The organism is Brevibacillus sp. SYP-B805 (genome assembly GCF_011059135.1).
In the GTDB taxonomy this organism is placed as follows: Bacteria; Bacillota; Bacilli; order Brevibacillales; family Brevibacillaceae; genus Brevibacillus_F.
On the sequence record NZ_JAALGD010000001.1, the window covers coordinates 115,344 to 172,208 of the forward strand.

General features: G+C 56.9%; 56 protein-coding genes, 1 pseudogene and 1 riboswitch (2 of these 58 running past the window's edge). Of the genes and pseudogenes, 43 read left to right on the plus strand and 14 right to left on the minus strand.

What is annotated here, in order from left to right:
• The 10 genes from typA to G3578_RS00620 all read left to right on the plus strand — a co-directional run.
• On the plus strand, positions 1-389 hold the end of the coding sequence (typA, locus tag G3578_RS00575; protein ID WP_165207618.1) for a translational GTPase TypA. It extends 1,453 nt beyond the left edge of the window; the window shows 389 of its 1,842 coding nt (coding positions 1,454-1,842); its start codon lies beyond the left edge, outside the window; the stop codon is at positions 387-389.
• A 126-nt stretch (positions 390-515) separates the two neighbouring features.
• The gene (locus tag G3578_RS00580; protein ID WP_165207619.1) at positions 516-1,361 is read left to right on the plus strand and encodes a deoxyribonuclease IV; all 846 of its coding nucleotides are present in this window, start codon (positions 516-518) and stop codon (positions 1,359-1,361) included.
• A 20-nt stretch (positions 1,362-1,381) separates the two neighbouring features.
• The gene (locus G3578_RS00585; RefSeq protein ID WP_165207621.1) at positions 1,382-1,711 is read left to right on the plus strand and encodes a YlaH-like family protein; all 330 of its coding nucleotides are present in this window, start codon (positions 1,382-1,384) and stop codon (positions 1,709-1,711) included.
• Positions 1,708-1,980 (plus strand): hypothetical protein, encoded by a 273-nt coding sequence (locus tag G3578_RS00590; RefSeq protein ID WP_165207623.1) that lies wholly within the window; start codon positions 1,708-1,710, stop codon positions 1,978-1,980. Before G3578_RS00585 ends, G3578_RS00590 begins: the two co-directional genes overlap by 4 nt.
• Positions 1,981-2,010: 30 nt before the next feature.
• Complete coding sequence (locus G3578_RS00595) at positions 2,011-3,480, plus strand: methyl-accepting chemotaxis protein (protein ID WP_165207625.1); 1,470 nt, start codon at positions 2,011-2,013, stop codon at positions 3,478-3,480.
• Between the two features lie 98 nt (positions 3,481-3,578).
• Positions 3,579-4,499, plus strand: a complete 921-nt coding sequence (locus G3578_RS00600; RefSeq protein WP_165207627.1) for a branched-chain amino acid transaminase — start codon at positions 3,579-3,581, stop codon at positions 4,497-4,499.
• 206 nt (positions 4,500-4,705) lie between these two features.
• Positions 4,706-5,470, plus strand: coding sequence for a LamB/YcsF family protein (locus G3578_RS00605; protein ID WP_165207629.1), 765 nt, complete (start codon positions 4,706-4,708; stop codon positions 5,468-5,470).
• 104 nt (positions 5,471-5,574) lie between these two features.
• Entirely contained in the window at positions 5,575-6,321 is a 747-nt protein-coding gene (gene pxpB, locus G3578_RS00610) for a 5-oxoprolinase subunit PxpB (RefSeq protein ID WP_165207631.1), read from the plus strand.
• Complete coding sequence (locus G3578_RS00615) at positions 6,318-7,331, plus strand: 5-oxoprolinase subunit C family protein (protein WP_165207633.1); 1,014 nt, start codon at positions 6,318-6,320, stop codon at positions 7,329-7,331. The genes pxpB and G3578_RS00615 overlap by 4 nt, the downstream gene beginning before the upstream one ends.
• Before the next feature lie 96 nt (positions 7,332-7,427).
• Positions 7,428-8,810, plus strand: coding sequence for a hypothetical protein (locus G3578_RS00620; protein WP_165207635.1), 1,383 nt, complete (start codon positions 7,428-7,430; stop codon positions 8,808-8,810).
• Here G3578_RS00620 and G3578_RS00625 read toward each other — a convergent pair.
• The gene (locus tag G3578_RS00625; RefSeq protein ID WP_165207636.1) at positions 8,807-9,151 is read right to left on the minus strand and encodes a DUF5665 domain-containing protein; all 345 of its coding nucleotides are present in this window, start codon (positions 9,149-9,151) and stop codon (positions 8,807-8,809) included. The genes G3578_RS00620 and G3578_RS00625 overlap by 4 nt on opposite strands.
• 137 nt (positions 9,152-9,288) lie before the next feature.
• Between G3578_RS00625 and G3578_RS00630 the strand changes: the two genes are divergently transcribed.
• Entirely contained in the window at positions 9,289-9,750 is a 462-nt protein-coding gene (locus G3578_RS00630) for a pyridoxamine 5'-phosphate oxidase family protein (RefSeq protein WP_165207637.1), read from the plus strand.
• 151 nt (positions 9,751-9,901) lie between these two features.
• Here the strand turns inward: G3578_RS00630 and G3578_RS00635 are convergent, their stop codons facing one another.
• Genes G3578_RS00635 through G3578_RS00645 form a run of 3 tightly spaced genes read right to left on the minus strand, consistent with a single transcriptional unit; the run spans position 9,902 to position 13,862 of the window.
• The gene (locus G3578_RS00635) at positions 9,902-11,011 is read right to left on the minus strand and encodes a GerAB/ArcD/ProY family transporter (RefSeq protein WP_165207638.1); all 1,110 of its coding nucleotides are present in this window, start codon (positions 11,009-11,011) and stop codon (positions 9,902-9,904) included.
• Between the two features lie 14 nt (positions 11,012-11,025).
• Positions 11,026-12,234, minus strand: coding sequence for a Ger(x)C family spore germination protein (locus G3578_RS00640; RefSeq protein ID WP_165207639.1), 1,209 nt, complete (start codon positions 12,232-12,234; stop codon positions 11,026-11,028).
• Complete coding sequence (locus tag G3578_RS00645) at positions 12,231-13,862, minus strand: spore germination protein (protein WP_165207640.1); 1,632 nt, start codon at positions 13,860-13,862, stop codon at positions 12,231-12,233. The genes G3578_RS00640 and G3578_RS00645 overlap by 4 nt, the downstream gene beginning before the upstream one ends.
• Before the next feature lie 124 nt (positions 13,863-13,986).
• Here G3578_RS00645 and G3578_RS00650 point away from each other — a divergent pair, with 124 nt between their 5' ends.
• A complete protein-coding gene (locus G3578_RS00650) occupies positions 13,987-14,208 on the plus strand; it encodes a YczF family membrane protein (protein ID WP_165207641.1) in 222 nt (73 codons plus the stop codon).
• An 84-nt stretch (positions 14,209-14,292) separates the two neighbouring features.
• Here G3578_RS00650 and G3578_RS00655 read toward each other — a convergent pair whose 3' ends face one another.
• Positions 14,293-15,336, minus strand: a complete 1,044-nt coding sequence (locus G3578_RS00655) for an aldo/keto reductase (RefSeq protein WP_165207642.1) — start codon at positions 15,334-15,336, stop codon at positions 14,293-14,295.
• 207 nt (positions 15,337-15,543) lie between these two features.
• Positions 15,544-15,661, plus strand: a riboswitch (SAM riboswitch).
• A 138-nt stretch (positions 15,662-15,799) separates the two neighbouring features.
• Here G3578_RS00655 and G3578_RS00660 point away from each other — a divergent pair.
• Together G3578_RS00660 and G3578_RS00665 are read left to right on the plus strand one after the other, a co-directional pair.
• Positions 15,800-16,978: an aminotransferase class I/II-fold pyridoxal phosphate-dependent enzyme gene (locus G3578_RS00660; RefSeq protein ID WP_165207643.1), complete on the plus strand. Its 1,179-nt coding sequence runs from the start codon at positions 15,800-15,802 to the stop codon at positions 16,976-16,978.
• Positions 16,975-18,138, plus strand: coding sequence for an aminotransferase class I/II-fold pyridoxal phosphate-dependent enzyme (locus G3578_RS00665; RefSeq protein WP_165207645.1), 1,164 nt, complete (start codon positions 16,975-16,977; stop codon positions 18,136-18,138). Before G3578_RS00660 ends, G3578_RS00665 begins: the two co-directional genes overlap by 4 nt.
• Positions 18,139-18,292: 154 nt before the next feature.
• Here G3578_RS00665 and G3578_RS00670 read toward each other — a convergent pair whose 3' ends face one another.
• Positions 18,293-18,892, minus strand: coding sequence for a YhcN/YlaJ family sporulation lipoprotein (locus G3578_RS00670; RefSeq protein ID WP_165207647.1), 600 nt, complete (start codon positions 18,890-18,892; stop codon positions 18,293-18,295).
• 234 nt (positions 18,893-19,126) lie between these two features.
• Here G3578_RS00670 and G3578_RS00675 point away from each other — a divergent pair, with 234 nt between their 5' ends.
• Positions 19,127-20,461, plus strand: a complete 1,335-nt coding sequence (locus G3578_RS00675) for a PhoH family protein (RefSeq protein WP_165207649.1) — start codon at positions 19,127-19,129, stop codon at positions 20,459-20,461.
• Positions 20,462-20,759: 298 nt separating this feature from the next.
• The gene (locus G3578_RS00680) at positions 20,760-21,203 is read left to right on the plus strand and encodes a hypothetical protein (protein ID WP_165207651.1); all 444 of its coding nucleotides are present in this window, start codon (positions 20,760-20,762) and stop codon (positions 21,201-21,203) included.
• Positions 21,204-21,448: 245 nt separating this feature from the next.
• Here the strand turns inward: G3578_RS00680 and G3578_RS00685 are convergent, their stop codons facing one another.
• Both G3578_RS00685 and G3578_RS00690 read right to left on the minus strand, forming a co-directional pair.
• Positions 21,449-22,741: a leucine-rich repeat domain-containing protein gene (locus G3578_RS00685; protein ID WP_165207653.1), complete on the minus strand. Its 1,293-nt coding sequence runs from the start codon at positions 22,739-22,741 to the stop codon at positions 21,449-21,451.
• 47 nt (positions 22,742-22,788) lie between these two features.
• Positions 22,789-23,283, minus strand: coding sequence for a hypothetical protein (locus G3578_RS00690; RefSeq protein WP_241254388.1), 495 nt, complete (start codon positions 23,281-23,283; stop codon positions 22,789-22,791).
• 67 nt (positions 23,284-23,350) lie between these two features.
• On the opposite strand from G3578_RS00690, the gene G3578_RS00695 reads away from it, so the two are divergent.
• A complete protein-coding gene (locus G3578_RS00695) occupies positions 23,351-23,989 on the plus strand; it encodes an MBL fold metallo-hydrolase (protein WP_165207655.1) in 639 nt (212 codons plus the stop codon).
• Between the two features lie 197 nt (positions 23,990-24,186).
• Positions 24,187-25,506 carry a CapA family protein gene (locus G3578_RS00700; RefSeq protein ID WP_241254389.1) on the plus strand — a complete coding sequence of 440 codons (1,320 nt, stop codon included), beginning with the start codon at positions 24,187-24,189 and terminating at the stop codon, positions 25,504-25,506.
• 168 nt (positions 25,507-25,674) lie between these two features.
• Here G3578_RS00700 and G3578_RS00705 read toward each other — a convergent pair whose 3' ends face one another.
• Positions 25,675-26,847: a coiled-coil domain-containing protein gene (locus tag G3578_RS00705; RefSeq protein WP_241254390.1), complete on the minus strand. Its 1,173-nt coding sequence runs from the start codon at positions 26,845-26,847 to the stop codon at positions 25,675-25,677.
• Positions 26,848-26,944: 97 nt separating this feature from the next.
• Here G3578_RS00705 and G3578_RS00710 point away from each other — a divergent pair, with 97 nt between their 5' ends.
• Complete coding sequence (locus tag G3578_RS00710) at positions 26,945-28,093, plus strand: class I SAM-dependent methyltransferase (protein ID WP_165207657.1); 1,149 nt, start codon at positions 26,945-26,947, stop codon at positions 28,091-28,093.
• A gap of 157 nt (positions 28,094-28,250) precedes the next feature.
• Here G3578_RS00710 and G3578_RS00715 read toward each other — a convergent pair whose 3' ends face one another.
• Entirely contained in the window at positions 28,251-28,517 is a 267-nt protein-coding gene (locus tag G3578_RS00715; protein WP_165207659.1) for a DUF2626 domain-containing protein, read from the minus strand.
• Positions 28,518-28,632: 115 nt separating this feature from the next.
• Positions 28,633-29,346 carry a helix-turn-helix transcriptional regulator gene (locus G3578_RS00720; RefSeq protein ID WP_165207661.1) on the minus strand — a complete coding sequence of 238 codons (714 nt, stop codon included), beginning with the start codon at positions 29,344-29,346 and terminating at the stop codon, positions 28,633-28,635.
• A gap of 211 nt (positions 29,347-29,557) precedes the next feature.
• Here G3578_RS00720 and G3578_RS00725 point away from each other — a divergent pair, with 211 nt between their 5' ends.
• From G3578_RS00725 to G3578_RS00735, 3 genes are all read left to right on the plus strand, one after another.
• A complete protein-coding gene (locus G3578_RS00725; RefSeq protein ID WP_165207663.1) occupies positions 29,558-29,932 on the plus strand; it encodes a Spx/MgsR family RNA polymerase-binding regulatory protein in 375 nt (124 codons plus the stop codon).
• 241 nt (positions 29,933-30,173) lie between these two features.
• Positions 30,174-30,932 carry an enoyl-CoA hydratase-related protein gene (locus G3578_RS00730; RefSeq protein ID WP_165207665.1) on the plus strand — a complete coding sequence of 253 codons (759 nt, stop codon included), beginning with the start codon at positions 30,174-30,176 and terminating at the stop codon, positions 30,930-30,932.
• A 144-nt stretch (positions 30,933-31,076) separates the two neighbouring features.
• On the plus strand, positions 31,077-31,703 hold the full coding sequence (locus tag G3578_RS00735; protein WP_165207667.1) for an RsfA family transcriptional regulator: 627 nt from the start codon (positions 31,077-31,079) through the stop codon (positions 31,701-31,703).
• A gap of 45 nt (positions 31,704-31,748) precedes the next feature.
• Here G3578_RS00735 and G3578_RS00740 read toward each other — a convergent pair whose 3' ends face one another.
• Positions 31,749-32,216 carry an N-acetyltransferase gene (locus tag G3578_RS00740; protein ID WP_165207669.1) on the minus strand — a complete coding sequence of 156 codons (468 nt, stop codon included), beginning with the start codon at positions 32,214-32,216 and terminating at the stop codon, positions 31,749-31,751.
• Between the two features lie 261 nt (positions 32,217-32,477).
• On the opposite strand from G3578_RS00740, the gene G3578_RS00745 reads away from it, so the two are divergent.
• The 11 genes from G3578_RS00745 (at position 32,478) to G3578_RS00795 (ending at position 43,937) form a co-directional block, all read left to right on the plus strand.
• The gene (locus G3578_RS00745) at positions 32,478-33,812 is read left to right on the plus strand and encodes an acetyl-CoA carboxylase biotin carboxylase subunit (protein WP_165207671.1); all 1,335 of its coding nucleotides are present in this window, start codon (positions 32,478-32,480) and stop codon (positions 33,810-33,812) included.
• Between the two features lie 27 nt (positions 33,813-33,839).
• Complete coding sequence (locus tag G3578_RS00750; RefSeq protein ID WP_165207673.1) at positions 33,840-34,052, plus strand: acetyl-CoA carboxylase biotin carboxyl carrier protein subunit; 213 nt, start codon at positions 33,840-33,842, stop codon at positions 34,050-34,052.
• 52 nt (positions 34,053-34,104) lie between these two features.
• The gene (locus G3578_RS00755) at positions 34,105-35,001 is read left to right on the plus strand and encodes a hydroxymethylglutaryl-CoA lyase (protein WP_165207675.1); all 897 of its coding nucleotides are present in this window, start codon (positions 34,105-34,107) and stop codon (positions 34,999-35,001) included.
• 18 nt (positions 35,002-35,019) lie between these two features.
• On the plus strand, positions 35,020-35,793 hold the full coding sequence (locus G3578_RS00760; protein ID WP_165207677.1) for an enoyl-CoA hydratase: 774 nt from the start codon (positions 35,020-35,022) through the stop codon (positions 35,791-35,793).
• Positions 35,794-35,822: 29 nt separating this feature from the next.
• Positions 35,823-37,349 carry an acyl-CoA carboxylase subunit beta gene (locus tag G3578_RS00765; protein WP_481752711.1) on the plus strand — a complete coding sequence of 509 codons (1,527 nt, stop codon included), beginning with the start codon at positions 35,823-35,825 and terminating at the stop codon, positions 37,347-37,349.
• Between the two features lie 201 nt (positions 37,350-37,550).
• The gene (locus G3578_RS00770; protein WP_165207681.1) at positions 37,551-38,477 is read left to right on the plus strand and encodes a ketopantoate reductase family protein; all 927 of its coding nucleotides are present in this window, start codon (positions 37,551-37,553) and stop codon (positions 38,475-38,477) included.
• A gap of 58 nt (positions 38,478-38,535) precedes the next feature.
• On the plus strand, positions 38,536-38,934 hold the full coding sequence (locus G3578_RS00775) for a DUF3397 family protein (protein ID WP_165207683.1): 399 nt from the start codon (positions 38,536-38,538) through the stop codon (positions 38,932-38,934).
• A 98-nt stretch (positions 38,935-39,032) separates the two neighbouring features.
• On the plus strand, positions 39,033-39,590 hold the full coding sequence (locus G3578_RS00780) for a helix-turn-helix domain-containing protein (RefSeq protein ID WP_165207685.1): 558 nt from the start codon (positions 39,033-39,035) through the stop codon (positions 39,588-39,590).
• 112 nt (positions 39,591-39,702) lie between these two features.
• Positions 39,703-41,334, plus strand: a complete 1,632-nt coding sequence (gene bshC, locus G3578_RS00785) for a bacillithiol biosynthesis cysteine-adding enzyme BshC (protein WP_165207686.1) — start codon at positions 39,703-39,705, stop codon at positions 41,332-41,334.
• A 128-nt stretch (positions 41,335-41,462) separates the two neighbouring features.
• Positions 41,463-42,869, plus strand: a complete 1,407-nt coding sequence (locus tag G3578_RS00790) for an MBOAT family O-acyltransferase (protein WP_165207688.1) — start codon at positions 41,463-41,465, stop codon at positions 42,867-42,869.
• 12 nt (positions 42,870-42,881) lie between these two features.
• Positions 42,882-43,937 (plus strand): hypothetical protein, encoded by a 1,056-nt coding sequence (locus tag G3578_RS00795; protein WP_165207689.1) that lies wholly within the window; start codon positions 42,882-42,884, stop codon positions 43,935-43,937.
• Between the two features lie 92 nt (positions 43,938-44,029).
• Here the strand turns inward: G3578_RS00795 and G3578_RS21330 are convergent, their stop codons facing one another.
• Both G3578_RS21330 and G3578_RS21335 read right to left on the minus strand, forming a co-directional pair.
• Positions 44,030-44,371: a hypothetical protein gene (locus G3578_RS21330; protein WP_481752715.1), complete on the minus strand. Its 342-nt coding sequence runs from the start codon at positions 44,369-44,371 to the stop codon at positions 44,030-44,032.
• Positions 44,370-44,591 (minus strand): annotated as a pseudogene (locus tag G3578_RS21335) (amino acid permease); the annotation flags it as partial. The gene G3578_RS21330 and the pseudogene G3578_RS21335, both read right to left, overlap by 2 nt.
• A 135-nt stretch (positions 44,592-44,726) precedes the next feature.
• Between G3578_RS21335 and G3578_RS00805 the strand changes: the two are divergent.
• The 10 genes from G3578_RS00805 to murD all read left to right on the plus strand — a co-directional run.
• The gene (locus G3578_RS00805; protein ID WP_165207690.1) at positions 44,727-45,626 is read left to right on the plus strand and encodes a LysR family transcriptional regulator; all 900 of its coding nucleotides are present in this window, start codon (positions 44,727-44,729) and stop codon (positions 45,624-45,626) included.
• Positions 45,627-45,696: 70 nt separating this feature from the next.
• Complete coding sequence (locus G3578_RS00810) at positions 45,697-46,956, plus strand: adenosylhomocysteinase (RefSeq protein ID WP_165207691.1); 1,260 nt, start codon at positions 45,697-45,699, stop codon at positions 46,954-46,956.
• 151 nt (positions 46,957-47,107) lie between these two features.
• A complete protein-coding gene (gene mraZ / locus G3578_RS00815; protein ID WP_165207692.1) occupies positions 47,108-47,539 on the plus strand; it encodes a division/cell wall cluster transcriptional repressor MraZ in 432 nt (143 codons plus the stop codon).
• An 8-nt stretch (positions 47,540-47,547) separates the two neighbouring features.
• Positions 47,548-48,492 (plus strand): 16S rRNA (cytosine(1402)-N(4))-methyltransferase RsmH, encoded by a 945-nt coding sequence (gene rsmH, locus G3578_RS00820; RefSeq protein ID WP_165207693.1) that lies wholly within the window; start codon positions 47,548-47,550, stop codon positions 48,490-48,492.
• Positions 48,493-48,535: 43 nt separating this feature from the next.
• Positions 48,536-48,931: a cell division protein FtsL gene (ftsL, locus tag G3578_RS00825; protein ID WP_165207694.1), complete on the plus strand. Its 396-nt coding sequence runs from the start codon at positions 48,536-48,538 to the stop codon at positions 48,929-48,931.
• 106 nt (positions 48,932-49,037) lie between these two features.
• Positions 49,038-51,227 (plus strand): penicillin-binding protein, encoded by a 2,190-nt coding sequence (locus G3578_RS00830; protein WP_481752709.1) that lies wholly within the window; start codon positions 49,038-49,040, stop codon positions 51,225-51,227.
• A 70-nt stretch (positions 51,228-51,297) separates the two neighbouring features.
• Positions 51,298-53,208 carry a stage V sporulation protein D gene (locus G3578_RS00835; RefSeq protein WP_165207696.1) on the plus strand — a complete coding sequence of 637 codons (1,911 nt, stop codon included), beginning with the start codon at positions 51,298-51,300 and terminating at the stop codon, positions 53,206-53,208.
• A gap of 134 nt (positions 53,209-53,342) precedes the next feature.
• Positions 53,343-54,824, plus strand: a complete 1,482-nt coding sequence (locus tag G3578_RS00840; RefSeq protein WP_165208365.1) for a UDP-N-acetylmuramoyl-L-alanyl-D-glutamate--2,6-diaminopimelate ligase — start codon at positions 53,343-53,345, stop codon at positions 54,822-54,824.
• Positions 54,825-54,879: 55 nt separating this feature from the next.
• Entirely contained in the window at positions 54,880-55,845 is a 966-nt protein-coding gene (mraY, locus tag G3578_RS00845) for a phospho-N-acetylmuramoyl-pentapeptide-transferase (protein ID WP_165207697.1), read from the plus strand.
• Positions 55,846-55,852: 7 nt separating this feature from the next.
• Positions 55,853-56,865: the 5' portion of a UDP-N-acetylmuramoyl-L-alanine--D-glutamate ligase gene (murD, locus tag G3578_RS00850; RefSeq protein ID WP_165208367.1), read on the plus strand. Its footprint extends 352 nt past the window's final position; 1,013 of the gene's 1,365 nt are visible here — the first part of the coding sequence; its start codon is at positions 55,853-55,855; the stop codon falls past the right edge of the window.

Genomic DNA, 56,865 nt, shown 5'->3' on the forward strand with positions numbered 1-56,865 from the left:
GTGCCGGCGTGCTGATCTCCAGCGAGACGGGCACCGCCACCACTTACGGCCTGATGTCCGTGGAGGATCGCGGCATCATGTTTATTCATCCGGGAACGGACGTATATGAAGGGATGATCGTCGGGGAACACAACCGCGACAATGACCTGACCGTGAACGTCTGCAAGGAAAAGCACGCCACCAACGTGCGCTCGGCGACGAAAGAAGAGACGGTGAAGATGAAAACCCCGCGGATTCTCACGCTGGAAGAGGCGCTGGAGTATTTGAACGAGGACGAGCTGTGCGAGGTTACGCCGCAATCGGTGCGCCTCCGCAAAAAATACCTGACCAAATCGGAACGCGAACGCTACGAAAAACAAAAACGCTGGGAGGCGCAGCCCCAGGCATAGCCGCGCAGCGAGAGCGACAGCCGTCTGTTTCGGGACGGCTTTTTTGTGTCTGGCTGCATCCTTTTGACAGCGGAGAAAGCAATTGTTAAAGTAAACATGACAGTGATAAATTTGAGGTGAAACCTGTTGAAAATTGGATGTCATATCAGTGTCGCAAAAGGGTTGGAACAGGCGGTTCTGCGCGCGAAGGAACTGGGGGCGGAATCGCTGCAGGTCTTTACGAAAAACCCGCGCGGCTTGAAGCCGAAAAAAATTGACCACGCGGATGCAGCCAAGGGCGTGGCGCTCTTGAAGGAGCATGATCTGGAGCTGGTCTGTCACACGCCGTATATCACCAATCTCTCCACGCCCAAGGATGATTTGCAGGAAGTGACGATCCGTTCCATTCTGGAAGATCTCCATATCTCTGAAGCTTATGGCGCTGTCGGGGCGGTTGTCCACTGCGGCAAACATGTGGGCGAAGGGGAAGAGTACGGCATCAGGCGCATGGTTGAAACGCTTGATCTGATCCTGGAACAGTACGACGGTCCGGTGAAGCTGCTCTTGGAAAATACCGCCGGGCAGGGCTCCGAACTCGGCCTGACGATCGTTTCCCTGATGGAAATCAGAGGGGCTACCAAGCATGCGGAAAAGATCGGCTTCTGCTTCGACACCTGCCACTCCTTTGCCGCCGGCCAGTGGAACCTGGAATCGTTTGACCAGCTGGTGGAAGAGATGGAGCGCACCGGCTATCTGGAGCATCTGGTTGCCATCCATTTCAATGACAGCAAGGCCCCGTTTGCCAGCCAGAAGGATCGGCACGAAAAAATCGGAAAGGGGGAAATCGGCAGCGAAGCGTTGGCCAAGTTCCTTACCAGTGATAAATTTCAGCATCTTCCCGTCATTCTTGAAACGCCGGTGGATGATGAACAGGAATATGCGGAAGAGATGGTCTATCTGCACGAATTGAAACATGCAGGTTCGGCTGTCTGATCGGAAGGAGGGCGCATCATATGGAATGGTTTGAACTTGTCTCGCAATATCAACCGGCCGATCCTTCCGCGCTGACGTGGTATGACCAGCTGCGCATGTGGGCAGACCAATACCGGGCGTATGTAATCTTCGTGGAGCTGCTCGTCGTGTACTATCTCGGTTTTGCAACCCGCATCCGCATGCCGATCCTGAAGACCGTGTTCCTCTACATCCTGCTGTTCATCGGCGCATTGATTTTTGGGGTTCTGGATTGGAAGCTGCCGGTAAAAAGCTCGTTGTTCGTGGCTGTCATCATTCTCGTCCTGGTGCGTTTGCGCGCCAAGCCGGAAAACAGGGGGGACCGCGGATGAAGCTGGATGACGCGCTGTTCAACTGGCTGCAGATCAGAGTGGTGGCCGATGCCCGACCGCATGATCGCTCGGCTGCGGATACCGCCGATTTTTTTGAAGAGATTCTGATCCATGACCACCAGGTGTCGGCGCTGGCCTACGAGGCGGACGGCGACAGCTATCTGCTGCACTGCCGCGTCAATGGTGAGGCCCGGACACAGCGGTACGACCGGGAAAGGGTAGATGCCCTCCTGGTTGCCATCGAGAATGAGCCGAAATTTAATGAATAGCGATTGCAGACTGAAGGGGCGCGAATGAACATGATGAACCTGATTCGGAATACTTTGACGAACAAAGAAGGATTCATGATTTTTCTGCTGTGGAATCAACTGTGGATCGCGGCGCTGCTATCGATGTTTGAACATGTACCCTACCTGCCGATGGTCTCATTGGGGCTGCTCGTCACCCTGCTTGTTTCCCCTTACTACTTTATCAAAAAGAACAGCCGCTTGACCCGCTATCTGGTGGCTGTCGGATTTTTGTTCTATTCCATCTCGTTTGACCATTTTACCGACATTCCGGGGATGGCGTATCTGTCTTTCATCATCCTTGGGTTCCTGGCCGCCTATCTGGACTGGCAGCTGATCGTGGCCGCAGGAGCCGTGGAGCTGATCGCCACTCTCGTCGGCTATACGACAGGCTCTCTTCACCTGCTGGAAGGGGATCGGCCTGAGCTTGCCCTGCTGGTGAAGATCGTCTCCGTCCTGTTGATGATCGCGGGGCTTACCTATCTGTGCCAGTCCGGACAAGCCGCTCTGAGGCGGGTGGAAGCGGCCCGCAAGGAAGCGGAAGAGAAGGAACATCGCCTCCGAAACCTGCTGGGCGAAATCAAGTACGTCACGGAAAAACTGGACGCGACGTCCGCTCAGGTGCATGAACACGCGGAAGCGACCAAGCGCAATACGGATGAAATGATGGTCGCATTCCGGGAAGTGGCCACCGGGATGGAAGCCCAGGCCCATTCCACGGTCAAAATCGAGGAAGATGTCCAGTCGATCGACAGAGAGATTGAACACGTGAACACCCAGGCGAACGCCATGAAGGAAGAGGCGGAAAAGAACAACCGCCGCCTGGCCGCGGGCATCGAGATGATGAATGAGCTGTCCGTCCAGATGGAGCATATCGTGGAGACCGTGCGCGTCGCTTCGGAGACGATCTACCAGCTGAACCAACAGGCGGAAAAGGTGGAGCAGATCGTCGGCGCGATCAATCAGATTGCCAACCAGACCAACCTGCTTGCCTTGAACGCCGCGATCGAATCGGCCCGTGCCGGCGAACACGGACGCGGCTTTGCCGTGGTGGCGGATGAGGTGCGCAAACTGGCGGAACAAAGCGCCCAGGCTACCCAGGAGATCAGCGAAATCCTGCAGTCGCTGCACCACGAAAGCCAAACGGCCGTGGCCCATATGAAGAATGGGGAAGCCTCGGTGGCCAAGGGGCAGGAGCTGACGACCCAAACGTTGGCCTCCATTGGCAAGGTAAAAGCAGGCATGGCAGGTTTCATGGAAGCCGTCGGCATCGTGCTGTCCAGCATGGATCAGGTGAAGCGCCGTTCGGGTGAGGTAACCGGCGAAATGTCCAACATCACGCAAATCACGGAAGAGTCGGTCGCCAGCATGGAAGAGCTGTTTGCGACGGCTGAAACGCAGCATCAGAAGATCAATGAAATCTCCAGGGAGATCGCGCAGCTCAGCGACCTGTCCCACCAACTGCAAAAGTCCTTTCAGTAATCCCTTCCCGCCCGACTCGCAATCGGGCGGGATTTTTTTCTTTTTTCGCAAAAGCGCAAATGGTAGGATAAGAATCAAAATACTGTTTTCGAGAAAGGATGATCAAGGTGTCTTACGCCTATTTTGAAGGTGCCGTCGTACCCCTGGAAGAAGCGAAAGTAAGCATTGCGACCCATGCGCTCAACTACGGCACGGGTGTGTTTGAAGGAATCCGGGCATATTGGAACAAGGAGCAGAAGCAGCTCTATGTGCTGAAGGGACCGGAGCATTACGTGCGGATGGTGCAGTCCTGTCGGATCATGAAGATTCATCTGCAGGAGAGCATCGATGACATGATGAACGCGACGGTGGAGATCCTGCGCCGATCCGGATACCAGGAGGACGTCTATATCCGGCCGCTCGCCTACAAGGCCGATCCGGTGATCAAGGTGAAATTGAGCGGCATTCGGGATGCGTTCGCCATTTTTACCGTACCGCTGGGGGATTATCTGGATGTGAACAAGGGGCTGCACCTGGGGATCTCGCCCTGGCGCAGGCTTGATGACAACGCCATCCCGACGCGGGCCAAGGCGACGGGCAGCTACATCAACGCGGCGCTCGCCGTGGATGACTTGATCGAGAGCGGATTTGACGATGGCATCATGCTGACGCAGGATGGTCATGTGGCGGAGGGAACGGCGGCCAACCTGTTTATGGTTCGCGGCGGCAAGCTGATCACCTCTCCTGTCACCGATGCGATTCTGGAAGGGATCACGCGCTCCACCCTGCTTGAACTGGCGAAGGATGCGGGGATAAACGTGGAGATCCGAAGCATTGACCGGACGGAGCTTTATGTGGCCGACGAGCTATTCCTGTGCGGTACCGGCGTGCAGGTGGCCCCTGTCACCAGGGTGGACCATCGACCGGTGGGCAGCGGAGCGGCGGGGGAACTCACCTTGCAGCTGCAAAAGCTGTATTTCGATGCGGTACGCGGCAACAATCCGGCCTATCGCCACTGGCTGACGCCGGTTTATGCATAGAGTGAAATGGGACGTGCCTTTATTGCAGAAAAAGTTTAAGGAATGGCGTGATGGGGCCGAAGCGAGCTCCTTTGACGACTGACGCGGACATGGCCAACTTCTTCGCGGGTCGTCAAGAGAGCGAGCAGGAACCATCACCCATGACATAACCGACTTTGTAGACACACTGGACGTGCCTTCGGCTGGGTGCTGAAAGGGGGGATGGCATGGATCGGGTAGACATCAACTGCGACCTGGGAGAGAGCTTCGGCGCTTATCGGATCGGCAATGATGAGGAGGTGCTGCCGCTCATCACCTCGGCCAACATCGCCTGCGGTTTTCACGCGGGCGATCCGGGAACCATGCGCAGGACGGTCCATCTCGCGCTGGCACAAGGCGTTGCGATTGGCGCCCATCCCGGGCTGCCGGATCTGATCGGCTTTGGCCGCAGAAACATGGAGATCTCCCCTCAGGAAGCTTATGACATGGTGGTGTACCAGATCGGCGCGCTTGATGCGTTCGTGCGGGCGCAAGGAGGCAGGATGCAGCACGTCAAACCGCACGGCGCCCTCTACAATATGGCGGCGAAAGATGACAAACTGGCCGAAGCGATTGCGGAAGCGGTTTATAAAGTCAGTCCCGACCTGATCCTGTTTGGCCTCTCCGGCAGCGCATTGATCCGGGCGGGGGAAAAGATCGGGCTGCGGACGGCGAGCGAGGTGTTTGCCGACCGCACCTATCAGCAGGACGGCAGCCTCACGCCCAGACATGCTCCCGATGCCCTGATCGACGATCCGGTCACCGCGGCCCGGCAGGTGCTGAGAATGGTGCGGGAAGGAAAGGTGATGTCCCGGCAGGGAGTGGACGTTCCGATCACCGCCGAAACGATCTGTATCCACGGGGATGGGCCGCATGCCCTGCAGTTTGCCAGACGGATACGCGAGCTGCTGGAAACTGCCGGCGTAGCGGTCCGGGCTGTTGGTCTCGGGTGATGGCAGCGGCAGCCGCGACCTTTTTGACCATGGGATTGGATAACATGGATGGGGAGAAGGATGCGAAACGTTGACAGGAACAACCGAACGGGCGGGTGGCTGTGATGGAGAAACCGACTGAGCGGCATGCAGGTTTTGAGCTGCATCCGTTGGGGGATGCGGCGGTCATTGTACAGTTTGCCAAGACGATCAATCCGGACGCGCACAGGAGCGTGCAGGCTTTAACCGCCTATCTGGACGCCCACGGGTTTCCCGGCTTTGTTGAGGCCGTGCCGGCGTTTGCCAGCGTAGCTGTCTATTATGATCCGCGCATCGTCATGGAAAAGCTTTCCTCCACAACCGAACCTGCCTCCTGCCATGAGAGGGTCTGCACGCTGCTGGCACAAATGATCCGGCAGCTCCATTCCTTTTCCGTCGGCCATTCACGCGTCGTGGAGATCCCCGTGTGCTACGGCGAGGAGTGCGGGCCGGATTTGCCCTTTGTGGCCCAATACCATCGCCTCACCTGCGAAGAGGTGATCGCCATCCACTCCAGCGCGGAATATCTGGTCTATATGATCGGCTTCGCGCCGGGATTTCCGTATCTCGGGGGCATGCCGGAGCGCATCGCCACTCCCCGGCGGGAAACGCCGCGCCTCTCCATTCCGCCGGGAACGGTCGGCATTGGCGGAAGGCAGACGGGAATCTATCCGCTGGCGACGCCGGGGGGATGGCACTGCATCGGCCGCACGCCGCTGCCCCTCTTTCGTCCGGACAAGCATCCCCCCAGTCTGCTGCAGGCGGGAGACAGGGTCCGGTTCCGTCCCATCTCCCACGAAGCGTACGCGGCATGGAAGGAGCAGGCCCCATGACCTTGACGATTGTAAAACCCGGCCTGCTTACCACCATTCAGGACTTGGGACGATATGGCTTTCAAAAGTTTGGGGTGCCTGTCAGCGGCGCCATGGACCCGTTCGCGCTGCGGATCGCCAATCTGCTGGTTGGCAATGAAGAGGGGCAGGCCGCGTTGGAAATCACCTTGCAGGGCCCGACGCTGAGGGTGGAAAGCGACGCGCTGCTGGCCGTAACCGGTGCGGACCTGGGAGCAACCATCAACGGCCAACCTTTCCCCTGCTGGCGGCCGGTGCTGATCAAACAGGGAAGCGTGCTGGCGTTTGGAACCGCCCGGACGGGTTGCCGGGCCTATCTGGCGGTGGCAGGCGGCTTCGATGTGCCGCTCGTCATGGCAAGCCGCAGCACGTATCTGCGCGGAAGGCTGGGCGGCTTGCAAGGCAGGGCGCTGCAGGCAGGGGATGTGCTCAAGGCAGATTCGCCATCGGCGGCCGCCCTCTCGCTGATGGACCTGCTGGCAGCGGGACCGCCGGGACGGCTGCATGCGGCAGCCGCCTGGGGAGTGGGGGCGGAGATCTTGGCGGATTATACGCAGCGGCGCATCTTCCGCGTCATGCCCGGCAGCCATTATGCCCATTTCACGGCGGAAAGCAGACAGGATTTTTGGCGGAAAGCCTTTCGGGTCACGCCGCAGTCCGATCGCATGGGGTACCGGTTGGCGGGACCGGTGCTGAGGGCAGCGGCGCCGCTGGAACTCCTGTCGGAAGCGGTCGCCTGCGGCACGATTCAAGTGCCGCCGGATGGCAATCCGATCATTCTGACGGCGGACCGGCAGACAACGGGCGGGTATCCGCGATTCGGACAAATCGCCACGGCAGACATGCCGATCCTCGCCCAGGTGAGGCCGGGCGAGGAGATTCGCTTTGTCGAGATCACCCTGCCGGAGGCCGAACGCCTGTATCTCGACAGGGAAAGGAAGATCGCGGAGCTGAAATACGGGATCTTGCTGAAACAGCGGTCACGCATGTAAAAATGTTTCCCCTTTGCAACCTTTCCGCGACATCGGCCGTCTGAGAGGATGTTCAGGCGCATAGACAAAAAGAAAATGCAGAGGGGAAGTGTAGCCATGAAGAAGATTATGACCAAACCGGTACTGTCCGTGCTTGCGGCCGCCACGATTCTGGGCGGAGTCACACCGGCAGTGCTTGCGGGAGCGGACAACCTCCTGAGCACAAGTTCCGAGAACAAGGTTGTCATGGATAACGAGATTACCCGCTACTCTTTGAAAGAGCTGGTGGAACATGATCGAGCCAAGCTTGATTTTTTGATGAAAACAGAGGCAGACCACCTGTATCTGGTTGTGGACGCGATCAGCCTGGACGTCAAGTTCATCACCTACCTCAATGAACATCCGGACAAGTGGGCGGAGATTTATCAAAAGTACTATGACGACATCTATCTGGAGCTCCGTCATGATGATCAAAAGGAAGGTTTCGTCTCCTTCAGCCAGGAGACCAAGGATGGAACGGTTTCCATCAAAGGCAAGGTAACGGACGAGATCACCAAAGTGGAGGTAACCGCGCCAAACGGCAACAAGATTGAAGTGGTGCCGAACAGCGATAAAACGTTTGCTGTCAGCTTTGCCGCGACGGCAAGCGCCACCCCGCAATATGCCACCCTGAATGCCTACGCCGGCGACAAGCTGGTGAAGACCGAAACCCTGCTGATCAATGCGGGAACCGTAGTGGACGACGCAGCCATCAAGTTTGCTTCCGCCGTCTACAATGAAACGAAAAAGGAAGTAAAGGTGACGGGACTCGTGAAGCAGGGAGTCGACAAGGTGACGGTCACATACGGCGACGAGGAAATGAATGCTGTGCTGTATAAGCTCTGGGATGGGTTTGGTTCCTTCAGCGTGACCTTCAAGGCGGATGACGATGCCAAACAAGCTGATGTCGTCGCTTACAAAAACGGGGTAAAAGTGGATGAGGAAAACGTGTCGATCGTGAACATGAAAAAACCGGCTCCCGTCACATATGCGATCAAGGCCACCGCTTCCTTCAGCCCCAAAAACAAGGTGGTCAGCGTGAAGGGCAGCGTTCGGGGATTGGTTGGCGGCAAGACAGACGGGCTGAAATTGTACGTGATCGCGCCGGATGGCCGCAAGCAGGAAGTGGGCCTGAAAGCGGACGGCTCCTTTGAAGCCAGCATCGATTACAAAAATCGTTCCTTCAGCTCCAAGGTGATCCGCGTCGAACTGTATCAGGAAGGCAAGCGGGTGGCACAGGCGAACGTTCCCTACACCATGCCTGCTGTTCCGGCGGTCGTTCAACCGAAGCCGCACATCCAACCTGGCAAAGTGGAGATCAAGGTGAACGGCAAATGGAAGAAGGATGATCATTTCAAAGACAACGACCGCGATGATGAAAACGACCATGATGATGATAACGATCATGGCAAAGAGAACGGCCATGGCAAAGGAAAAGGCCATGAAAAACACGACGACTAATACGGTTGTTGATAAGAATTGATATAGTCGATGATCTGCCTGATGTAGTCTCCGATAAACGGAATGGAGAGAAACTGGCCCAGGATCCAACCAAAGGCGGCCAGCACGATCGCCGTTCCGATCGTTAACCCCAAGCCCCGCGCAAGCCCGGCCATGAAGTTGGTCAGCAGCAGCCTGCGCGGGGCCGTATAATTTTGAATGATGTCCGCCAGCCGGATATCCTCCAGAAACAGGGCGATTTTATCCATGCGCTCATTCAATTTGCGCACCTGCTGCAGCTCTTCAAGCACCGTGTCAACCCGCTTCAGCAGCTCTTCTGCCGGAGGTGGTGTCCGAATCATGTCAGCCCTCCCTTTCCTTCCATGTACCTAACAGTGTAGGAAAAAAATGAGAAAGAATCAAGGCAGGTGCAGGTTTGCCTAAACGGGTTCCCCGCGGGTACAATAGACGTACAATCATGCTCAAGGGAGGAATCGGAGTGGCTGAAACAGTCGCACAATCCTTGTCGGAGGAATTATTTGCGCTGCTGCAGAAGGAGCGTTTTCTCACATTGGGAACCATTGACCATGAGTCCGGCGCTCCCAGCCTCAGCTCGATTTCCTGGGTGTACGCGCCGAACCACCATCAGGTGCGCTTCGCCGTCGATAACCGGTCGCGCATCATCACCAACATCAACCACAATCCGCAGGTGGTGCTCCATTTGATCGGGGCGGGCTCCTCCTTCGCGATCAACGGCAGGGCCAGGGTGGCGGTCGAAAAGATGGAAGGAGTGCCGTTGAAGCTTGCGATGGTGGAGATCACGATCGAAACCGTCCGCGATGTCATGTTCTACGGCTCCCGGATCTCGGTCGAACCGCAATACGAGAAGACTTATGACAAAAAAGCGGCCGACAAGCTGGACAATCAAGTGATGACGGCGCTGCGCAGCATCGCCGGCTAAAGGTCGATGGGAGGCCCCTGGGCCATACTGGAACAAATAACGGTGATATTATCCCCTTCGCGTAGAATGTGTAAAAAACCACCCCTCTCACGTCGGGTGTTACACGCTTCGCGAAGGGGATTTTCTTACGGCTAACATTGGCGGAGGATGGTCAACGACCCAACTGGTGGTTAACATATCGATGACGAATTTCACAAATCAATAACAGGCAAAGCGGAACAATGATTTGCAGTGGGATGTGCATATAGAGGGGAACAATTTTGGTTCCTTCCGCAATATGCTCGGGATAGCTGCTGGCAATCGCGATCGACAAAATCAGTACGATTAGCCCGAGCGGGTAGATGAGGCGCTGATGGCGCTCGACGGAGAACAATTGGGCCGTGCCGACGACGGATGCATAAAAGAAAACCGACACTTTGAAAAAGCCGCCGATAATAAGCGCGATCATAAATAAGACATCCAGCCGTTCCAAAAAATGGGCGATTTGAATGCGCCGAATGGTATCGAGCAGCGGAAAAGACGAGCGGGCTACCGCATCGGCACCAAGCACGGCGAAATTCAGCGTCATCGTGATCGCCAGGTTAAGCCCGCTGAACACCATGCCGCTAATTACCACCCGTTTCACTTTTGCCGGATTGTTCATATATGGAAACAGCATGGTAAAGACGATCATCTCGCCGAAGGGAATGTAAAGCGTTTCCGTCAATACGACTTTAACCACGCGTTTCCATCCGTCTTCCAGGATGGGCTGAAGCTGGCGAAAATCGACCAAACCCGACCCAATCAATAAAACAAATCCCAACAGCATGACAAAATAAAGCAGGGAGATAAACAGCTCGCCGGTGCGAGCCAATACTTCAATGCCTTTATTTACCCCGTACATGACGGTTAAAATCATGATCGCATTTAAAATAAAAAGCGGTGTTTCCGGATAGGCGAACGTCAGCAGCAACTCGCCGAAGTCGCGCAGCACCCGGGAAGCAATATAAAGAAAATAGGAGATGTAGAGGATTGCCACCATTTTGCCAATCCATGGTCCGGCGATGTCCTGGGCATATGCCGTTAACGGCTTATCCGGATAGTAACCATAAAGACGGAGATAGACAAGAGAGAGGAGGATTCCAAGCATTAAGCTGAGCAGAATCGCCAGCCAGACATCTTGCTTGGCGCCCACGCCGAGCGGAATCACGATCGCGCTTCCAAGTTCAAACAGGAAGATGAGGACAAACAGCTGCCGCTGATCGAGTTTGTATGGTTCCATTGCTTTTCACCACGCTATCGCCCAAATTGATATGGTTTGTTCCGCAGCCCAGTCCGGCGAATAAAAGCATCCACCGTTACCGTTACAGGTAATTGTGGAAAGAAGTGCTCATGCCACTTATTCTCCATTTTTTTCCATTCTTCTGGGTACGAGCGATAAACCGCATCGCCAAAGCCAAACACGTCGATTTTTTCTTGCTGCGCCTTTTTCACGGCTTCGAGAACTTCTTTTTTTATATTATGTTGAATCATTTTTTCCAACGCGAATACTTGCTTCACATCAGCTAAATCGATCGGAACGGGCGCTTCGGCAATATCTCCTTCGGCCCGAATGTCGATGGAAATCGAGGGCTTTCCATGTTTTAAATGCGGCACAACTTCCGTTTTTGTCCGAATGACCTTGTATCCAACCGCTTCTTTTTTGCCATTCCACTCGATCGTTACACCCGTTTGTTTGATTTTATCGAGTACCCAAAGCACCCCGCGCGCTGCTTCGCCGGAAACCCAGCTGACGAGTTTGTCGTCTTTAAATAACGCCAAATCATCCAAATTTAACCGCGCATCCGGCTCGGAAACCTGCACGTTAGTCAGCCGCTGCCCTTTTTCGACACTGCCGATGAGATCGACACCGCTTGCTACCGGATGTTTTCCCGATGAAGCAATGTCATGAATCATTTTCCAAACATCGGTATTGATTGTCTGTCCCCACGTTCTTTCGGAAAACTCCAGCGTTTTGATGATTTGGTTGGCCGAAATCTTATCGATCGGGGTCAGCACTTTTAGAACCTCTTCGGCCGAATGATGGTGGGCGATAATGACTTTCGCCGTCGTGCGGAACTGGTTGCTTCGCTCAAGCACATCAAGCAGACCGCCAATTCCTTCTCTCGCCATCCCTTCGCCGATGACGACCAAGTTGGTGTGCGCGAAATAAAGAAGGCGGGACATTTTTTTTGATGCTTTCCGGCTCGCTTCGAAGAGATTGTCGCCGGTCGATATGAAAATCGAAATCGGCACACCGCTGGCACCGCCGCCAATCTGCTTGGCGCCGGCGACGTTGCCTGGATTGACGACTTGATAGGTCGTCACATATTGCCCCTCTTTCGTTTTATCAATCCCGACCGCGATGACAAATGCCAGATCGGTCAGCTCTTTTTTGCTCCAACATCCCGATAGCATCGTGAGACATAATAACAGCAATACCACGATGCAAATTTTTCCCTTCATGACGGGTCCCCCTCATCCTGACGGGCCGGGTCAGGCGGCTGCGGCCGAAGGTTTTCCCCTTGGCGGCTAATGTTTTTCTGATTGATTAAGCGCGGCCGTTCTTTAAACGCCCATGTCGGTACCCGGAAGAGCGTATCGCCAATGTTTGAGGGGATGAACGGTGCGAGCGGCGACATATACGGAACACCGAACGTACGCAAACTGCACAGATGAATCGCCATCGCCAAAATCCCCATGATAATGCCGTAAAACCCAAACATCGCCGCCAGAAACATCAACGCAAAGCGAATCAGACGGGCGGAGATGGCGATGGCAAACGATGGCGTCGCAAAGCTGGCAATCGCGGTGATGGAAACGACAATGACCATCGCCGATGAGACAAATCCCGCTTCGACAGCTGCCTGCCCGATGACGAGCGCGCCGACGATCGACACCGCTTGGCCGATCGGACGCGGCAGACGAACCCCCGCTTCGCGCAAAATTTCAAACGTGACTTCCATGACGAGCGCTTCGACAAACGCGGGAAACGGTACAGCCTCACGCTGCGCCGCGATTGAAATGACAAGCAGAGTAGGAATCATTTCTTGATGAAATGTCGTTCCTGCAATGTAGATGGCAGGGGCCACAAGGGATATAAAGAAAACAAGCACACGCAAAAACCGGAGTGCGGTCGCGATATCAAAGCGTGCATAATAATCTTCAACAGCCTGAAAAAATTGAATAAAGAGGGCAGGAGCAACAAGGACAAACGGAGTTCCTTCGATAAAGATCGCCACCCTCCCTTCCAGCAGATTCGCCGCCACGATGTCTGGCCGTTCGGTGTGGTAGATCGTTGGAAAAGTGGTAAACGTTTGATCTTCAATTAATTGTTCGACATAGCCGGATTCCAGTACGCTGTCAATCTTGATACGACCGAGGCGTGTTTTTACTTCCTTGACGATTTTGTCATTCACAATGCCTTTTATGTACATGATTGCAACGTCCGTTTGCGTCACTTCGCCTATTCTCATCGTTTCCAGCCAAAGGTTCGGATTTTTAATCCGGCGGCGAATCAGGGCCGTGTTTGTGCGCAGCGATTCCGTAAATCCATCGCGTGGACCGCGGATCGCTAATTGTGATTGCGGTTCTTCGACCGAGCGGTAATCCCCGCCTTTTGTGCTGGCGCTTAAAGCAAGTGGAACGTCTTCCAGCAAAATGATCGTTGAACCTGACATCAGCTCTAAAAATATCTCAAACCATTGGGACACCTGTTTCATGCTGCCGACAGCAGCCAGGTTTTTTTCTATATAGAAGAACGTCTCTTTCGCAGAAAAGGAAGGAGGAAAAGATGCCTCAAGCAACGGTTCCAGCAAAAAGCGGGATACATGCATTTCATCGACAAGCCCATCGACAAAAATGACTGCAGCGCGATGCTGCCCTTCTTGTCCAACCATAACACGTCGGATGACGATGTCTGTGCTGTTGCCTGTAGTGCGGCGGATCATATCAATATTTGCTTCCAGCTGCGGGTGAAGGGGTTCTTGCGAAATATCCTGGGCTTTGCCGCTTTGGTCGCGGCCTGGGACGACCGTTTCCCGTTTTTCCGGTTTCTGTCGATGCTTTTTTCGCAATGCCCATTGAAACAGCATGGTTTTTCTCCTCGCTCCGAATGATTTACTGTCATTATGAGCCATGGGGTACGGTAATATACGGATCGAATGATTTGCCGACCGCCAACAAAAACTAAGGAAAATGGTTGAAGGTGATCAACGGATGAAGATCTTGTTCATTTCCATCGTGTATGGCGCACTGTTGGCAAGCATCGCCATCGGCATGAATCTATTAATGGGTTTTACGTTCTACCAATCGATGGACAACGTTTTGAATCCGTTTCGAGTCATGGAAATTCCTGAATGGTTTATCATATTGTTTTTCTTGATATTATGGGGTCTTGATCGCGCAGTCGCAGTTTTCCTGCGTCAAAAGCGGTGGTGAAAAAGCGAGGAAAATGAAACAACCTGAGTCCGATCATTACGGACTCAGGTTTCTTTTCTCGTGCTGCAGCTGTAATGATTGCGGTTATTGCACGTGCAATACCGGTGTCGGTTTGTTTTGCGAATTGGACATGTGCTGCTCCAGGCGTTTGTTGTAACCGCCCACCCAGAGATCTTCAATGATTTTGGCCTCCGCATCGGTAAGCGGCGGTACTTCGGAAGCGAGGGCGAACTCCTTCAGGTTGGCTTCAGTCGTGATGTTCGGCAGCACGCTCACCACGGACGGCCGATAGAGCGAGAACTGGATGGCGAGCTGGCCGATGGTTCTCTCCTTGCCGTCGAACAGCCCTTGGGCCTCCATTTCCTTCACGACTTCCACGCCGGCATTCATCCATTCGATCGGACGGTGGCTCCGGTGGTCGCTCTTATCGAAATGCTTCTGCGGATCATAGGTGCCGTCCAGCAGGCCGGATGCATGGGGAACACGCACGATCAGGGCGCGCTTCTCTTCATCGGCAACCGGGAAGAGGTCGCGGGCCGGATCCTGCTCCAGAATGTTGTTGATGATCTGGATGGCGGCATAGCCCGGACGTTTCAGCGCGGCGATCGATTCATCCCTCCACCCGATGTCGGGCCCCATGGCGGCGCCGTATTCACGGATTTTGCCTTCTTTTTTCAGCTCTTCCAGGGTGTCGTGGATCTCTTCGCTCATGACCGCTTCGATGCGCGGGTTGTGCAGCTGGTAGAAATCGATATAATCGGTGCCGAGTCGCTTCAGGCTCTGCTCGCAGGCATGGCGGATATGCTCTCTGGACCAGTTTTGCGGCAGCTCGGAGTGGCCTTTGCGCTCGCCCGGCAGGTTGTAAATGTCATAGCCAAACTTGGTGGCAATCACCACTTTGTCACGGATATCGCCGAGGGCGTCCTTCAGAATGGTTTCGCCCAAGCCGTTGCCGTATACATCGGCTGTATCAAATAAGGTAATGCCGTAATCTTCATAGGCGGAGCGGAGCAGGCGCTTGCCCAGCTCAACGTCAGTAACGCCCCACCATTTGGTGGCGACGGACCAGACGCCAAAGCCTACTTCCGATACCGTCAGATTCGTACCAGGAAGCGAACGGTATTTCATCTTCCATCTCTCCTTGTGATCGAAGTCATCAACCATCCTTATCTTACCACGCTCGTTCGGCAGGATGAAACGTAATCCCTTGACAAGACCATGACAGGTTTGTGAAAGAAATCCGAACACGCCCCTAGAGGGAGCCGAAAAAATGGATTGACAAGGGCGTGCCCGATGCTATACCATTAATTTCAACCAAAAGAATAAATCGCAAACTTCTTATCCAGAGAGGCGGAGGGACTGGCCCAATGATGCCCGGCAACCAATCACCTGAGCATGTTCAGGGAGATACGGTGCTAATTCCTGCAGAGTGAAACACTCTGAAAGATGAGAAGGATTTGCTTACGGAAACGTAGACAAAGCCTTCTTTATGAAAAGAGGGCTTTTTTATTTGCCCTCGGCGATGAAATCAGGGCCCCGCCCGGCGACCATGCAAGCGGCCGGGCGGGTGAGCGGAAGGGGAGAGAAACAGATGCACATTGAGACCAGATTGGTACAAATCGGCGTAGGAGCGGAAGATCGAAACACGGGGGCGGTCAGCTTCCCGATCTATCAGGCTACGGCATACCGTCATCCGACGCTTGGGGAAAGCACCGGCTTTGATTATACCCGCACGGCCAATCCGACCCGATCGGTGCTGGAAGCCGCCATTGCCGAAGTGGAGAACGGGGACGCCGGGTTTGCCTGTGCGTCCGGAATGGCCGCGATCCAGACGATCATGGCCCTCTTCTCGCAGGGGGATCATTTCATCGTCTCGCTCGATCTGTACGGCGGAACCTACCGGTTGTTCGAGCAGGTATTGACGCGGTACGGACTTTCCTTCAGCTATGTGGACCTGCGCGACCCTGCCCAGGCGGAGGCGGCGGTGCGTCCAGAAACGAAAGCGATTCTGGTGGAGACGCCCACCAATCCGCTGATGCAGGTGACGGATATCCGGGCGATGGTGGCCATCGCGAAGAAGTACAACCTGCTGACGATTGTCGACAATACCTTTATGAGTCCATATTTCCAGCGGCCGCTTGATCTGGGGGCGGATCTGGTGTTTCACAGCGCCACCAAGTACCTGGGCGGACACAACGATGTGCTGGCCGGCTTGATTGTAACAAAAGGCAGGGAACTGTCTGAAAAGGTTAAATATCTCCACAATTCCATCGGGGCGGTGCTGGGACCGCAGGACAGCTGGCTCTTGATCCGCGGGATGAAGACGCTGGCTCTGCGCATGGAGCGGCACCAGGAAAACGCCTTCCGCGTCGCCCGTTTCCTGCGTGAGCATCCGGCGGTGACGGATGTTTTCTATCCCGGTCTTGCCGATCATCCGGATCACGAGGTGCAGAAGCGTCAGGCCAGCGGCTTCAGCGGGATGGTATCGTTCCGGGTGCGGGATGCCAAGCAGGTCGCGCCGTTTTTGCGCCATCTGCGGATCATCTCGTTTGCCGAAAGTTTGGGCGGGGTCGAATCGCTTTGTACCTACCCGGCTACCCAGACGCATGCGGACATTCCGGCGGAGATTCGGGAAAAGGTTGGCGTTTGCGACCGGCTGATCCGGCTGTCGGTAGGCGTTGAACACGGGGACGATCTGATTGCGGATTTGCGGCAGGCGCTGGATGCATCGTTGGAAGCATCTCTGGAAGCGGGAGGGTGTACGCGATGAAGTTTGCGACCAAGCTGCTGCACGGCAGAAGCGGCATCGATGCAGCCACCGGCGCCTCTTCCATTCCGATCTACCAGGCTTCGACGTTTCATCAATTCGATCTGGATAAGCCGGGCCTCTTCGATTACGCCCGCTCCGGCAACCCGACGAGGCAGGCGCTGGAGGAAGCCATCGCGGTGCTGGAAGGCGGGGCGCGCGGCTTTGCGTTTGCCTCCGGAATGGCTGCCATCTCCAGCGTGTTTATGCTGTTTTCAACCGGTGACCACCTGATCGTGGCGGAAGATGTGTACGGCGGGACGTTCCGCTTTTTGACCCGCATCTTGTCCCGCCTGGGGATCGACGTCACCTTTGTCGACACCACGCGTCTGGAGCAGGTGGCAGCGGCCATCCAGCCCCGGACCAAAGCGATCTATCTGGAAACGCCGTCCAATCCCACCTTGAAAGTGACCGACATCGCGGCCTGCTGTCGGCTGGCTCAGGCCCACGGGCTGCTCACGATCGTGGATAATACGTTTCTCACGCCGTACTACCAGCGCCCCATCGAGCTGGGGGCGGACATCGTCGTCCACAGTGCGACGAAGTTTATCGGAGGACACAGCGATGTGGTGGCCGGATTGGTGGTTGCGCGGGATGAGGCGATCGGCGAGCAGCTGTATTTCATTCAGAATGGCATGGGGGCGGTGTTGGGCGTCCAGGACTGCTGGCTGGTGATGCGCGGGCTGAAAACGCTGAAGAGCCGGCTGGATGTCAGCACCCGGAGCGCGGGGAAACTGGCTGCGTGGCTGGAGAGCCATCCGCTGGTGCAGAAGGTGTATTATACCGGTCTTCCGTCTCATGAAGGGCATGAGGTCCAGAACCGGCAGGCGAGCGGACACGGCGCCGTCCTGTCGTTTGACGTGGGCAGCCGGGAGATGGCCAAAGCGCTGTTCGACGCGGTTAAACTGCCGATCGTGGCGGTCAGTCTGGGGGCGGTGGAAAGCATCCTCTCTTATCCGGCGGCGATGTCCCACGCCTCCATGCCTGCGGATGAACGGGCCAGACGCGGCATCACGGACGGGTTGATCCGGCTGTCCGTCGGGCTGGAGGATGTGGATGACCTGATTGCCGATTTGAACCAGGCGCTTGTTTCTGCAGCCGCTGTTTGTCTGGCACAGCGGTAGATGGTTTTGATACGAACGCGAAAACGGGATCGACCCTTGGGACCGATCCCGCTGCTGTCATCTGCGGCAGGCAAAATGAACGCCAACTCCCGGTTTTGGGAGTTGGTTTTTTCATGTGCCACCGCAACCGAGAAGGAGTTGGGGTGACATCCGGCTACCTGTTCACCGGAATTTTGCGGTTTCCTTCCGGCTTCGATTGCCCCGATTTGTTGATGCGCTGTTCATTTTGCCGGGTTGGCGGCTGTTCGCGCTTCTCCACATTGCGCGGAGCCTGCGGGATGATGCGTCCGACGATGTCCGCCAGTTCCTGCGCGAAGCCGATGACCGGGCGCCCGCGCCGGATGTCGGCGGCCATTTCGCGCAGGCGTTGGACAAGATCGGGATCCGCAGTGACCAGGGCGGTTGCCCCCTGCGGGTCTTCCTTCAGCGCTTCGGCCACCGAATATTTGATCACCCCAACCTCCGGACGGTCGAGATGCGCGTTGACATCAATGCCGACAACCGCCCTTTTGCCGATGACGACGGCGGTGGCGTCATTCACGTTTTTGACGCGGGTTGCCAGCTGCACGAGCCGTTCCGCCGTGGCTTGCGGCGATTGGTTATAGGTGGGCTGTGGTGCGGTTTGCTGTACCCGCTGCGTCGCAGGCGCTTGTTTGCCGGGTTGGGGTGCCGACTGGTTGGCCGGCGGATTGTTGGCGGTGTTGCACGCAGACAGCAGCAGGCAGAGCGACAGCAGAGCGATGGTCTGTTTCACGGTAATACCCCTTTCCAACGGAATAGCGATCGATCAACCCAAGTTTCATGGCCACGAAAAACGGGAATATGGTTAGTACCTGTAGTGTTTTCCGCACCGCTTCTTTTCATACTCATGCCTCCCGTCTATCCAAGTTACAAGCGTCATACATTGTAATAATTCGCCCTGCGCCAAACAGAGCAGACCGGTTGCATCTGCATACCTTATATCAGACGGGAAATAGGAGGCGAGATTTTGAAAAAAATCTACGTGCTGGACACCAATGTACTCCTGCAAGATCCACTGGCGATTTTCTCCTTCCAGGACAATGAAATCGTCGTCCCTGCCGTGGTGCTGGAAGAAATCGATTCCAAAAAGCGGTACATGGATGAAATCGGCCGCAATGCCCGTTACGTGTCTCGCCTGCTGGACAGCTTCCGTGAAAACGGGCGCCTGCATCAAGGAATCGTGCTGGAAACGGGCGGACTCCTGCGCGTCGAACTGAATCATTCCACCCTGAACAAACTGCAGAAGCATTTCCATGACATCACCAACGACAACCGAATCCTGGCGGTGGCGTTAAATCTGCAGGAGGAAGAAAATCTGGCGGCGCAGCCCAGGCCGGTCATCCTCGTCAGCAAGGATGCGCTCATGCGCGTCAAGGCGGATGCGCTTGGCTTGAACGCAGAAGACTTCCTCTCCGACCGCGTCGTGCGCGAATACGCGAGCATCTATACGGGATATCAGCAGCTGCGGGTCCCGTCCGAGATCATCAAGCAGTATTATGCCCATCGCAAGCTTTCGCTTTCCCAATGGTTTCCGCAGTGCCAGTTTTTCCCCCACGAATTCCTGATCTTGAAAGATGAAATCAATCCGTCTGTCTCCGCCATCGGCAAGGTGGATACGGAAGGACGCCTGCTGGAGATGCTGACCGTCGACGAAGATCCCATCTGGGGAATCAAGGCGAGGAACGTTCAGCAGCGGATGGCCACCGAACTGCTGCTGCGCGACGATATCCCGCTGGTCACCATGACGGGCAAGGCAGGAACCGGCAAGACCCTGCTCGCGCTGGCGTCGGGTCTGCTGCAGATCGAGGATTTGCAGCGGTATAAAAAGCTGCTGGTTGCCCGGCCCATCGTTCCGCTCGGCAAGGATATCGGCTTTCTGCCCGGGGAGAAGGAAGAGAAGCTGCGGCCGTGGATGCAGCCCATCTTCGATAATCTGGAATATTTGTTCAATACCAAGCGGCCGGGAGATTTGGACAAGATTCTGGCCGGCCTGGGCAGCATTCAGGTGGAGGCGTTGACGTATATTCGCGGCCGTTCCATTCCCGGCCAGTTCATCATCATCGATGAAGCGCAAAATCTGACCAAACATGAGGTGAAAACGATCCTGACGCGCGTGGGCGAAGGATCCAAAATCGTGCTGATGGGTGACCCCGAGCAGATCGACCATCCGTATCTGGATGAAAGCAACAATGGGCTGACCTATGTGGTGGAGATGTTTAAAAACCAGAAGCTGGCCGGACATATCCGCCTGGAGAAAGGGGAACGGAGCATTCTGGCGCAAATGGCTGCGGATCTTTTGTGAATAAAGGGAGCGATCCCGGACATACTAACATCATCGAGCCCGGTGATCAGCAGTCAACAGCGATAGCCTTTCAGGAGGCGAACAGCGTGGACGCAGATGATCACGCAACGACCTAACGTCGGTATTGGGAAACCGTTCTCTTTCGTGTCTTACTCTATATTGGAGGAGATGTGCCAAAGAGAATAACCGGTAGCACCCCAACACACTCGGCGCTCGATGAAAGGCCTCTTCCAATTGGAAGGGGCCTTCTCATTTTTTCTCCCCGTTTCCCATAAGCATGTACGGAGGGGGGATGCATATGGTTGACTTGGACACATCCATTTCATTTCTGATTTATGTCACGGCGGTCTCCAGTGCGGCTGCGGGGGTTACGGAAGCATGCAAATCGATCATACCTTTTCTCGCCACCGATTATGAACCCCAGGAGGACTGCCTGGAAGATCACAATCTGGCGGGGACGTTAACCAACTATAAGAAATTTCTCAATCTGCTGATCTCCGTTGTCTCGGCAGGCGTCATCTTTGGCGTGCTGGGGCTGGACCCGGCCTTGCTCCTGATCGGCGAACCGCATGCGTATGTAGAAGATCCATGGAATGCAGGCATCTGGATGTGGGGGATCGTAGCGGTATTCGGCTCGCCGTTTTTTCATTCCGTGCTGAAAATCCTGGAAGGGCTGCGCCAGCGCATGCAGCTCAATCAATCTCCGCCCAAACCGAAACAGAAAGTGAGCGGACGGAGGTAGTCCAGCCGGAATACCGCCGGGTAGGGTAAAAAGGAACGAAGCGTACTGCTCCTAGGCGGTACGCTTCTTGACTTGGTATACGAAGGAAGAACGGTTGGGGCCCCCGCCGACCCCAGCGTTAGCTCAAGTCGGCGGGGTTATGGTTGGGGGCCCCCGCCGACCACAGCAAGGGACCCCACTTGGCGCAGCGATAGCTATCGCCGAGTGGGTGGAGCGTTCGCTTAAGTCGGCGGGGTGTTCTTAAATCAGAAGCTGACGTCGACGCCGTTGTCGCGCAGGTTCACGATCAGCTGTATCGCTTCCGTCGACAGCGGGTTGTTATAGATGGTAAGGTATTTCAAATCATCCAGGTCGGCCAAGGCATCGATCTCCTCAATCTCATTATTTTCAAGCCCCAGCGTTTCCAGCGAGTCCAGTCGGGATAACGGGCGGATGTCGCTAATGTTGTTTTCCCCCAGAAACAATGTCCTCAGCTTGTGGAGATTTCCCAATGGGGTGAGATCCGAGATGTCATTGTCAGACAGGAACAGGTCCTGAAGCCGGTTCAATTGGCTGAGACCACCGACATCATTGACACGATTGCGCTCCAGGTTTAGGTATTCCAGGTTGGTCAGGCTGCGCAGGGCGTCTGTTTCCTTGACCAAATTTCCCATGAGATCCAATCGTCTCAGCTGTTTCAGTGAGGCCAACGGGGAAATGTCTTCGATCTGATTGTTCTGCAGAGCCAATTGGCGAATAGACTTTGCCTGCGCCATGGCGGAAATGTCGTGAACAAAATTGTTGTCGAGCCACAGATTCTCCACGCGCTCCAGGTGCGCGAGCGGGGAGATATCCTGGATTTCGTTCCTGCTCAGATACAAGGTTTTGAGCATGGGCAGGGAAGAGAGCGCCTTGACGTCATCAATGGTGTTGTTGTCCAGGGAAAGCGTTCTCATTTTCCGCAGGGATGCCAACGGGCCGATATTCCGGATCCGGTTATCGTCCAGATACAGCTGCTGCAGGTTTACCAAATTCGCTAACGGGCGGAGCTGTGAAACGCGGTTGTTGGACGCCTGCAAAAACTCCAGCCTTGTCATGCGGGAGAGAGCGGACAGATCCTCGATCTGATTATTGGTAAGAGAAAGCCACCGCATGTTTTTCAGGGAAGCGAGCGGTTTCAGCTCCCGAATGCTGTTGTCGGACAGATCCAAAGATTCCAACTTGTCCAGGGAGGCAAGCGGCGTGAGATCACTGATGCGATTCCCGTTGAGATCCAGCCGTTCCAGATTGGCCAATGCGGAGATTCCCCTCAGGCTGGTGATGTTTTTCTGATTCCCATCCAAGGCGGTAATGGTGAGGACATCCTCTTTGGTCAGAACGCCTTTCGGTTTTCCGAGCGTTTCCCGGATTGCTTTTTCCAGATTCTTGTCTGCGAATCGGACCGTTTCCGAAACCGCAGCGACAGGGCCTGCCGAACGGGATTTGGCATGGACCTGTTCAGCCGGCAGGGGCTGCCACAGCAAGATCATTCCCAATAACAATATCAGCCACTTTTTCATCGTATTCTCCCTCAAATTGGTTCGTATTGATTCGCATGGCGGACCGATCAAGCGTCCATCCACTGAACGCTCACCCGGTATGCCCGTGCGATGCCGTCGATCAGATCGGTCATGCTGCGATCCACGATATACAGGGGACGGCCGCCCTCATCCGTCAGGGAGGCAACCACGTGCTCGTTCATTTGTTCCAATGCCGCCCAACGGTCTTGCGGGGAACCTTCCAAGTCGTTAAACTGAAAAAAAGCAACAAGATCGGCCAGCAGGTAGCTGTTTCCGGAAAGGCTGACAAAGCCGTAATCCGGGTTGGCGCTTTCCTGGCCTGCCGGAAGCAGCCAGAGATCCACAAGATCGCCCGCCATCCGGTGTTTTTCCAGGATTTCCATCAGTTTGTCACGCTCCGCTTCGCTTTCCACGATCATCAGCTGTTGGTCGCGGTCAAACACCTTGACGGTATCGCCGATCTTGTGCACCATCTGGGCGTAAAACCCGGGCAGCTTGCCGGAAGGAACCTGCAGTTCCACCCCATACATCCGTTTCATCATCTGTCACACCCCGTCTTTTTCATGCATGGCTATTGCAATCGTATACCAAAAAAGCGAGGAGATAAAGATGTCCCTGCAAATCCGCACCTTTCCCTTGGGAGTGTTTGAAACCAATGCCTACCTCCTGACCAATGAAGAAACGGGCGAATCGATCGTCATCGATCCGGGCTTTGAGCCCGCTCCGCTGCTGGAAGCGCTCGCCGGCAAACAGGTGGTGGCCATCCTGCTCACCCATGCCCATTTGGACCATATCGGCGGACTCTCGGCCGTGCGCGCACTGACCAAGGCTCCTGTCTATATCCATCCGCTGGAACAAAGCTGGTTAACGGACCCGCGCCTGAACGGCTCCGCCCTGTTCGGCGTCACGGCGCCCGTTGTCTGCGATCCCGCCGAGTATGAGCTGGCGGACGGTCAGGAGCTGGCCCTGGCCGGCTTGACGATCAAGGTGCTTCATACCCCCGGCCATTCCCCGGGAAGCTGTTCCTTCGTCATCGGCCAGCATTGTTTCGGCGGGGATGTGCTGTTCGCCAACTCCATCGGCCGCACGGATCTGCCGGGAGGAGATTATGAAACATTGATGGCCAGCATCCAGGATAAACTGTTTGAGCTGGATGACGAAACCATTGTCTATCCCGGCCACGGTCCGAAAACCACGATCGATCGGGAAAAAACCTACAACCCGTATGTGACGGGGATGCTTCGCTAAGGCGGGGCGTCCCCGATTTTTGTTGAGCGGCTTACAATTAGGTGGGGGTCTCGTATCCGCAGGGGAATCCTGCTCGGCACGGCGTTAGCCGATGGGAGCGGGGAGCGATCGCGATCGCCGGGGGGATCGGCAGGAAACCGGTCGGCATATGTAGAAAGAAGGGAAGAGATTTCCAAGAAAAACAAGGAGTTTTGTCGATGAAACCCACATTGTGCGCATGGCTGCTGATCGGCATGGTCGGCAGCCTGCTGATCGGATGTTCTCCGCTGGCGGTACTCTCCACCCAGCAGCCGCAGGCCCCGGTCAAGACGGAGAGCAACGGCGCCGGACCGGCAGCGCCATCCCCGCTGACTTCGGCGACGCCATCCACGCCATCCGCTTCATCTGCGGCGATGTCACCCGCGACGCCATCCCTGCCACCATCCCCGCAACCTGCGGAGGCGGCTTCTCCTCCCGTCCTGGCCGATCGGAAGGTGACGTTGATGGCGGTGGGGGATATCATGGTGCATCAGGAACAGCTGGAGGCAGCCTGGGATGTCAGGAAAAAGGCGTATGATTTCGCTCCCTTTTTTGCCAAGGTGGCTCCGCTGCTGAAGTCGGCGGATCTGGCGATCGGCAATCTGGAGACGACGCTTGCCGGCAGCGACCTTCGCTTTACCGGGTATCCGGAATTCAACTCGCCGGAATCCCTGGCAGCCGCCTTGAAACAGGCGGGTTTTACGGCGGTGACAACGGCCAACAACCATTCGCTGGACAGGCGGGAGACGGGCGTGCTGCGCACCATCGCCCATCTGGATCAGGCGGGCCTGGCGCATACCGGGACGTTTCGCAGTGCCGGGGAGCGGGAGCGTCCGCTCATCCTGGAAAAGAACGGCATCAAGCTGGGAGTGCTTGCCTATACCTACGGAACGAACGGCATCCCGATCCCGCAGGGCAAACCGTACCTGGTCAACCTGATCCAACCCGCCCTGATCAAGCAGGATATCGCGAAGGCAAGGGCGCTGGGCGCCGATCTGGTCGCGGTGGCGCTTCATTTCGGAAGCGAGTATCAGCGGATGCCCAACGAATCCCAGAAAAAAATCGCGGATGTCACCATCCAGGCCGGAGCGGATCTGATTCTTGGCGCCCATCCCCACGTGCTGCAGCCGTATGAGTGGCGGACGGTCACGCTGCCTGACGGTAGCAAGCGCACCGGCTTCGTGGCCTATTCGCTGGGCAACTTCATCTCGGCGCAGCGTCGCGACTACAAGGATGTGGGCGGCATCCTGAAGCTTACCCTTCACAAACGGCAGGACGGCCAGACGGTAGTGGAATCCCCGGAAATCATCCCGACTTATGTGCATTATGTCCGCAAAGCCGGAAAACGCCACTACGTCATCTATCCGCTGCCGCAAACGCTGCAAGCCAACCAAAAAGATCCGCTCCTCAATGGGGACACGTACCGCTACATGCAGCGGCTTTACAAGGAGATCAGCGTGCATGTCGCTTCCCTCCAGTCCAAGAAGAAAACCGGCTGAATTGCGTCAGCCGGTTTTCACATGTCAGGGAAGAAAGTATAAGTTATTTAAAGTGATAACGTGACGGAGAATGGTTGGGGGCCCCGCCCGGCGCAGCGTGGGACCCCACTCGGCAAAGCGGTAGCTGGCGCCGAGTGGGTTGAGCGTTAGCTTAAGCCGGGTGGGTTTTTAGTGGCCGTAGCCGAACCCAAACGGCAGATCCACCTTCAAACGAAGCTTCAGCGCCTGATCGGCCAGCGTGATGCCTTCCACATGAATATTGGAGGAGATCATCCCCGGGTAGAAGCTGAGATCGAATTGTTTTTCCATTTCGTCAATGGTGGTTCGCGGAAGCTGGAAGCCGTCGAAGGCCAGCTCGTTGATGTGGAACTTCAGCTCCTTCGGGGAGACCACTTCATAGGTGCCGACAACCCGCAGATTCATCTGGTTGTACGTGCCTTCGACGATCAGCTGGTTGTTGTCAAAGGAGAACTTCGCCTGCTTGAACAGTTCGTCCTTGGACATCAGGAAACGGTTGAAATCATCCTGTGTGATCGTCAGCGTATGGGAGAACAGATCCTCCGAAGAGATCCGGTCGGGCGTTGCCAGCTCCGGAATTTGAAACATCACTTTGGACAGGACGCCAAAAAACGTGCGGAAAGCCGGCAGTCCCCGTTCCTGCCAGTCGACGACCAGATGCTCCATCAGCGCGTTCATCGCGGTAGGATCGGACACCTGCTGCAGATTTTTCTCCTTCTCCGCCTGAACGGCGAGCAGTTCCTTCAGCTGATTCTCGAAGCGGACGCGCAGGGCCGTCAAGCTGGAGAGGCGTTGTTGTTTCGTCTTCTGCAGCTCTTCCGCTTTGGCCCGCTCCGCCTGGTACTTTTCCAGCTTTTCCATATCCCGCTGATACAGCATTTGGAGGAAATCGTACAACAACAGGAAATCATTGAAATTTTCTGCATCAAAGAGAAGCGACCAGAGCGTCACCCGCTCGCCGGTATAGTAGGCGCGCGCTACTTCTCCGGCATGTCTCTTCATGGCCGCCATGATCAATTTCTGCCGGTTCAGATCCTGATCGAGCCGGGCGATATCGGTCTGGAGCTGCTTTTCTTCCTCCCGGATCATCGTCAGCGAGCGTTCCAGCTCTTTTTGGGTCAGGTGCTGTTGCAGGATCAACTGTTCCAGCGTCGGTTCCTTCTCGGCGTATGCGGGAAGGGTCGGGAGAAGAAGCAGGAGAGACAGCATGATGGCAAATACGTTTCGCATGGCTTCACCTTTTTGACAGCGATCGATCTGGATGCCCCGCTGCACGCCTTCGATATTGTCTGCCGCATCCGTCCATGATACAATGCGGGGCAATGGACTCCCCATGTTCCAGTCCCTGGGATCATCTCTATTATACCCCTGATCGGAACACGTGGGGAGTAAATAATCGCTCGATAGGAGTATATGATCGATGGAACTGCTTCACTACATTCGGGACGAAATATTGGGCAGCGCAGCGGGCGCCGTGCCGTTTTCCCGCTTCATGGAGCTTGCCCTTTATCACCCGCAGCTGGGCTATTATACCTCGGCCCGTGCGAAAGTGGGCAAAGAGGGGGATTTTTATACAAGTGCGACGGTGCATCCCGTGTTTGCCGAGACCTTGGCCGATGTCGTGCTGGAGATGTGGGAGAAAACGGGCATGACCGAGCCGGTGCTGGTGGAAGCGGGGGGCGGGACAGGCTCGCTGGTCCGGCATGTCGCGGAACGGATCCGGACGGCGGCTCCCCCCTGGTATGCCCGCATGCGTCTCGTGCTGGTGGAGGCGAGTCCCTATCACCGGGAGCTGCAGCAGCAGGCCCTGGCCGATTGTGCGTGTCCGATAACCTGGTATGATACGATCGAGGAAGCGGCAGCGGCGGAGCGGGTGGAAGGGGTGCTTCTCTCCAACGAATGGCTGGATGCCTTTCCGGTACACATCCTGGAAAAGCGGGCAGACGGCTGGCATGAGGTGGGCGTAAGCTGGGACGAGGAGAGCAGCTCGCTGAAAGAGGTGCTGCTGCCCTCCCTGACAGAGGCTGTGGCGGAATATCTGGCGGAGGCCGAACCGCAGGTGGAGGCGGGGTCCCGCATCGAAGTCAACCTGGGGATGAAAGCGGCCATCACCGCAGCGGCGTGCCTGCTGAAGCGCGGGTATGTGATCACGATCGATTACGGAGACGAGGAGGAACTTCTCTACCATCCTTCCCGCAAGCGGGGAACGCTGATGTGCTACCGCCGCCACCAGGCCCATGACAATCCCTATATTTACGTGGGGGAACAGGATATGACCGCTCATGTCAACTTTTCCGCCCTGCGCCGGTGGGGGGAAGCGGCGGGGCTTCTGCCGGTCGCGTATATGAGGCAGGATCAGTTTCTGCTGCGCAGCGGCATCCTGACCAAGCTCACGGAGCACCAGGATCGCGACCCGTTTGCCAGCGAGGCGATGCGGCGCAACCGGGCGATCCGGCAGCTGATATCACCGGAAGGCATGGGCGGGGTGTTCCGCGTGCTGGTGCAGGCGAAAGGCATCCCCGCCGATCTGCCCCTGCGATTCCTGCACAACACATCGTTTTGGACATGAAATCACCCACCCGGCCTAAGCGATCGCTTCACCCGCTCGGCGTTAGCAAACGCTCTTCCCACTCGGCGTTAGCTATCGCTGTGCCGAGTGGGATCCCCCTGCGCCGGGCGGGGCCCCAAGTAAAAAAGATGCTCGCAGAGGAGCATCTTTTTTGGTCCTACAGGATCATTTGCAGGAAAGAATGTTCGCCGCCGCCGACCGGCATCTTGAAGAACGTGTAGTAGGTGAAGCAGACGAATGACAAGAACATGAAACCGAAGAAAATGTTGAGGTATGTTCTTTCCGAAAGGTTCAGGTAGCTGAGTGCCACAAAGAACGCCGTTAAGCTGAAGAAGATGAGTGCCATCGGATACAGGCCGCCCCAGTAGGCCATCAGCGCAATCATCAGGGTCCAGAATCCGAGTACACGGTACATGCGATCCATATGTATACCCCCCTTTTCACAGTTGTCGGCAAGATTTGCTACAAGATTCCTCCCTCATTATAAAGGACAGGAAGTGGAGTGTAAACACAGAAGGTATGACGGTTTTATGACGCTGTCAGACGGTCTGCTTCTGCAGTCTCACCAGCGTATAGCTGCACGCTTTGCAGCCCGTCAGCATCGAATTCTCTTCCTTCAACTCAATCTCTCCAAAGTATGCTTCAAATATTCCCGTCAGCATGGAGTTGTGGAGCTTGCAGACGCTGTTGGCAAAACGGCGCGCCGTTTCGGAAAAGGTGCAGTTGTACACACGGAAGCGGATGGTGCCCGCATCGACGCATTCGATATCCGGCTTCAGACCCTGCGCGATAACGAGGCGGTTGATGTGTGCAAGGGTTTCTTCCAGCGGAGCCGCTGCCGGATCGATCGGGTGCTGTTCCATGGCGCGCTTGGCCATCTCTCTGCCGATCCGGTAGCCCATCTTGATCAATGCCTGTTCCCCCACTTCTCCCAGGGAAAGAAGGCTTTCAATGGCGATTTCGGCAAGCAGTTGGTAATCCCGCGGGGGGAATTGCAAGCTGACGACTTGATCGGACAGCGCGTACAAACGGCAGGGACGGCCGCCTTTGCCGCTCTTGTCGGGAAACGATTTGATCAGATCGACGTCTTCCAGTTTGCCGAGATGCAGGCGCGCGACGTTGGGATGGATGGCAAAATGGTCGGCAATCTCCTGCACCGTCAGCGCATCCTTGCTGGCAGCCACGAACTGGTAAATCGAAAAGCGCGTCGGATCAGCCAAAGCGCTCGTCAATTTTTGGGCATCGCTACCCATGCTTGGTTCCCCCTTTCATGCAGTATTTTGTTTTAGTTTAGCCGATTTTGCCGTCGTTGTTAAGATGAATGGACGGATGGATTGCAGTTGCAGCCTGCATGCGTCACTCTAGTTATTATACTTAACACTATTGACATAGTGTAAATATGAAAATTATAATGAAGCCATCCAACATGTTGCTTAGAAAAAAAGTGGATCTGGAGGGATTACCATGGCTGCAGCACAACCCGCACGCAAAATCACATTCTATACATATCCGAGCTGTACCTCCTGTCGCAAGGCGAAGCAGTGGCTGCAGGAGCATGGCGTCTCGTATGTGGAGCGCCATCTTTTCCGCAACCCGCCGACTGCGGAGGAACTGCTGGAGATCATGAAAAAGACGAACAGCGGTACGGATGAGCTCCTGTCGCGGCGGAGCCAGACATTCAAGAATCTGGATGTGGACATCAACGAGATGACCGTCAGCGAATTGCTGGAAATGCTGAGCGACGATCCGCGCCTGCTGAAACGGCCGATCCTCACAGACGGGGAACATGTGATCATCGGCTACAATTCGTCCGCCATGAAAAATTTGTTGTCATCATAAATCTAGCAGCAGCTGCATATAGCATACCGGAGGGAAAGTTTAAAATCTTTAAAGCGCTAAAGCGAAGTGGGAAAGGTTGGGGGCCCCCGTCGACATCAGCAAGGGCCCCACTCGGCACAGCGATAGCTATCGCCGAGTGGGTAGAGCGTCAGCTTAAGTCGGCGGGGTTTTCTCATGGGGACGGGTCCGCTACAATGAGGAAAAAGACGGAACGATTCCCTCATGGAAAGGATGCTCCCATGTGAACACACTCAGGTTTGAGATTACCAATGGCATCGCGCTCATCACCCTATCACGCCCCCATGTCCATAATGCCATCAACCTGGAGATGGCGGATGAACTGATGACCGTGCTTGACCGGTGCCGGACGGATGAGCACGTGAAAGTCGTCATCTTCACCGGTGCCGGCTCCTCCTTTATTTCCGGCGGGGACCTGGAGCAGTTCGGTCGAGCGAGAGGCCGGGATCAGGCACATCCCCTGCTGGAAAAGGTGGGCCGCCTGCTGACGGCCATTGCGGACTTCCCGAAGCCGACCATTGCCATGATCAATGGGACGGCTGTCGGAGGCGGCTGCGAATTTGCCGCTTCCTGCCATTTTCGTTTCGCCGCCGAACGGGCTGTGCTTGGCTTCGTCCAGATCGGGATGCACATCACCACCGGATGGGGCGGAGGGAGCCGCCTTTTCCAGCTTCTGCCGGAGTCGAAAGCCCTGACCCTCCTGCTGACGGGCGAAAGGGTTTCGGCAGCACAGGCGCTGGAACTGGGCTTTCTCGACCGGCTCTGCAAGGACGAAGCCCTCAGGGAGGAGACGTTGGCGTTCGCCGCCAAAATCGCGCGTCAGCCGCTTGACAGCATCATGGCCTATATGCGCCTGCTCGCCTGGAAACGATCCGGCATCAGCCTGGAAGAGCGGGTTCGCCGGGAGATCGAACAGTGCGCCGGAATGTGGGGGAGCCCGGCGCATGCTGCCGCCATCGAGCGTTTCCTGCGCAAGGAATAGATTGTAGAATGAGACGACCCTGCCGTTTAAAGAAAACCTTGCTTGGACATACTTTTTCTAGTAGAAAGCGATTCTATGAGAGTAGGGAAAAGCATAGGATGAAACTACATCATCCTTTTTAAGGTTACGGGAGGGACGTACAGTATGGTAGCTTCCAGACAAGATGCATGGACCGAAGACGACGATTTGGTACTGGCCGAGGTTACGCTGCGGCATATCCGGGAAGGCGGCACGCAGCTGGCTGCCTTTGAGGAAGTGGGACAACGGCTGGGTCGTACAGCCGCTGCCTGCGGCTTTCGGTGGAACAGCACCGTTCGCAAACGATATGATGCCGCCATCGCCATTGCCAAAGGTCAGCGGCAGCAGTTGAAAAAAATGGGACGTCTCCATCATGTGAATACGGAGCTTGCCACGGAAACGTCCGCCGTGAAGCTGCCGGTGAAGACAGCCGCTGCTTCCGCCCAGGAAGAGGAGGCGCAGGTTGCAGGCGCCATCCGGCTCCTGACCAATGTGAAGGAGACCCTCCGGCGCGTGCAGCAGCTGGAGCAGGAGCTGGCGGAGAAGGAGAACGAAATAAAAGAATTGAGAGAAGAAAACGCGCGGATGAAACAAGAGTTGGAGGCTGTCCAGGGGGTCAACGAGGATTACAAGGCGCTGATCCAGATCATGGAAAGGGCGCGCAAGCTGGCGTTCCTGCAGGAAGAGGAGTCCAACGCGAAAGCCGTTTTTAAAATGGATGAAAACGGAAACCTGGAACGGGTGGAAAAATAACGGCGAAAACGAAAAAGAAGCGGGGAGACCGCTTCTTTTTCGTTCCTACTCCTGCATGCCCACGCCTTCGGGCAGCCATACATAGGGATTTTCCCCGCGGTCGCGCACGGGATTGTACTTGACCGGGGTGAAGCCCATTTTCAGCCAGAATTCATCCGCGCGGCAGCGGGAGTTCGTCTTGATCGGCAGGCCGAAGCTTTTGGCATAGTTGACCAGCGCGGTGCCGTAATCTTTGCCGCGATAGTCGGGAAGCACTTCCAGCTTCCACAGCTCATAGTAATCCTGGGCCGGCTTGAAGTAACGATCGTACTTCGCATCGATCTTGTACAGGCTCATCCGGGCGATCAGACGATCATGATGGTAGATGCCGTAAAACGGGGATTCCGAATCGTTCTCCACGATATTGGCCTCCAGATCTTCCTTCATCGAAAGCTCTTCGAGACCGAATTCCCGGAATTTTTGAAACTCCTCAAGCGTCTTATAGTTGATGCATAAACGTTTCACTTCATACATAAGGCCATGCACTCCTCCCAAGCCTTTTCCTAAACCATCATCGTTTTTATTATACACAAACGCCGTGACAAATTCTCTAGTGTCATGAAAATACCATCGGGGAGATAATATTTTTTCCTAGAACTATTGGAATAAACATGGCAAAATAGTAAGTGTGGACAAAGGCGACAGCACAGGAAGGTTTGTAAGCGTTTTCTTTCCGTGCGGCAGGCCATGCGCCTGTGCCGGACGGGGATTGATCCTTAGGAAGGGAGAGTATGCATGCGCAAAGTATTGATTGCAAACCGGGGTGAAATCGCCCGCCGCATCATCCGCACCTGCCGGGCAGAAGGGATTGTCACGGTGGCTGTGCATTCGGAAGCGGACAGGGCCATGCCGTTTGTGCGGGAAGCCGACGAGGCCGTATGTATCGGGCCGCCTCCTGTTCCGCAAAGCTATCTGAACATCGACGCCATCATCGGGGCAGCCGTCTCGACGGGGGCCGATGCCATCCATCCGGGATACGGGCTTTTGTCGGAAAATGCCGACTTCGCCCGACGCTGCCGGGAAGCGGGCCTGCTGTTCATCGGTCCGGCACCCGAGGTGATCGCCAGGATGGGAGACAAGGTGACCGCCCGGCAGATCATGCGGGAAGCGGGAGTTCCGGTTGTACCGGGCTTTGAGGGACGGATGGAGACCCCGGAAGAAGCGGTGCAGCAGGCTTCCGAGATGGGCTATCCGGTCATGCTGAAAGCAAGCGCCGGGGGCGGCGGGATCGGCATGCAAGTGGTGCAAAACGACGATGAGCTGCGCCAGGCGTTTCTATCGGCAAAAGGCAGAGCAAAAGCATACTTTGGCAATGATACGATGTTTCTGGAAAAGTATGTCCAGAACCCGCACCATATCGAAGTGCAGATCGTGGGGGACGAACACGGCCGCATCCTGCATCTGCTGGAGCGCGAGTGTTCCATCCAGCGCCGCCATCAGAAGGTGCTGGAAGAAAGCCCGTCTCCCTTCCTGGACGAGGCGACACGGGAAAAAATATGCGCGGCTGCCGTTGCCTGCGCCCGTGCCGTCGGCTATACCGGCGTGGGAACCGTCGAATTCATCATGGATGAACAGAAGAATTTCTACTTCCTGGAGATGAATACGCGGCTGCAGGTGGAGCATCCGGTGACGGAGGAGATGACGGGGCTTGATCTGGTGGCCCTGCAGCTGGCGGTCGCACGCGGGGAGGCGCTGCGGATGCAGCAGTCCGATGTGAAGGCGCTGCGCCACGCGCTGGAGCTGCGGGTGTATGCGGAAGATCCGGTCACGTTCCTGCCATCCCCGGGCACGATTGCCGAGTATCAGCCGCCGCGCATGGAGCATGTGCGCATCGATGACGCGGTCGAGGCGGGAACGCAGGTGACGCCGTTTTACGATCCGATGATCGCCAAGGTGATCGTCTCCGGGGCGACGCGGGAAGAAACCGTGCAGCGGGCGATCGCCGCAATGGAACAGTTCCGTCTCACCGGCATCAAGACCAACATCCCGTTCCTGTTGGAAGTGCTGCGCGACGATAATTTTCAGCAGGGCATCTACACCACCCAATTCGTACAGAATAGAAGAAAGTAAGATTCTACAATAGAGGAGTGTTGCGGAATGAAACATGTGACAGCCACGATGGCAGGCACCGTGATCAATGTGCTGGTGAACATCGGAGACAGCGTAAACGCCGGTCAGGACGTCATCGTGATGGAATCGATGAAGATGGAAGTGCCGATTGCGGCGGAAACAGGCGGCAAAGTGGCCGAAGTGAAAGTGAATGTGGGCGATTTCGTCAACGAAGGGGACACCGTTCTCGTGCTGGAATAATCGCATGTTTGCCAACTGAGCGCTCGCTAGGTTTGGAGGGAGGAGAAGGCGGATGCAGGTACGCATTGTGGAAGTGGGTCCGCGCGACGGCTTGCAGAATGAGCGGGAGATCGTGGAGACGCAGGCGAAAATCGGCTTGATCAACCGGCTTTCTGCGGCCGGGCTGCGCTATATCGAAGCGACTTCCTTCGTCAACCCGAAATGGATTCCGCAGCTGGCTGACGCGGTGGAGGTGCTGAACGGCATCGAACAGCATCCGGACGTCACCTACAGCGCGCTGGTGCCCAACCTGCGCGGGCTGGAGCGGGTGAAAGAGACGCGGCTGCAGGAGATCGCGGTTTTCATGTCGGCAAGCGAGTCGCACAATCAAAAAAACATCAACAAATCGATCGCGGAGACCTTCCCCGTCCTGGCGGAAGTGGTGAAAGAGGCGCACGGCATGGGGCTGCGCGTACGCGGCTATGTTTCCACGGTTTTTGGCTGCCCCTATGAAGGGGACGTCCCGATCGCCAACAGTCTGCGGGTAACCGAAGCGCTGCTCGCCATGGGGGTCTATGAAGTCTCCATCGGGGATACGATCGGGGTGGCGACGCCTAGACAGGTGCATGAGAAATTCGGGGCGCTTGTGAAAGCATTTGGATCGGAGCGCTTGGCCGCCCACTTCCACGATACGCGGGGAACCGGACTGGCCAACGTGGTGGCGGCTCTAGACGAGGGAATCCGCACCTTCGACAGCTCGATCGGCGGGCTGGGCGGCTGCCCGTATGCCCCGGGAGCGGCCGGCAACATCTCCACCGAAGACCTGGTCTACATGCTGGAAGGCATGGGATACCGGACGGGTGTCGATCTGCCGAAGCTGCTGGAGGCAGGTGCCTTTATCCAACAGGAGCTCGGACGGGATCTGCCCTCCAAGATGTTAAAAGCGCACTGCGCCGCCAAAGAAGCCTGATGTAGGAGGGGAATGGATGTGACTGTCAGCTTTCGGAAGGAAGGGCTGGTCGGTGTTCTTACGATCGAACGGCCGGAGGTCTATAACTGCTTGAATCTGGAGACGCTTTTCGCCATGCGGCAGCTGATTGCCGACATCGCCCTCGACAAGGAGGTGCGTGTCTTGATCGTCACCGGAGCGGGAGACAAAGCGTTTTGTTCCGGGGCCGATCTGAAGGAAAGGCGGACCATGACCGAGCAGCAGGTGCAGCGCTACATCCGAACCATCCGGGACACGTTTACCGAGCTGGAGCGGCTGCCCAAGCCGGTTATCGCCGCCATCAACGGCCTTGCTCTGGGCGGCGGAACGGAGCTGGCGCTTGCCTGCGACCTGCGGGTGATGAGCGACACGGCGGAAATGGGGCTGACGGAGACCGCCCTCGGGATTATTCCCGGAGCGGGCGGAACCCAGCGCCTGCCCCGTCTTGTGGGCAAAGGCGTGGCCAAGGAACTGATCTTTACGGCACGCCGCGTGCCGGCGGCCGAAGCGCTGCGCATCGGCCTGGTGAACCGGGTGGTGCCGGACGATCAGGTGATGGCGGCCGCATTTGAACTGGCCAACCGCATGGCGGAAAATGCTCCCATCGCGCTGGCGCAGGCCAAGTATGCCATCGATTTCGGCCTCGAAGCCGATCTGGCTACCGGCCTCGCCATCGAAAGCAATGCCTACCAGGTGTTGATTCCCACGAAAGACCGTCTGGAAGGACTGGAAGCGTTCAAGGAAAAGCGCAAGCCCGTCTATCGCGGAGAGTAGAACAGGAGGGAACCGTGTTGAGCAATCATATGGAAGAAACGCTGCGCCAACGGATCGCCCAGGTGGAAAAAGGGGGCGACGCGAAATACCACGCCAAGCTGAAGGAACAGAACAAGCTTTTTGTCCGCGACCGGCTGAAGCTGTTGTTTGACGACGACTTTATGGTGGAGGACGGCCTGTTCGCCAATTTCCTGGCAGGCGATCTGCCGGCGGACGGCGTCGTCACCGCCATCGGCAGGGTGAACGGCCAGACCGTCTGCGTCATGGCCAACGATTCCACGGTAAAAGCCGGCTCCTGGGGCTCCCGGACGGTGGAAAAAATCATCCGCATCCAGGAGACGGCGGAGAAAATGCGCGTGCCGCTCATCTACCTGGTTGACTCGGCGGGCGCCCGCATTACCGATCAGCTGGAGATGTTCCCGGGACGGCGCGGAGCGGGCCGCATTTTCTACAATCAGGTCAAGCTGTCCGGCAAGATCCCGCAGATCTGCATCCTGTTCGGGCCGTCGGCGGCGGGCGGCGCGTATATTCCGGCGTTTTGCGACATCGTGATCATGGTGGATCAGAACGCCAGCATGTACCTGGGCTCCCCCCGCATGGCCGAGATGGTGATCGGGGAAAAAGTGACGCTGGAAGAGTTGGGCGGCGCGCGCATGCACTGCTCGGTAAGCGGCTGCGGCGACGTGCTGGCAGCCAATGAGGAAGAGGCGATCCTTGCTGCGCGCCGGTATCTCACCTTCTTCCCGTCCAACTATACGGAAAGGCCGCCGGTTGCCGAGCCCAAGGCGCCCAATCCCAACGCCAGGGATATCGCGACGATCGTGCCGGAAAACCAGAACGCCCCGTTTAACATGCATGATTTTATCGACGCGCTGGTGGATGAAGGCTCCTTCTTTGAGATCAAGAAGCTGTTCGCCCAGGAGTTGATCACGGGCCTCGCCCGTCTGGACGGCAAGCCGGTCGGCATCATCGCCAACCAACCGCGTGTCAAGGGCGGCGTGCTGTTCGTCGATTCCGCAGACAAGGCGGCCCGCTTTATCAACCTGTGCGACGCGTTTCATATTCCGCTGCTGTTCCTGGCTGACGTACCCGGTTTCATGATCGGGACGGCGGTGGAGCGGGCCGGCATCATCCGCCACGGCGCGAAAATGATTTCGGCCATGGCGGAGGCGACCGTGCCGAAGATTTCCGTGGTTGTGCGCAAGGCTTACGGGGCCGGCCTGTACGCGATGGCGGGACCGGCGTTCGAACCCGATGCGTGCCTCGCGCTCCCCGGCGCGCAGATCGCCGTGATGGGGCCGGAAGCGGCGGTGAATGCCGTCTACAGCAACAAGATCCAGGCGATCGAAGACCCGCAGGAGCGCCAGGCGTTCATTATGGAGAAGCGGCGTGAATATCAGCAGGACATCGACCTGTATCTGCTGGCGTCCGATCTGATTGTCGACGCCATCGTGGCCCCGTCCGGGCTGCGGCAGGAGCTGATCAACCGCTTCGCCGTCTACGCAAGCAAGCGGCAGATCTTTACCGACCGCAAGCACCCCGTTTACCCTGTTTAACGAAAAGAAGCCGAACTGTCGTCCAACGCCAGGGGGACGGCAGTTTTTTCGTTTTGGTAGATAGCGGGGTTATGGTTGGGGGCCCTTGTTGGCGTCGGCGGGGTTCAAAACTTTTCCAATGAATTGATGCCTTTAGTAAACTTTGGTATGCTTGAAATTAGTATTCATCAGCAAAAGATTTGATGCAGTGGAGGCATACGGATGCGAATCGTGATCATCGGCGGGGGATCGGTCGGGCTTCTGCTGGCGGCGCGGCTCAAGCTGGGAGGAGCATGGGTGCACGTGGTGACGCGCAGCGCGGAGCAGGCGGATCGGCTGCAGAAGGAAGGACTGCTGTTGCACAGGCTGGATGGGTCCAGCATGCCTGTCCCCATGGAGGCGTCGCCCGCATCGTCACCGCTGCCCGAAGCGGATCTGTACCTCCTGGCGGTCAAGCAGACCGATCTTGCCGACCTATTGCCTGCATTGTCGCGGATTGCCGGATCGGCCCGCGTGCTGGCGCTGCAGAACGGCATGGGACACGGCGAACGGCTGGCAGAGGTGATTGCCCCTGATCAGCTGTATCTGGGCGTCAACACGGAAGGCGCCCGCCGCTTGTCGCCTGTGGCCGTTGAACATACGGGGACGGGGGTGCTGCGGATCGGGCCGTGGCGCAGTCGGAAGGAGAAGGACGACCTGGTGGAGCGGTTCGTGGAGCTGCTGCGGCGCTCCGGTATCGCCGCCGAGTATTGGGAAGAAATCGGCGTCGTTCTCTGGAGGAAGCTGCTGATCAATGCGCTGATCAATCCGTTGACCGCCTTGTTCGAGGTTCCCAACGGCTTTCTGCTGCAGGTGCCCGACATCCTGCAGATGATGCGGCAGCTGTTCGACGAAGCGTCTGCCGTTGCCAACCGTGCCGGACAAAAAATTCCTGAAGAATCCTGGCAGGAAATTCTAACCATTTGCCGAAATACTTCCCGAAATACGTCATCCATGCTGCAGGATTTGCGCAGCGGCAAACAGACAGAAATCGAGGCGATCAACGGCTATATCGTCAACACAGGGAAAAAATACGGCATTTCGACACCCAAACATGAAACGTTGCGACAACTCATTCGTCTGAAGGAACAGATGCGACCAAAGGGCTAAACGCGTTTTTCGGATGCACACCGAGCGTGCGAATGAATGGTGGAGGGAGTGGCGAAGCATGTCCATGTTGACAAATGTAGGCGCATACATGTGGGGAGTTGGCGCCACCTTCCCTTTCATCGGCTTCGCGGTTGTCTATTTCGCTGTGTTCCGGTGGAAGAAGGACAAGCGCTATGCCGTTCGGTGGGCGGTGAATATTACGAATCTTTTGCTGATTCATGCGGTGGTAACGGCGTATTCGCTGCTTTGGCCGGATGCCTGGTCCGCATGGTGGTGGATCGCCCTGCTGTTCCTCGGCCTCTTCCTGTTGATCGCGTGGCTGCAAATCCGGTTCCGCGGCAGGATCTCGCTGCGCAAAATCAGCTTTTCCATCTGGCGAATCAGCTTTTTTCTGTTCTGTCTCGCGTACCTGTTCCTGTTTACCACAGGCGTCTGGAAAACGATTCAGCTTGGATAGCACCGGTTACATGTACATAACGCTTCCTGCGGTTCGAAAACGGGGACACCGCCCTTTTCGGGCATATAAAAGTTTCGTGGTGAAAGAGGTTGATTGGCATGCGTCTTCCGATAGAAATGATCGGAAACAAGATTCGGATGATCCGAAAAGAAAGAGGCTTTACCCTGGAGACGATGGCGAACAAAACCGGTTTGAGCAAGGGTCTGCTCAGTCAGGTGGAACGGGGGATCTCCCAGCCTTCCCTCGATTCCCTGTGGCGGATTACCCGGGCGCTGGACTCGTCCATCATCCACTTCTTTGAAGACGTCAACCAGAAGCATGTCCACCTGACACGCAAGGAAAAGCGCAAACAGGTGATCTTCCCTGAATCGTCCGGAACCTATTCGCTGCTGTCGGCCGGCTCCGGCGGCAAGCTGGGGCTGATGGAGGTGCGGCTGCAGCCGGGGGATACGGTATGCGATCAGTTTATCCAGCAGGACGGCGAGGAATGCCTGGTCATCATCAGGGGCAGCGTCATCGTCCGCGTGGGGGAGGAAGTGCATCAGCTGCAAGCCGGCGACAGCCTGTATTTTGCCAGCTCGCAAAACCGTACGGTGGAGAATGCCGGGGATGAAGAAGCCGTTTTGGTCTGGGCGTTGACCCCCCCGCAATTCTGAAAAACGGCACGTTGAACGTCCGGGACAACCCATTTCGAAGGGTTGTCTTATTTTTTGGGGCGCGCAAATCTGCTATAATTTGCAGAGAATGCGACAAAGGAAGGACCATCCGATGAAAATAGAGAACGTGCCACTGCTGCCGGCCAATTCATTGGTCGGCGATTATGTGCGGGGAAGAAAAGAAGCCATGTTGTTCTTCCCGTATGCGCCCTTTGAGGAGAGCTCCTACGGCAAGCGCCTGGAATGGTTGTACAGCCGTTCCTATCCGCACCGCGATCGGTTGGCTGACGGTCTGTACGCCTACAACCAGAGCATCGGCAATCATCCGTTCGCCTTGTCCCAGATCGCCAAGCTTCGCGAGCGTGGGCTGGTCGTGATCGCCGGCCAACAGGCGGGCGTGCTGACCGGCCCCTTGTACACGATCTACAAGGCGCTCCATGTGATCCTGGCGGCGCGGCGGCTGGAGGAAAGATACAAGGTTCCGGTTGTGCCGGTCTTCTGGATTGCCGGGGAAGATCACGACTTGGACGAGATCAACCACCTGTATCTTCCGGGGGATGAGGGCATCCGCAAGATCAGGATGGAGCTGCCAAAGGCAGGGAAAATTTCGGCCAGCATGCTGCCGCTTGACCAGGAAGCCTGTGAGCGCTTGGTCTCCGCATTTTTCGGAGAAGTCGCCGAGACGGAGCATACCGCTTCCTTGCGGCGGCTTGTTCGGGAGGCGGCGCGGGACGCCAGGACGCCTGCCGACTGGTTCGCCCGCATCATGGCACAGCTGTTCGGCAAGCACGGGCTTGTCTTCGTGGAATCTTCCTGTCCTTTCATACGGGAGCTGGAACAGCCCGTCTTTCAGGAGATCATCAGGCAGAACGAACGGATCGCCGCCATCATCGGGGAGGCGGATGCGCGCATCAGGCGGGCGGGCTATCCGCCGCAGCTGCAGATCGATCCCCGGCAGGCCAACCTGTTTCTTTATGTGGACGGGCAGCGGCTGCTTCTGGAGCGGGAGGGGGATCGTTTCCAGACCAAAGATGGCCGTTTTGCCTGTAGCCGGGAAGAGCTGCTGCGGCTGTTGGCCGACGATCCCCGGCGTTTCAGCGCCAATGTGGTATCCCGGCCGCTGATGCAGGAGTTCCTGTTTCCCACGCTTGCGTTTGTCGGCGGGCCCGGTGAAATCGCCTATTGGGCCTATTTTCGGGAGCTGTTTGCCCACTTTGGTTTCGAGATGCCGATTGTGCTGCCGCGCATGTCGGTTACCTTGGTGGAGGGCGCCATTGCGCGCCACCTGGAGCAGCTCTCCCTGGATCTTCCGACCGTCCTGCAGCGTTTTGACGCGTGGAAGCAGGAATGGCTGGCCCGGATGGATGCGGATGCTGCGGCCGAAGATTTGTTGACACAATTCTCCGCTGTCAGACAGGAGTTTCAATCCCGTTACCAGCCGCTAGTGGAACAGGTGATCCAGTTTGACAGGGGGCTCGCGGAGCTTGCCCGGAAGAACGCGGATCGCCTGTTGGCGCAGGTGGATTTCCTCCAGCAGCGGGTAGAGCGGTCTTTATTCGAGCGGCATGCGGTCACTCTCTCCCGGATCGGCCGGATTGAAACGGCGCTTCTGCCCGGGGGGAAGTGGCAGGAGCGGGTCTATACATATTTTTACTTCGCCAACAAACATGGGGCCGATTTGGTGGATCGGCTCGTGGAGCTGCCGTTCTCCGCGGATCCGGATCACAAGATCGTCTGGTTGTAACGCCATCCTCCAGCCGGGATCGGGCTGGAGGATTTTTTCATATTTGGAGTCAGTCGGGTTGACGTGATTTGCATGGAAGGGTATAGTTTACTGCGAGTATTTCATGCGGAAAGGATGCGCTGGCGACATTGCTGTTTAATTCATACGAATTTATTTTTCTCTACCTGCCGATCACGTTTACGGTCTATTTTCTGCTGAACCGCTGCCGCCTGACGAAGCTGGCGATCGCCTGGCTGGCGCTGGCCTCCCTCTTTTTTTACAGCTGGTGGAATGTGAACAACCTGCCGCTGATGCTGGGCAGCATCCTGTTCAACTATACGGTGGGCACCCTCCTGTCCAGGGACGCGCTCGGCCAGGGGGGCAAGAAGGCGCTGTTGATCTTCGGCGTCACGATGAATCTGGCGTTTTTGGGCTATTACAAATATGCGGACTTTTTTCTGGCGAATATCAATTTTCTGTTTTCCGCCCATTTTCCGTTCCTGCACCTGGTGCTGCCGCTGGGGATCAGTTTCTTCACCTTTACGCAGATCGCCTATCTGGTGGATACCTACAAAGGGACGTCGAAAGAGTACAATTTTGTCAACTATGTCCTGTTCGTGACGTTTTTCCCGCATCTGATCGCCGGACCGATCCTGCATCACAAGGAAATGATGCCGCAGTTTGAAAACATGCGGGCCAAAGTGATCAACTGGCGCAACATTTCCCATGGCCTGCTGCTGTTCGGCATCGGTCTCTTCAAGAAAGTGGTCATTGCCGACACGTTTGCCACCTGGGCCAATCCCGGATTCTCGGCGGCCAGCCTCACGATGACGGAAGCTTGGGCAACGGCCTTGAGCTATACGTTCCAGCTGTACTTCGACTTCTCCGGATATACCGACATGGCGCTGGGGATCGCGCTGTTGTTTAACATCAAGCTGCCGCAAAACTTCCAATCGCCATACAAGGCAGACTCCATTATCGATTTCTGGCGGCGCTGGCACATGACGCTCTCCCGTTTCCTGCGGGATTACCTGTATATCGCGCTGGGCGGCAACCGGAGGGGAGCATTCCGGCGCTACCTGAACCTGATGATCACGATGGTGCTGGGCGGTCTGTGGCATGGGGCCGCCTGGACGTTCGTCGTCTGGGGATTCATGCACGGCGCGGCGCTGGTCGTCAACCATCTGTGGCGGAGCCTTGGCTTTCGGATGCACTGGCTGTTGGGGCGTCTCTGCACGTTCCTGTTTGTCGTCGTGGCCTGGGTCTTTTTCCGGGCCGAGAGCTTTGCCCAGGCGATGGTGGTGCTGAAAGGGATGGTCAACTGGCGGCAGATCGGGCTGCTGCACCCGGGGGCGTCCGCCATGCTGCCGTGGGGGCGGAAGGAACTGGTCGTGCTGGCGATCGCGTTTCTCTTTGTCTCCACATGGAAGAACAGCGCCGAATGGGACAAGTCCTTTACGCCCGGCCTGAAATGGGCGGTTGCCGTCTCCGTCTTGATCGTTGCGGGGCTCATTGGATTGAACCGCGTCTCCGAATTTCTCTATTTTCAGTTCTAGCAGGGAGGACGTATGAAGCGCTATAAAATTTGGTCACTCACGGTTCTCGCAATGACGCTGGCGGGCATGGCTGCCTTGATGGCGCTCAACTTCACGGTCGACCCGCTGCAGTTTTACCGGAAAGCGGACTACCCGCCCCATTTTTCCACCCAGCAGCGCTATCAGAATCCGGGTTTGGCGAAAAATTACGAGTACGATACGATCATTATCGGCACCTCAATGACGGAAAATTTCCTGCCGTCCTACGTCAACAGGCAGCTGGGCGTCAAGGCGCTGAAGCTGTCGATGTCGGGCGCGACCGCGAAGGAGCAGTACATGATCGCCAAGCTGGCCATTGAGACCGGCAAGGTGAAAAACGTGATCTGGGGGGTCGACTACTTCGCGCTCAGGGGGGCTCCGGACCGTGTCCGGGACGAATTTGGGCCGTTTCCCTTCTATTTCTATGACAGCAACCCGCTGAACGATTGGCGGTATCTCGTCAACATGGACACGACCCTGGACTCCCTGCGCATCATCGCGGAACAGCTCGGGCTACGCGAGCATCAGCCGGTCAGCCTGGACCGCTTGAATACCTGGACCGGTTACGCCTTTGGCAAACAGGTGGTCCTGGCGGAATGGAACAAAGTGATGAACAGCCAGCCGTTCACGCCCAGTGAGTACGAGTTTGCCAACATCAAAACGAATCTGGATGACAATCTGATCGCGCTGATCCGGCAGCATCCGGAGATCAATTTCTATCTTTATTATCCGCCGTATTCGATCCTGCAGCATCGTTTCTTCTATGAGAAGAGCAAGGCGCTGTTTGACAACGAGCTGGACACGAAGCAATACCTGTTCGAGCAGGTCGGCTCCCTTGCCAACGTCAAGATCTTTGATTTCCAGCAGGAAGCAGGCATTACCTTTAATCTGGACAATTACAAGGATCTGGCGCATCATTCCCGGGCGATCAACGAGTATATCATCGACGCGATCAAAGCCGGCCGCAACCAGGTTACCCGGGAGAATCTGCCTGCGATGCTGGAGCAGCTGCGCCAACAGGTGGAATCCGTTCAGGTTGGAACGCTGTAGCAAAAATCGAACCACTCAGACAGATGGGCTGTCCCCAAAGCCGCTATGGCCCAAGGACAGCCCCTTCCGCTTTTTGAACATGCTGCTCTTCCCTAGACGTTCTCACTCTTTCTGTGTTTTCTCATCTCCACGCCGTAGAGGACGAGCACGATGGCGAGCGGATAAAGGGCCGCCCACCCCACCGATGGGTACAGGCTGCCTGTCACGACGAGCGAAATCCAGGCCGAGACGCGTCCCAATCGGCTATCTGTCAGCAAACGAACGCCGGCCAGGCATCCGCCGATGTAAGAGGCAAAGCATGTGGCATTGGGCAGACTGATCAGCGCGGTGACGGCGACGATCCAGCCGCCAACGGGGCCAAGCGACCGCTGAAGCATGACGGACAAGGAGGCCTCCGACATGCCATTTCCGTAGCTGTGGGTGGCTACTGTCATGAATGGCAGGCAGCAAGCCCATCGTAAGGGCCATGGGAATCACCAGGATGGACATCGTCAGCCAGGCGATGATGGAAGCGGGGCCCGCTATCTCCGCCGCCAGTCCGGGAATGAGCAGGATGCCGGAACCGATCACGGCACCGACATATAGGGCGACAATCTGCGGCAGTGCCAGCGTTTTGTGCAGACCTGCCGATTGTGTGGACGATGCGCGTGTCACGAACGAATCTCACCTCGTTCTTTGTCATTTTTGTTTTCCTGGTGCGCATCCAGTTTACCATACCCTTTTTCATCAGAATTATCTATAATATTTGATAAAAAGGATCGGTACTGCCGATTCGAAGGAGAGAGAAACATGGATACCCGCTATTTGCAAACCTTTCGTGAGGTGGCGAAGTGCCAAAGCTTCACCCGTGCCGCCGAAGCGCTGGGCTATGCCCAATCCAGCGTGACGACCCAAATTCAGAATATTGAGTCCGAGTTTGGGGTGATGCTGTTTGAACGGTGGGGGAGAAAAATTCGCCTGACGCCGGCGGGGGAAACGCTGCTTGGCTACGCGGAGCAGGTGCTGGCCCTCCTGGATGACGCCAGGGTGAACCTGTCGGAGGAGGCGCAGTCGGGAGGCACGCTGACCATCGGGACGGTCGAATCGCTGGCAGCCTTTTATCTGCCGCCGTACCTGCAGATTTTTCGCCAGGAACACCCGCGCATGAAGCTGATGCTCCAACCGGGCATTTGCCCGGAACTGCTGCAAGGCATCCGGGAAGGGGTTTACGATCTGGCATTCCTGTTGGACAGGGTGCAGGATCATCCGGATTTGGTCAGCATCAATCTGGGGGAAGAGGAGCTGGTGGTCATCGCTTCGCCCGAGCATCGGCTGGCATCCCGAAAAACGATTGAGGTAGCCGATTTTGCCGGAGAAGACTGGATCTTTACGGAGACCGGCTGCAGCTACCGCATGCAGATGGAGAAGGTCTTGCTTGATTCCGGAGAACCGATCGGCAGTTCCCTCGAGTTCGGCAGCCTGGAAGCGATCAAGCAGTGTGTGTCGTACGGATTGGGCCTGGCCCTGCTGCCCAAGCTGGCCGTACTGGAAGACGTGCGCCAGGGGAGACTGGCCATCCTGCCCTTCCGCCACCCGGAGATCCGTGTCTACCGCCAGCTCGTCTACCACAAGAAAAAGCGCGTGACGCAGACGCAGCAGCGGCTGATCGATCTCTTGCAGACCGGCGGGAAACATGCGGTGGGACAATAAAAGGGATGTTCCGCTTTTTGGTGTATGATAAGATAGAGACTGAATGCGTTACATAAAGGAGGCTCCATGTATGAACATGGTTTCAGAAAGTATTGTCAAAGACATGTCCCTCGCTCCGAACGGTCACCTGAAGATCGATTGGGTAAAAGAACATATGCCCGTGCTGAACCGGATCCGGGAGCGGTTTGAAAAAGAAAAGCCGTTTGCCGGTCTGAAAGTGGCGATCTCGCTTCACCTGGAAGCCAAAACCGCTTATCTGGCCAAGGTGGTGCAGGCCGGCGGTGCGGAAGTGACCATCACCGGTTCCAACCCGCTCTCCACCCAGGACGACGTTTGCGCGGCGCTCGTGGAAGACGGCATTCGCGTTTTTGCCAGGTACAATCCGTCGCCGGAAGAATACAAGAGCCATCTGATCAAGACGCTGGAAACCCGTCCGGATCTCATTATCGATGACGGCGGCGATCTGGTGAGCATTCTGCACAGCGAACGGCGTGACCTTTTGTCCCAGGTGCGCGGCGGCGCAGAGGAGACGACCACCGGCATTCTGCGCCTGAAAGCGTTGGCGAAGGAAGGCAAGCTGGAGTTCCCGATGGTGGCGGTCAACGACGCCTTCTGCAAATATCTGTTTGACAACCGTTACGGCACCGGCCAATCCGTGTGGGACGGCATCAACCGCACCACCAACCTGGTGGTGGCCGGCAAAACGGTTGTGGTGGTCGGCTACGGCTGGTGCGGCAAAGGGGTGGCGATGCGCGCCAAAGGGTTGGGCGCCAAGGTGATCGTGACCGAGATCGACGCCATCAAGGCGATCGAAGCGTATATGGACGGCTTCGAAGTGATGCCGATGAGCGAAGCGGCGAAGCACGGAGACTATTTTGTCACCGTAACGGGCAACCGCGACGTGATCCGCAAAGAGCACTTCGAAGTGATGAAAGACGGCGCGATCCTGTCTAATGCGGGCCATTTCGATGTGGAAGTGAACAAGGTGGAGCTGGAGGCCCTGGCCAAGTCCAAGCGCGTCGTACGCAAAGACATCGAGGAATTTGTGCTGGCGGACGGCCGCAAGCTCTATCTCCTGGCGGAAGGGCGTCTCGTCAACCTGGCGGCGGGGGACGGCCATCCTGCCGAAATCATGGATATGACCTTCGCCCTGCAGGCGGTAAGCCTGGAGTATGTCAGCAAGAACTACCAGACGATCGGCAAGAAGGTGATCAACGTCCCGTACGAACTGGACGAGGCGGTTGCCCGGTACAAGCTGGAGGCGCTCGGCATCGGGATCGACAAGCTGACGCCGGAACAGAAAGCATATCTGGAAAGCTGGGCGGAGTGATGCCGTCCAGGCCTCAGCAAAAACATAAAAACCGAATGGAAAAATCCTGCTCACAAAGGCAGGATTTTTTTTTATCATGGCGAATAGGTAGCCAAGTGGGGAATTGTGGGGAAAAGTGGAGGAAAGCGGATGGAAAGTGGGGGAAGCGGGCATGTTTATGGGCGAGTTTCAGCACAGCATCGACGAAAAAGGCCGCTTGACCATTCCCGCCAAATTCCGCGAAGGCCTCGGCGCCTCCTTCGTCATCACCCGCGGCCTCGACCAGTGTTTGTTCGCCTACCCGATGGAAGAGTGGAAAGCGCTGGAGGAACGCTTGAAGTCCCTGCCGTTTACCAAAGCGGATGCACGCGCCTTCACCCGCTTCTTCTTCTCCGGAGCCACCGAATGCGAGTGGGACAAGCAGGGAAGGGTAAATATACCCCCCAACCTGCGGGAACACGCCGGTTTGCAAAAGGAGTGCGTGGTGATCGGCGTCTCCAACCGCGTGGAAATCTGGAGCAAGGAGCGCTGGGAGGATTACTTCCGTCAATCCGAAGGTTCCTTCAGCGAGATCGCCGAAAAGCTCGTCGATTTTAATCTGTAGCATCGGGAGTGACTATTTTGTCGTTTCATCACATCACGGTTTTGAAAGAAGAAGCAGTGGACGGGCTCAACATCCGGCCGGATGGCATCTATGTGGACTGCACGTTGGGCGGAGCCGGCCACAGCCGCCTGATCGCCTCCCGGTTGGGGGAAGGCGGCAGGCTGATCGCCATCGACCAGGACGATGCCGCGCTTGCCCATGCGCAGGAGAGGCTCGCCCCCTACACAGAGAAGGTGACATTGGTCAAAAGCAATTTCCGCCACCTCAAGCAGGTGGTGACAAACCTTGGCTTGACCGGCGTGGACGGCGTGCTCTTCGACCTCGGGGTTTCTTCCCCGCAGCTGGATGAAGGAGAGCGCGGCTTCAGCTATAACGCCGACGCCCCGCTCGACATGCGGATGGATCAGGACGCCCCCCTCTCCGCCTACGAGGTGGTGAACGAGTGGGAAGAGGAAACACTGGCCAGCGTGATCTGGGAATACGGGGAGGAGAAGTTTTCCCGCCGGATTGCCCGGCTGATCGTGCAGAAGCGTCAGAAGGAACCGATTCAAACCACCGGACAGCTGGTGGACATCATAAAAGAAGCCATCCCCGCAGCGGCCCGCCGAACAGGCCCGCATCCGGCGAAGCGGACGTTTCAAGCGATCCGCATCGCGGTGAACGATGAGCTGAACGCGTTTCAGGACGCGGTAACGGACGCGATCCGCCTGCTGCGCCCCGGCGGCCGCATCAGCGTGATCACCTTCCACTCGCTGGAGGACAGGATCTGCAAGCAAACCTTCGCGGAGTTTGCGAAAGGCTGCATCTGTCCGCCGGGCTTTCCGGTCTGCACCTGCGGTCGGCAGCCGGTGATCCGCCTCGTCACCAGGAAGCCGATCGTTCCGACGGAAGAGGAGCTGACGCACAATCCAAGGGCGCGGTCGGCTAAGTTGAGAATCGGTGAAAAAGTATAGTAATATCAAACGGTAAAAAATGGTGAAAGAAGGAGGGAGCCTCTTGAACTACTACTATCGGGGAAACCTTGCCGTGGACATGGAACCCGCGCGTTCTTCATCCCGGTCAAAGCGCACCGTGAAGATCAAACCGACCCTGCCGGCGGGGGAAAAGCTCCTGTACCTGTTTTTCATCCTGCTGGTGGTGGCGGGCGTCGGTTTTGTCGGAACGCGCTATGCCCAAATCTCGGAGTACAACCACGAGATTCAAAACCTGAAGCAGGAAATCAAGGAGCAGCAGGAAACGAACGCGTCCCTGCAGCAGAAGATTGAGGAGATGAGCAGCCGGGAACGCATCGAGGCCGTAGCCAGGGAACTAGGCATGGTGCCGGCTTCGGGAGCCGTTGAGGTGATCGGCGGCCAGCCAAAGAAAACAGAAGCAGCGAAAGGGAATCACTAGACATGTTACCGCACCTGCAGGGGGTAACATTTTTCTTTTTGCATGCAGACATCTGGGAAAGTCCGGGAAACATTTGGGGTGAAAAGCCGTGGATATGAGGAAACGCGTGAATTGGCGGGTGTTTTTGCTTGGGCTGGTGTTTGTGCTGCTGTTCACTTCCATGGGGGTGCGGCTGTGGTGGATACAAACGGTGGAAGCCTCCTGGATCATGGAGCAGGCGAAGGCCCAATGGGAACGCGACAAGGATATCAAACCGAAGCGCGGCGCGATCCTGGATCGCAACCTCGAAACATTGGCTTACGAAGGGAAGGCGTATATCGTCCGCGCTGCGCTGCGGCCGCGCAACGAGAAGGAAGCCGCCCAGGTAGAGGATAACTATGTGAAAGATCCGGTCTACACCGCCACCAAACTGGCGCCGATTCTGAAAATGCCGGCGGAAGAACTGATCGCTGCCCTGAGCAGAACCGACGTGTTTTGGGTAGATCTGGGCAAGGTGGGGCGCAACAAGATTTCCGAAGAGCAGAAGGACGCGATCCTCGCCCTCCAGTATCCGAAAGATGCAAACGGCGAAACGACCAAGGTCAACCAGCTTCCGGGCATTTTTCTGGTGGATACGACCAAGCGGTATTACCCCAACAACAGCTTCGCCTCCCATGTGCTCGGGTATATGAGCTACAAGGACAACGACGAAAAGGCGGAAATGGGCATCGAACTGCAGTTTGACAAGGAACTGCGGGGGACGCCCGGTGAATTGGAGGTGATGCGCGACGGGGCAGGCTACCAGCTGCCGCAGGGAGAGAACAAGTACAAACCGGCCAAGGACGGCCTGAATGTGGTGCTGACCATCGACCGGCAGATCCAGGATTATGTGGAGCAGGCGCTGGACAACACGGAGAAGGAATACAAGCCGAGAAGGGTAACGGTGGTGGTCTCCGATCCGCATACCGGCGAGATCCTGGCGATGGCCAACCGGCCGCAGTTCAACCCGAACCAGTACTGGGAGATCCAGAATTATGAGAATGCGGCCATTAGCTACATGTTTGAGCCGGGATCTACCTTCAAGATCATTACGCTGGCAGCCGCGATTGAGCAGGGACTGTTCAACCCGAACGAAACGTACATGTCCGGCATGTACCGAAAGCTGCCGGGGCCGCCCATCAAGGACCACAACAACGGGCGCGGCTGGGGACGAATCACCTTCCTGCGGGGGGTGCAGGAATCCAGCAACGTGGCGTTTGTCATTCTGGGGTATGAGCGGTTGAAGCAGAAGCTGCTCGGCGAGTATTTCGACCGCTTCGGCATCGGGCAGAAGACGGGGATTGAGCTGCCGGGCGAACGCAAAGGCATCATGCGCGACTTGAACAATCCTCTTTCCCAGCGCGATGTGGCCGTGACCACGTTCGGCCAGGGCGTCGCCGTCACCGCCATTCAGCAGGTGGCGGCCGTCGGGGCGATCGCCAACGGCGGGGAGCTGCTGAAGCCGCGAATCGTGAAGGAACTGCGCGATCCCCACACCGGAGCGGTGGTGAAACGGTATGATCGCGAGGTGGTGCGCCGCGTTGTGTCGGAGAAAACGGCCAAGCAGGTGCGCGACATCCTGGAGACGGTCGTCACCGACGGGACCGGGCAGGCGTACAACCTGGAAGGGTATCACGTCGCGGGAAAAACGGGCACGGCACAAACCTACGACGAGAGCGGAAAGATCGCCGAAGACCGGTATGTTGTCTCGTTTATCGGGTTTGCCCCGAAGGACAATCCGCGCCTGCTTGTCTACGTCGTCGTGGACGATCCGCAGACGGACCAGCCCTCCACCGTGCTGGGGCGTCTGGTGGTGGCCCCCATTTTCAATTCGGTGATGGAAAAAAGCCTGCAGTATCTTCAGCAAAAACCGGATGTGAAGACGACGACCGCCGTCGCTACTCCGCTGGAGGAAAAAACGATGCCCAAGCTGGTGGGCATGGCAACCAGCATCGCCGAATCGCGGGCGAAGCAGGATGGATTCCGGGTGACGACGATCGGCACGGGAACGAAGATCGTGGAGCAGTACCCGTCGCCGTATGAGAAAGTGGGACGCGATACCCAGATCTTTCTGGTGACCGACCGCGTAAACGGGCTCAGAATGCCTGATTTTCGCGGCAAATCGCTGCGGGAAGTGATGGAGTTTGCCTCATTGGCCCATCTGGAAGTGATCCCAAGCGGTGTGGGATTTGTCCGGCAGCAAAGCATTGCCCCGGGGACGACGCTTACGGGGAAGGAGCGCCTGCAGGTGACGCTTGCGCCGGGCTCCGCGCCGTAACGGTTCTAACCAGCCCCCCGGACGAATAGGGTAGGAAAGAGACAAACCTATTCGCAAAGGGGGGGCGAAAGTGCGGGTTTCGAACGTGACCGTACGCCGCCGCGTCTTTTTCGCCTTGGTTGCCGGTTTTCTCCTGTATGCAGCCCTGATCGCCCGGTTGGGCTACATCCAGCTCATCCAGGGCCCCAGGCTGCAGGAAGAAGCCAGACAGTTGGGCAGCCGCAATATTAATTTCGTGGCCAATCGCGGAAACATCTATGACCGGAACGGAGACGTACTGGTTACCAATGAAAACGTGCCGTCCATCATGGCCGTACCGGCACAAATCATAAATCCCCAGGACACTGCCAAAAAATTGGCTGTGATCCTCGGCCAAAAAGAAGAGGATATCCTGAAAGCCATCACCGCGCACGAAAGAATCATGCGCGTGCCGGGCGGACGGAAGATTTCGGAGGAGAAGGCCCGCCAGATTCAGCAGCTGGCTCTGCCCGGCATCTGGGTGACCAACGATTCCGAACGCTATTATCCGCATCATTCCCTGGCCGCCCATATCCTGGGGTTTACCGGCATCGACAATCAGGGACTGACCGGATTGGAGCGCATCTATGACAAATACCTGGCAGGGACGGACGGCTACATCACCTATCCCTCCGATGCCCGCGGCCGCCTCATGCCCGGCGGGTCGGAGCAGTACATCCCCCCGATCGACGGGATGGACATGGTATTGACCCTTGATTCCAAGATCCAGTCCTTTCTTGAGCGGGAACTGGATCAGGCGATGGTTGCCTATCAGCCGGACGATGCGCTGGCGATTGCGATGGACCCGAATACGGGGGAAATCCTGGGCATGGGCAGCAGGCCCACCTACGAGCCGGACAAATACCGGGATTATCCGCAGGAGGTTTATAACCGCAACCTGCCGATCTGGAAGACGTACGAGCCGGGTTCCACTTTCAAGATTGTCACCCTGGCAGCCGCGCTGAATGAAGGCGTGGTCAATCTGAACGAGTATTTTTACGATCCGGGGTACATCACGGTGGCGGGGAAACGGCTGCGCTGCTGGAAGCGGCAGGGGCATGGGCAGGAAACCATGCTGGAAGTGGTGGAAAACTCCTGCAACCCCGGCTTTGTGACGATGGGACAGCGGCTGCAGAAGGAGCGGTTGTTTGACTATATCAAAAAGTTCGGGTTCGGCCAGAAAACCGGCATCGACCTGTTGGGCGAAGAAAACGGCCTGCTGTTTGACCTGAAAAAGGTGGGGCCGGTCGAACTGGGAACCACCTCGTTCGGACAGGGGGTATCGGTTACCCCGATCCAGCAGATGGTGGCCGTGGCGGCGGCGATCAACGGCGGGAAGGTGTTAAAGCCGTATATCGCCAAGGAGTGGCGCAGCGGCACGATGCACGAGATCATCGGCCGGACGGAGCCAACCGTCGTCAGGCAGGTGATCACGGCGGCAACCTCCGAGAAGGTGCGCAATGCGCTGGAAAGCGTCGTGGCACGCGGAACGGGACGCCAGGCCTATATTGAAGGCTACCGCGTCGGCGGCAAGACGGGAACCGCGCAGAAGGTGCGCAACGGCAGGTATGTGGACGGCGAGTATATCGTCTCTTTCATCGGGTTTGCCCCGGCGGACGATCCGAAGATCCTGGTCTATTTCGCGGTGGATAATCCGAAGGCGCTGGCATTCGGCGGTCTGATCGCCGCCCCCAGCGTCCGGAACATCATCGAATCCTCCCTGCAGTACATGCAGGTTCCCAAGCGCCCCAGCCCCATTGCAAGGGAATACAAGTATCCCGACAGGCGCTATTACGAGGTGCCGGATCTTACGGGTCTGACCCTGAACGAGATTGCCGCTTCGTATTACATGATGCCATTGGTGGTCTCCGGAAAGGGCTCGCATGTGGTGAAACAATCGCCGGAGCCGGGCGTCAAAGTGGAAGAGGGGGCGAAAATTCGCATCTACCTTGGTGACAAATGAACACGTTAGGGATACAATGAAAACTTGGGAGCGGGGGATTGTTTCCATGCTCCCCGCAAGGCCGCCGGTCTCGGGCTTAAGCCGGCCGGGGTTTGTCCATACTAGTTTCGATGGAGATTGGGGTGCAGCCTGTCATGTTGCTGAAGGATCTGCTCGTTTCCTTGCTGCCGGTGCGTACAGTGGGAAATGACAGCATAGAGATATCGGGTTTGACGGCAGATTCGCGAAAGGTAAAGCCGGGGGATTTGTTCATCTGCCTGGTGGGCTTTACCGTCGATGGCCATGCTTTTGCAGAGAAGGCGGTTGAGCAAGGAGCTGCCGCTGTGCTGGTGGAGCGGGAACTGCCGCTTCCGGCTTCCATCGTCCAAATCGTTGTGCCGGATACCCGGCGTGCCATGGCCCTGCTGGCCGACCGCTTTTACGGGTCTCCTACCCGCGAACTCAAACTGATTGCGGTGACCGGCACCAATGGCAAGACGACCACGACGCATCTGATTGACAAGATCCTGCGCGACCAGCAGAAACGCACGGGATTGATCGGTACGATTCACATGCGGATCGGGGATACCATTGAAAACGTGAAAAATACCACGCCGGACGCGTTGGAGCTGCAGCACAGCTTTCGACGCATGCGCGACGTGGATACGGAATATGCCATTATTGAGGCCTCTTCCCATGCGCTGGAGATGGGCCGATTGCGCGGCTGTGATGTACATACGGCTGTTTTTACCAATCTGACGCGGGATCATCTGGATTACCACAAAACCATGGAGAACTACCGCTTCGCCAAGTCGCTGCTGTTTGCCCAACTGGGCAACCGTTACGAGGAAGGGGCGATGAAAACGGCCGTGCTCAATGCGGACGACGAGGCTTCTGCCCTGTTCGCCAAGGTGACGCCCGCCCGTGTCATCACCTATGGCATCGACCGGCAGGCGGATGTCCGGGCGGATCACATCCGGGTGACCAGCCGCGGCACCTCTTTTCTCCTTCACAGCTTTGCCGGAACGGTGGAAATGAATTTGCAGTTAATGGGCAAATTTAACGTATACAATGCGCTGGCGGCCACCGCAGCAGGGTTGGCCGAAGGGATTCCCCTGCCGGCCATCAAGGAGAGCCTGGAAGCCGTCAAGGGCGTCAGCGGGCGCTTTGAAGCGGTGGACGCCGGCCAGCCTTTTTCCGTGATCGTCGACTATTCGCATACGCCGGACAGCCTGGAAAACGCCCTTGTGACGGTAAAGGAATTTGCCAAGGGGCGAATTCTCTGCGTGGTCGGCTGCGGCGGGGACCGCGATAGGACGAAACGCCCAATCATGGCGCAAATTGCAACAAAATATGCGGATATCACCGTCTTTACGTCAGATAATCCTCGCTCCGAAGAACCGGAGGCGATCATCGCCGACATGGTGGCGGGCATCCGGCATGTGCCCCGGGACCGCTATGTGCAGCTGGTGGACCGGCGGGAAGCGATCCGCTACGCCATCGGGCAGGCCCGCGAGCACGACTGCATTCTGATTGCCGGAAAAGGACACGAAACGTATCAGATCATCAAGGGAGAGGTGCTTCCGTTCGATGACCGGGAAGTGGCGAAGGAAGCGATCGCCGCGCTGCGCACATGAACGGAACCCGCGTCAGGATTCGACATTACCACACCAGCAGAGGGGAGGATAGGGCATGCCATTAGACAATGTCCTCATCATCACGATTATCGCCGCTTTTCTCATCGCCGTACTGATCGGGCCCTTGTTCATTCCCGTCTTGCGCCGCCTGAAGTTCGGCCAAAGCATTCGGGAGGAGGGGCCGCAGTCGCACCAGAAGAAAGCGGGCACACCCACCATGGGCGGGACGATAATTCTGCTTGCCCTGATCTTTACCGTACTGAAATTTGCCAACCTGACGATGGAAACGATGTTTTTGCTCCTCGTTACGCTGGGCTACGGACTTATCGGATTTTTGGATGATTTTATCAAAATCAGCCGGAAGCGCAATCTGGGCCTCACGGCGAAACAGAAGCTCCTGGGGCAGGTGATCCTGGCCGTCGGCGCCTACGGTTTGCTGATCCAGATGAAGCACGATACCGCCCTGCATCTTCCCGGCACACCGTGGGATATCGAGCTGGGCGTGCTCTATTTCCCGTTTTTGCTCTTTCTGCTCGTCGCCACCACCAACGCGGTCAACCTCACCGACGGGCTGGATGGACTGCTGGCCGGAACGGGGGCCATCGCGTTTGGCGCCTATGCCATCATCTCCTGGCTGTCGAGCGATTTGGACACCGCGATTTTCAGCGCGGCGGTGGTGGGGGCGGTTCTCGGCTTTCTCGTCTTCAATGCCCATCCTGCCCGCGTCTTCATGGGGGACACCGGTTCCCTGGCGCTTGGCGGTGCGCTGGCCGCCATCGCCATCATGACCAAGACGGAACTGCTGCTTGCCGTCATCGGCGGCGTGTTCGTGGTGGAAACCCTCTCGGTGATTTTGCAGGTCATCTCCTTCAAGACAAGAGGAAAGCGAATCTTCCGAATGAGCCCGCTGCATCACCACTTTGAGCTGACCGGCTGGTCGGAATGGCGCGTTGTCGTGACATTCTGGCTGGTGGGCATGGTGTTCGCGGGATTGGGCGTTTACCTTGAGGTGATACGGTAAGATGGCGATGGAACAGTATCGGAACCGGCTTGTGGTGGTCCTTGGACTGGCAAAAAGCGGTGCAGCGGTTGCCAAACTGCTGCACCGCTTTGGTGCGCAAGTCGTGGTGAATGACAAGAAGCCGCGGGAGGAAGCGGCAGAAGCGGAGGAATTGGAGGCGCTGGGCATTCCCGTGATATCGGGTCACCACCCCGACGACCTCATCCACCCCGGCGTCGATCTGGTGGTGAAAAATCCGGGCATCCCGTATGAGACCCCTCCCGTGGCGAAGGCGCTTGCCCTGGGGATTCCGGTCATTACGGAAGTGGAGCTGGCCTATCAGCTGTCAAAAGCGCCGATCATCGGCATCACCGGCTCCAACGGCAAAACCACCACCACGACGCTGGTGGGCTTGATCCTGCAGCAGGCCGGGATTGATGCGTCGGTCGGGGGCAATATCGGAACCGTGCTGTGCAGCCTGGCGGAAACCGTCCGGGAGGATCAGCTGCTGGTGGCGGAGTTAAGCAGCTTTCAGCTGATGGGGACAAGCAGGTTTCGCCCGCATATCGGAGCGCTCTTGAACCTGTATCCGGCCCATCTGGACTATCACCATTCCCAGGAGGCCTATCTGGCGGCCAAGCTGAAGCTGTTCGCCAATCAGACGGCTGACGACATCGCCATTCTGCCGTATGATCAGCCGGATGTTCTCGCCAAGATCCCGCCGCTTCCGGCGAAAACCTACTACTTCAGCAAAACGGCGGAAGTACGGCCGGGGGTGTTTGTGCGCGACGGCATGATCCTGTTCGCCGGTGACGACGGGACGACGGAAGAAGTGATGCCCGTGGCGAAGCTGTCGATCCCCCACGTGGAAAATGCGCTGGCAGCCATCCTGATCACCAGGCTGGCGGGGGCGGATTATGCGTCGATGGCGCATGTGCTCTCCACGTTTCCCGGCGTTGAACACCGGCTGGAATACGTGGCGACGGTGCAGGGGGTTCGTTACTACAACGATTCGAAGGCGACCAACCCGGAAGCGGCATC

What these genes read in the sequence shown, in the direction of transcription:
- G3578_RS00585 (WP_165207621.1), top strand. Translation starts at nt 1,382, where the DNA reads ATGGAATGGTTTGAACTTGTCTCGCAATATCAACCGGCCGATCCTTCC.
- G3578_RS00590 (WP_165207623.1), top strand. Translation starts at nt 1,708, where the DNA reads ATGAAGCTGGATGACGCGCTGTTCAACTGGCTGCAGATCAGAGTGGTG.
- G3578_RS00595 (WP_165207625.1), top strand. Translation starts at nt 2,011, where the DNA reads ATGATGAACCTGATTCGGAATACTTTGACGAACAAAGAAGGATTCATG.
- G3578_RS00600 (WP_165207627.1), top strand. Translation starts at nt 3,579, where the DNA reads ATGATCAAGGTGTCTTACGCCTATTTTGAAGGTGCCGTCGTACCCCTG.
- G3578_RS00605 (WP_165207629.1), top strand. Translation starts at nt 4,706, where the DNA reads ATGGATCGGGTAGACATCAACTGCGACCTGGGAGAGAGCTTCGGCGCT.
- pxpB (WP_165207631.1), top strand. Translation starts at nt 5,575, where the DNA reads ATGGAGAAACCGACTGAGCGGCATGCAGGTTTTGAGCTGCATCCGTTG.
- G3578_RS00615 (WP_165207633.1), top strand. Translation starts at nt 6,318, where the DNA reads ATGACCTTGACGATTGTAAAACCCGGCCTGCTTACCACCATTCAGGAC.
- G3578_RS00620 (WP_165207635.1), top strand. Translation starts at nt 7,428, where the DNA reads ATGAAGAAGATTATGACCAAACCGGTACTGTCCGTGCTTGCGGCCGCC.
- G3578_RS00625 (WP_165207636.1), bottom strand. Translation starts at nt 9,151, where the DNA reads ATGATTCGGACACCACCTCCGGCAGAAGAGCTGCTGAAGCGGGTTGAC.
- G3578_RS00635 (WP_165207638.1), bottom strand. Translation starts at nt 11,011, where the DNA reads ATGGAACCATACAAACTCGATCAGCGGCAGCTGTTTGTCCTCATCTTC.
- G3578_RS00640 (WP_165207639.1), bottom strand. Translation starts at nt 12,234, where the DNA reads ATGAAGGGAAAAATTTGCATCGTGGTATTGCTGTTATTATGTCTCACG.
- G3578_RS00645 (WP_165207640.1), bottom strand. Translation starts at nt 13,862, where the DNA reads ATGCTGTTTCAATGGGCATTGCGAAAAAAGCATCGACAGAAACCGGAA.
- G3578_RS00650 (WP_165207641.1), top strand. Translation starts at nt 13,987, where the DNA reads ATGAAGATCTTGTTCATTTCCATCGTGTATGGCGCACTGTTGGCAAGC.
- G3578_RS00655 (WP_165207642.1), bottom strand. Translation starts at nt 15,336, where the DNA reads ATGAAATACCGTTCGCTTCCTGGTACGAATCTGACGGTATCGGAAGTA.
- G3578_RS00660 (WP_165207643.1), top strand. Translation starts at nt 15,800, where the DNA reads ATGCACATTGAGACCAGATTGGTACAAATCGGCGTAGGAGCGGAAGAT.
- G3578_RS00665 (WP_165207645.1), top strand. Translation starts at nt 16,975, where the DNA reads ATGAAGTTTGCGACCAAGCTGCTGCACGGCAGAAGCGGCATCGATGCA.
- G3578_RS00680 (WP_165207651.1), top strand. Translation starts at nt 20,760, where the DNA reads ATGGTTGACTTGGACACATCCATTTCATTTCTGATTTATGTCACGGCG.
- G3578_RS00685 (WP_165207653.1), bottom strand. Translation starts at nt 22,741, where the DNA reads ATGAAAAAGTGGCTGATATTGTTATTGGGAATGATCTTGCTGTGGCAG.
- G3578_RS00690 (WP_241254388.1), bottom strand. Translation starts at nt 23,283, where the DNA reads ATGATGAAACGGATGTATGGGGTGGAACTGCAGGTTCCTTCCGGCAAG.
- G3578_RS00695 (WP_165207655.1), top strand. Translation starts at nt 23,351, where the DNA reads ATGTCCCTGCAAATCCGCACCTTTCCCTTGGGAGTGTTTGAAACCAAT.
- G3578_RS00700 (WP_241254389.1), top strand. Translation starts at nt 24,187, where the DNA reads ATGAAACCCACATTGTGCGCATGGCTGCTGATCGGCATGGTCGGCAGC.
- G3578_RS00710 (WP_165207657.1), top strand. Translation starts at nt 26,945, where the DNA reads ATGGAACTGCTTCACTACATTCGGGACGAAATATTGGGCAGCGCAGCG.
- G3578_RS00715 (WP_165207659.1), bottom strand. Translation starts at nt 28,517, where the DNA reads ATGGATCGCATGTACCGTGTACTCGGATTCTGGACCCTGATGATTGCG.
- G3578_RS00720 (WP_165207661.1), bottom strand. Translation starts at nt 29,346, where the DNA reads ATGGGTAGCGATGCCCAAAAATTGACGAGCGCTTTGGCTGATCCGACG.
- G3578_RS00725 (WP_165207663.1), top strand. Translation starts at nt 29,558, where the DNA reads ATGGCTGCAGCACAACCCGCACGCAAAATCACATTCTATACATATCCG.
- G3578_RS00735 (WP_165207667.1), top strand. Translation starts at nt 31,077, where the DNA reads ATGGTAGCTTCCAGACAAGATGCATGGACCGAAGACGACGATTTGGTA.
- G3578_RS00740 (WP_165207669.1), bottom strand. Translation starts at nt 32,216, where the DNA reads ATGTATGAAGTGAAACGTTTATGCATCAACTATAAGACGCTTGAGGAG.
- G3578_RS00745 (WP_165207671.1), top strand. Translation starts at nt 32,478, where the DNA reads ATGCGCAAAGTATTGATTGCAAACCGGGGTGAAATCGCCCGCCGCATC.
- G3578_RS00750 (WP_165207673.1), top strand. Translation starts at nt 33,840, where the DNA reads ATGAAACATGTGACAGCCACGATGGCAGGCACCGTGATCAATGTGCTG.
- G3578_RS00755 (WP_165207675.1), top strand. Translation starts at nt 34,105, where the DNA reads ATGCAGGTACGCATTGTGGAAGTGGGTCCGCGCGACGGCTTGCAGAAT.
- G3578_RS00765 (WP_481752711.1), top strand. Translation starts at nt 35,823, where the DNA reads ATGGAAGAAACGCTGCGCCAACGGATCGCCCAGGTGGAAAAAGGGGGC.
- G3578_RS00770 (WP_165207681.1), top strand. Translation starts at nt 37,551, where the DNA reads ATGCGAATCGTGATCATCGGCGGGGGATCGGTCGGGCTTCTGCTGGCG.
- G3578_RS00775 (WP_165207683.1), top strand. Translation starts at nt 38,536, where the DNA reads ATGTCCATGTTGACAAATGTAGGCGCATACATGTGGGGAGTTGGCGCC.
- G3578_RS00780 (WP_165207685.1), top strand. Translation starts at nt 39,033, where the DNA reads ATGCGTCTTCCGATAGAAATGATCGGAAACAAGATTCGGATGATCCGA.
- bshC (WP_165207686.1), top strand. Translation starts at nt 39,703, where the DNA reads ATGAAAATAGAGAACGTGCCACTGCTGCCGGCCAATTCATTGGTCGGC.
- G3578_RS00795 (WP_165207689.1), top strand. Translation starts at nt 42,882, where the DNA reads ATGAAGCGCTATAAAATTTGGTCACTCACGGTTCTCGCAATGACGCTG.
- G3578_RS21330 (WP_481752715.1), bottom strand. Translation starts at nt 44,371, where the DNA reads ATGACAGTAGCCACCCACAGCTACGGAAATGGCATGTCGGAGGCCTCC.
- G3578_RS00805 (WP_165207690.1), top strand. Translation starts at nt 44,727, where the DNA reads ATGGATACCCGCTATTTGCAAACCTTTCGTGAGGTGGCGAAGTGCCAA.
- G3578_RS00810 (WP_165207691.1), top strand. Translation starts at nt 45,697, where the DNA reads ATGAACATGGTTTCAGAAAGTATTGTCAAAGACATGTCCCTCGCTCCG.
- mraZ (WP_165207692.1), top strand. Translation starts at nt 47,108, where the DNA reads ATGTTTATGGGCGAGTTTCAGCACAGCATCGACGAAAAAGGCCGCTTG.
- G3578_RS00840 (WP_165208365.1), top strand. Translation starts at nt 53,343, where the DNA reads ATGTTGCTGAAGGATCTGCTCGTTTCCTTGCTGCCGGTGCGTACAGTG.
- mraY (WP_165207697.1), top strand. Translation starts at nt 54,880, where the DNA reads ATGCCATTAGACAATGTCCTCATCATCACGATTATCGCCGCTTTTCTC.